The following is a 57,671-nucleotide window of genomic DNA, read 5'->3' on the forward strand; positions in this document are numbered from 1 at the left end:
GGTGTTATGGGGTGCTTGCACACAGTGCACATGTCTTGTGATGCTATGACCGCTTTTGACGGATGATTGACCGAAGAAGAGGTGGCGTTGACCGTCGCCGTGGCAGAACTGGCCCATCCCCTGGCGGCCCGCCGCGTGCGCGATCCCGTGCAGCAGCTTCTGCAGATCGCCCAGGTCACGGTCGGTCAGCAGACCCAGCTCGTGATACCGGGAGATCCGGGCCGCGTAGTCCAGCGGGGCGTCGAACGTGCCCGCTGGGGGCCGCCAGGCGTTCAGCCGGCAGATCGCGCCGAGCGCGGCCCGGATGTCCGCCCGCGGCGGCGCCTCCATCGGGTGCCGCTGCGCCGCCGCCACCCGGCCCGGCATCCGCTCGATGACCAGCGTGCCGTTGTCCGGGTCCGCCGCGATCAGCCGCGGCGCCCGCACCGGCGGGCGGTGCCGGACGAACGAGCGGTATGCGGCTATTTCGTGCCTGATCCGGTCCGCCCACGCCGGCGACTGGTCCAGGAGACACTTGGCCACGGCCGTGGTCCGGCCGGTGGTCCCGACGAGGAGCACGGACCGCCCGCTGCGGCGCAGCACCTGCACCGGAGCGAACTCCGGGCAGATGCGGTGCACCGACGCGATGGCGGTGCGCAGCTGCGCCCCCTGGGGGCCGGACAAGTCGAGTCTCCCGCTGAGCGGTTGACTGCCGAGCTGCCCCGGAACGCGCCGCGGCCGGCCCGCGCCCAGCAGGGGCGCTCCCGGCCGCGCCGCCGGGTCCAGATACGGCCCGCTGCCCGCAGGGCGGGGACGCAGGGGCCGGGGCGGTGCGGACACGGAGGATGATGCTGCGTACATGGGAGATACAGATCCCTTCGTGTGCCTGCGGTGCCTGCCTGTAAGTCCTCGCGCCCTCCCGGCCCGGCCGCCCGGGCACATCCTGGGGAATGTGCCCGGCGACTCCGGGGAATCGGCCGGACGGGCCCGTCCGACGGATCCGTCGGGCGGATCCTTCGGTGGGGCGGCGACCGGGTCGGGGTGGCGCGTTCCTACTCGACACCAGATGCCCAGTGGCACACCATCTGGCGAACCCTGGCGAACCCTGGCGAATAGTCGCCCGGCAACCTCCACGGGGCTACTGTCAACTCAGCCGAGAACCTGGGGGCTTGACGTGAGCGGACAACCCAACACCCGCCTGGCGGACCTGTTCGGCCTGGCCGGCTGGTCCAAGGGCGAACTCGCGAGGCTGGTCAACCGGCAGGCGGCGGCCATGGGCCACCCCCAGCTGTCGACCGACACCTCCCGGGTGCGGCGCTGGATCGACATGGGAGAGATCCCGCGCGATCCCGTACCACGGGTGCTGGCGGCCCTGTTCACCGAGCGTCTCGGCCGTGTCGTGACCATCGAGGACCTCGGTCTGGTACGGCACGGGCGTGCGGGGAAACGGCAGGACGACGGGAATGCGGAACATCCCGACGGAGTGCCGTGGGCGCCCGAGCGGACCGCCGCGGTCCTCACCGAATTCACGGGAATGGACCTCATGCTCAACCGACGCGGCTTGGTGGGCGCGGGTGCCGCGCTCGCCGCGGGATCCGCACTCAGCGGCGCCATGCACGACTGGCTGCACACCGACCCGACCCTGAAGGCCGACGCCCCTGTTCTCGCCGACCCCCTGCACGCCGACCCCGCTGGGCTCGACCGTTACGAGGCCGCACCCATCGGGTCGCAGGAGATCGAGGAACTGGAGTGCTCGGTGGAGGTGTTCCGCGCCTGGGACGCGGCCCGCGGCGGCGGGCTGCAGCGCAAGGCGGTCGTGGGACAGCTCAACGAGGTGGGCGGCATGCTCGCCTACCACCATCCACCCCATCTCCAGCGGCGCCTGTGGGGCGTCGCCGCCAACCTCGCCGTTCTGGCCGGCTGGATGTCGCACGACGTCGGCCTGGAGCCCACGGCCCAGAAGTACTTCGTCATCGCGGCCCACGCCGCCCGGGAGGGCGGGGACCGGCCGCGCGCGGGCGAGGCGCTGTCCCGCGCGGCCCGGCAGATGGTGCACCTCGGCCGGCCCGGCGACGCGCTGGACCTGATGAAGCTCGCGCAGTCCGGCTCGGGCGAGGACCTGCAGCCGCGCACCAAGGCGATGTTCCACACCATCGAGGCCTGGGCGCAGGCGTCGATGGGCAAGGGCCAGGCGATGCGCCGCACCCTCGGCCTCGCGGAGGACCTGTTCGTCTCCGACCGGGCCGACGTCGCACCGCCGGACTGGATGCAGACCTTCAAGGACGAGGATCTGTACGGCATGCAGGCCCTGGCCTACCGCACGCTGGCCGAGCACGACCCGGGCGCGGCCGCGCACGCCCAGCACTACGCGGAGAAGGCTCTGGCGCTGCGGGTCGACGGGCGGGAACGCTCGAAGATCTTCGACCACCTCTCCATGGCGTCGGCCTGCTTCATCGCCGACGACCCCGAACAGGCCGACCGGTACGCGCGGCTGGCCCTGATGTCGATGGGCTCCAACTCCTCGCGGCGCACCTGGGACCGGCTGCGGCAGATGTACCGGCTCACCGCGGAGTACGCCGAGTACCCGAAGATCAACGAGCTGCGGGAGGAGATCAGGGTCGCCCTGCCGAAGCCGCGGGGCAAGGGCACGAGCGCCCAGGCGTAGCAGGCGGGTGCGCCGCCCGTTCGCGCCTGGCTCAGTCCGTCACCCTGGCGACCAGCACGCAGGCGTCGTCCGCGCGTTGGGCTCCGCCGAACTCCTCGACGACCGCGCGTACGCAGTCCTGCGCGGTGCGCGCCCCCGCGAAGCGTGGGGCGAGGCCGAGCAGCCGTTCCCCGGGGTCCTCGCCGGTCCGGGCCGGGACGAGCCCGTCGGTGTGCAGCAGCAGGAGGTCGCCGGGCTCCAGGGTCACCTCGGCCTGCCCGTAGACGGCGCCCGAGGTGGCGCCGAGCAGCACGCCGTCCGGTGCGTTCAGCGCGCGTCCCGTCCCGCCGCGGTAGAGCAGCGGGGCGGGGTGTCCTGCCTGCGCCCACACCAGGGTGCGGGTCGCGGGCCGGTAGCGGCAGCAGACGGCGCTGCCGAGGGCGGGGTGCACGGTCGAGTCGAGTAACTGGTTGAGCAGGGCGAGCAGGGGGCCCGGCTGGGTGCCGGCCATGGCCATGCCGCGCACGGCGCCGAGCAGGGTCGCCATGCCCGAGGTGACGGTTACGCCGTGCCCGGTGAGGTCGCCGACGCTGAGCAGCGTCTCACCGTCGGAGAGCGCCAGGGCGTCGTACCAGTCGCCGCCGATCAGCGCGCTCGTGGCGGAGGGGAGGTAGTGGGCGGCGAGTTCGAGGGTGCCGGGCCCCTGGTGCGGCAGCCGCAGCGGGCCGCGCCACGGGGGCAGTACGGCCTCCTGGAGTTCGACCGCGATCCGGTGCTCGGTCCGCGCCCGCCGGCGGTGCTGGTGCAGCGAGTCGCCGGTCTCCCGCACCGTGCGCCGACGGCGCCGCAGTTCGCTCACGTCCCGCACCACCGCCCACATGGAGGCGGTACTGCCGTCGGCGTCGAGCACGGGTTCGCCCATCATGTGCACGGTCCGCACGGAGGCGTCGGGCCGTACGACGCGGAACTCGCCGTCGATGGGCCTGGCGTCGACCAGGCAGTCCGTCACCATCCCGGTCAGCAGGGGCCGGTCCTCGTCGACGACCAGCGTGGGCAGTTCGTCCAGGGTGAGCGCGGGGGAGGCGGGGTCGAGGCCCAGGATGCGGTACAGCTCCCCGGACCAGCTCGCCTCGTCGCTCAGGAGGTTCCACTCCGCGCTGCCGACCCGGCTGAGCAGCGATCCGCACGCTGTCGGCGCGGGACGCGGGGCGGCGGCGTCGGCCGACTCGCTCGGCACCGGCTCCGGGCCGTCCCGCAGCTGCGCCAAGTGGGCGTCGACATCGTCGAGTTGACGCACGGCGAGATCGTACAGCGCCCGCTGCCAGCGGTCCTCCGGGTCCACGCCGTCGTCCGGCGTGTCCTGTCGTACGGCGTCCACCTCGACCTTGAGTCGCCGCGTCTGCGAGATCAGTGCCTCGACCGAGCCGCGCCCGGGTGGCTGGGCTGCTGGGCGGTCCGCGGAGACCGGTGACGGCATGACGCACTCCGATGGGGGGACGGGACGGCCAAGGAGAACAGGCGGGGAACGGGAGGGAAGCGGGTGGGGACCGCTACGACTCTCGCACAGCTCACGACGCGCTGTAAGGGATTCGGCGACACACGATACGGTGGTGCAGATGGCATATGCCAGAGTCCTCCCGGAGTGACTCCCGAGTATCAGTGGCGTAGGCGGGCACGGGGTCAAGTCGTAGGGAAACTAAGGGATTTGCAGGACATCGAGCCGCCAGGTCGTCGCACTCGTTCGCAGGTTCGACGCGCCTGTGTTCCATCATGGCGCCATTCGTTCGGTACCGCCCCAACTCTGACCGGAATTAGCGTCATGGGAAGGGGGCGGGACGACTCCTTATAAGCATGGACGCCATCATCGAACAGCCCATCCACGCCCGCCTCGTCACCGCCGACGACGCGGAGGTGCCCGTCCGCGCCACGCTGCGCTACACGGCGGACGATCCACTGGCCGTCTTCCTGGACTTCCCGCCCGAGGCCACCCTCGTCGGCGAAGACGTCACCTGGGTCTTCGCGCGCGCCCTGCTGGACCAGGGGTTACGCGCCCCCGCCGGCCACGGTGACGTGCGGATCCGGCCCTACGGCCCGGCGCGCACCCTGCTGGAGTTCCACTCCCCGCACGGCCTCGCCCTCCTGACCTTCCCCGCCACCGCACTGCGCCGCTTCCTGCGCGGAACGTACGGTGTGGTGGCAGCCGGGGCGGAGGACGTGGGCGCGGTGGTCGAGAGGGGGCTGAGCGCCCTGTTCGACGGGGTCTGACCGCGGATCCGGCACGGCCGGGCACCGGTGAGGCCCGGAGGCCTGGCCGGTGAGGCTCCGTCAGGCGTCCGCTTCGGCGTACAGGGCCGGGCGCTCGGCCAGTTCGACGGAGGTGCGGGCGCCGGTCCGCAGGGACCGGACCCCGGCCTCGGCCACCACCGAGGCGGCGTAGCCGTCCCACACGCTCGGCCCGCTGACCCGGCCCCGCCGGGTGGCGTCGACCCAGGCCTGCACCTCGCGGTCGTAGGCGTCGGCGAAGCGCACCAGGTAGTCCTGCGGCACCTCCTCGGCGGCACTGCCCCGGGTGGTGACCAGCATGGAGTGCCCGTCGCCGATCCGCGCGCTGCCCGCCTCGCACACGGCCTCGCAGCGCACCTGGTAACCGAACCCGCAGTTGACGAAGACCTCGACGTCGACCAGGACGCCCCGCTCGGTCTCGAACAGCACGAACTGCGGATCGGCCAGCCCCTCGGGCGCGCCCGCGGAGGAGGCCGGACGCAGCACGGTCACCGCCGTCAGCTCCTGCCCGAGCAGCCAGCGGGCGGCGTCGATCTCGTGCGAGACGGAGCTGTTGATCAGCATCTCACTGGTGAAGTGGGCGGGGGAGGACACGTTCCGGTGGGTGCAGTGCAGCATCAGCGGCCGGCCCAGACCGCCCCCGTCCAGGAGGTACTTCAGCCGCCGGTACTCGGCGTCGTAGCGGCGCATGAAGCCGATCTGCGCCAGCCGCCGGCCGAGCCGTGCCTCGGCGTCGACCACCCGGAGCGCCCCCGCGGAGTCCGGCACCATCGGCTTCTCGCACAGCACGGGCAGGCCACGCTCGAAGGCCGCGAGCACTGCCTCCTCGTGGGCGGGGCCGGGGGAGGCGACCAGGACGGCCTCGACCCCGGGCGCGTCGAGCGCGGCCACGGCGTCGGCGTGCACGGTGACCCCGTCCAGACCGGCTGCCGCCCGCTCGGCGCGGCCGGTGTCCGGGTCGGCCACCGCGGCCACCCGGGCGCCGCTGACCACCCGGTCCAGCCGCCGTACGTGGTCCGCGCCCATGTGCCCGGCACCCAGTACGGCCACACCCAGTAGGTCACCCATGCGCGCGCTCCCTCCCGCCGACGATCACGCCGTCAGCGTACGCCGGGCTCAGGGGCGTCCCGCGGGTGGGAGCGGGGCCGGTCAGTACCGCAGTACGGCGGCCATGCCGTCCGCGTCGTCGAGGGTGCCGTCGGGGACGAAGCGGACGTCGGCGCCGGTCTCCAGGCACTGCTCGACGATCTCGTCCACGATGTCCTCACGGCCGTCCAGGTCACCGGGCTCGGCCGGAACCAGGTGGTCGCCCTGGTCGCGGACGGTCGCCTTGTAGTTCTCCTCGACCGCCAGCAGCCGGACGCGGCCCTCCCGGGCGCTCTGCCACAGCTCGTCCAGCCCGGCCGCGAAGGTCCGCCGCCCCCGCGCGGAGGTCAGGTCCGACATCACGGACGTGGTGTCCTTGCGGGCCTCCGCCTCCAGCACCGGCCGCAGCGCCTGCCACACGGCCTCGGGGCCGGCGTGCGCCAGCCCGCCGTGCCGCACGAGGACCGCCGAGCCGGCGACGGTGCCGGCCTCGCCCAGTAGGGACAGCGCCGCGTCCTCACCGGTGACGTACAGCGGGCGCGGCTCCTCGCGCAGCACCGCGCTCATCGCCGTGTCCGCCTCCCGCAGGAACTGCCGCGTGCCCTCGTCGCGGAAGGTGCTCGGCAGGTCACCGATGCGCTGCTGCCGCTCGGCGTCGAAGTTCGGCTGTGCGCGGGTGAACGGGAAGCCCCCCGAGCGCTGCTCCACGACCCGGTCGACGCCGCCGCTCCAGAGCGTCACGCGGTCCGCGGAGACCGACAGCACCCAGAAGGGCTTCTCGGCGGCCTGCGCGGAGACCAGGTTGCGGGTGAGGAACGTGTCGGAGAGCACCACGCGCGCGGGGACGGTACGGGCCAGGGACCACACCTGGTGCTCGCCCGGTGCGGCGAAGATCACAAGGCCGTCCTCGGCGTGGACCAGATCCACCTCCGCCAGCGCCCGGTCGAGCTGCTCGGCCACCTCGGTACGACGCTCCCGGGTGACCGCGGGATCGGATTCCAGCCGCTTCTTGGCCTCGGCCACCATGTTGCGCAGCCGGACCGGATCCTGGCCGGTGTCCGGCTCGCGGCGGTGGGTCGGGGTCAGCACGGACACCGCCGGGTAGGGACGCGGGCGCCGCAGCTCGGCGAGGGTCGCGGGACTCAGTGCGTGCTCCATGACAGCACGATAGAGCGAATCGCCGGGTCCGGCATTCGGGGCGAAAGCCCCCGCTCCGGTAACTTCCGTTCACCGCGATGTCACACACCGTCAGCTTCGTCAAGTCCGTTGGACACGAAGCGTTTACACCCGTTCGGCATGTCGATCAAACACACTTGCTATGGTGCTACGCGTCGGTAGCAAACCGCAGCGGGGGGATCACGGGGAGTTGTCCGACCGACGACTCCCGGGGGCAGGGGGCCGAGTCCGACAGCCCGGCAACGGGGCCGGGTGGGGCTGTCTCCACGCGTCCTGCGACGCGTTCTCGCACCACGTCCTCCTCGCCCACCTACGCAGACAGGTGAGAGTCTTCCCATGGCACGTTCCCTGGTCGATTTACTGACCGCGCACGCCTCGAACCACCCTGACCGGACCGCCTACCGCCACCTCGTCACCGGCGACTGCGACGGCGAGATCCAGGAACTCACCTACGGCCGGCTGGCCACCCGTTCCCGGGCCGTCGCCGCCTGGCTGCAGGAACGAGGACTGGCCGGCGCGCGCGCCATGCTGCTCTACCCACCCGGCCTCGAGTTCATCTGCGGCTACCTCGGCTGCCTCTCGGCCGGCGTCGTCGCCGTACCGGGCGTGCCCCCGCAGGGCCGTGCGCAGAACCACCGCGCGCTGACCCGGATGCGGCGGCTCCTGGCCGACTCGGACGCCAAGGTCGTCCTCGGCGGCCGTGAGGTGATCGCCGCGCTGGACGGCATGGCCGAGCACCTGCCCGAACTCGACGGGATCGCCCGCGTCGCCACCGAGGACATACCCGACGCGGCGGCCGCCGACTGGCGCGAGCCGGAACTCGCCCCCGACACCGCCGCGTTCCTCCAGTACACCTCCGGGTCCACCGCCGCCCCGCGCGGCGTCGTCGTCACCCACCAGAACCTCCTGGACAACGAACGCGTCATCACCGAGCGCATGGGCCACACGCCCGAGGCGATCGCCGCCCACGGCAACGAGATGTTCGTCAGCTGGCTCCCCGTCTACCACGACATGGGGCTCATCGGACCGGTCCTGAACACCGTCCACCTGGGCGTCACCGCGACCCTCTTCTCGCCGCTGCACTTCCTCCAGCAGCCCGCCCGCTGGCTGAAGGCCGTCAGCCGCTACCGCCCGCACACCAGCGGCGGACCCAACTTCGCGTACGAACTGTGCCTCAGGCACGCCACCCCGGACCTCCTCGACGGCCTCGACCTCGGATCGTGGAAGGTCGCCTTCAACGGCGCCGAGCCGGTTCGCGCGGCCACCCTGCGCCGCTTCGCCGACACCTTCGCGCCGGCCGGCTTCCGGCGCGAGGCCCTCTACCCCTGCTACGGCCTGGCCGAGGCCACCCTCATGGTCACCGGCGGCACCGTCGACAGCCCGCCGACGCTGCTCGCCGCCGCCGACGGAGCACCGAACGCCGGCGAGGCGGACGCCGCCGCCGTCGGCTGCGGCCGGCCCGGCCCCGGCGTGACCGTGGCGATCGCGCACCCCGAACGGCAGGAGGAACTGCCGGAGGGCGAGATCGGCGAGATCTGGGTCGGCGGAGAGAGCGTCGCCAAGGGCTACTGGCGTAACGCCCTGGCCACCCGCGAGACGTTCCGCGCCCGACTCACCGGCCGCGAGGGAAGGTTCCTGCGGACCGGAGACCTCGGCTTCCTGCGCGACCGCGAGCTGTACGTCACCGGCCGGCTGAAGGACCTCATCGTCATCGACGGCCGCAACCACTACCCGCAGGACCTCGAACTGACCGCGGAACTCTCCCACCCCGCGCTGCGCCCCGGCTGCACCGCCGCGTTCTCCGTGGACGCCGGAGCCGACGGCGAACAGCCGGTCGTCGTCGCCGAGATCGCCTCGGACGCGGCCGGCGAGGCGGAGAAGATCACCGACATGATCCGCGGTGCCGTCGGCGAGTCCCACGGACTGTCCGTCCGCGACGTCGTCCTGGTCCAGCCGGGCACGATCCCCAAGACGTCCAGCGGCAAGATCCAGCGTGGGGCCACCCGCACGGCGTACCTGGACGGCAGCCTGGCCAGGGTGAGCGAGCCCGCCGTGGGGTGACCGTGCCCGGCGTCGGGTGGTCCCGCGTGCTGGAGCCCGCCGGGCCGCCCGGACCGTGGGCCCGCGGCGCAGGCCGTGCCGCCCCGTCGACCGGCCCGGCCCCGTCACGTACCGGGTGCGTCGTCCGTCCGCGCCGAAGGACGGACCAGCCCGCCCGACCTTCCCGCGTCCCGCCGTACACCCTTCTTCTTCGCCGTACCGTGCCCCTCCCGCCGCTACGGCCGCCCGTCCGAGCCCAAGTTCACGAGGACACCTGACCCATGCCCGAGAACGAGTCCCCGCAGCATGTCTCCGAGCCGTCCCTGACGACCTCCGAGGGCGTCCGGGACTGGCTGGCGTCGGCCGTCGCCGCGTCGGCCGGAATCGCCCCGGACACCGTCGACCCCGACCGCCCGCTCGCCGAATTCGGGCTGGGCTCCCGGCATCTGGTCACCCTGGCCGCCGAACTCGCCGCCCGGACCGGCCTTCCGCTGGAACCGTCGCTCGTCTTCAACCACCCGACGATCGCCGAGGTGGCCGGGGCCGTCTTCGCCCGGCCGCCGGCCCCGGCGCCGTCCGGGGCGGCCCGGCCGGCGCCCGCCCGGCCCGACGACGACGTGGCGGTCATCTCCATGGCCTGCCGCTTCCCCGGCGGCGCCGACGAGCCCGAGGCGCTGTGGCGCCTGCTGGCCGCCGGGCGGGACGCCATCACCGAGGTACCGCCGGGCCGCTGGAACACCAGCGGACTCCTCGATCCCGATCCCGAGGCCGCCGGCAAGGCGTACACCCTGCGCGGCGGCTTCCTCGACGGCGGCATCGACCGCTTCGACGCGGCCTTCTTCGGGATATCCCCGCGCGAGGCCGCCGCCATGGACCCCCAGCAGCGGCTCCTGCTGGAGACCGGCTGGGAGACGATCGAACGCGCGGGAATCGTCCCGGAGTCCCTGAACGGCAGCTCCACCGGCGTCTACGTCGGTCTGTACGACAGCGGATACCTCGCGTCCGCCCCGCTGGAACAGCTCGACGGGCACGTCGGCACCGGCTCGGCGGCCGCGGTGGCCTCCGGACGCCTCGCCTACACCCTCGGTCTGCGGGGCCCCGCGGTGACCGTCGACACCGCCTGCTCGTCGTCGCTGGTCGCCCTGCACCTCGCGGCGCGCGCACTGGCGGGCGGGGAGTGCGACCTGGCCCTGGCCGGCGGCGCCACCCTCATGGTCACCCCGCGCGGCCACGTCGAGTTCAGCAGGCTGCGCGGGCTGTCCCCGTCGGGCCTGTGCAGCCCCTTCTCGGCGGACGCGGACGGTGTCGTCTGGGCCGAGGGCTGCGGCCTGGTCCTGCTCAAGCGGCTCGCCGACGCCCGCCGGGACGGCGACCGGATCCTGGCCGTCGTCAAGGGCTCGGCGATCAACCAGGACGGCCGCAGCCAGGGACTTTCCGCCCCCAACGGGCCCGCCCAGGAACGAGTGCTGCGCGCCGCCCTGGACGCCGCCGGCCTCTCGCCGCACGACCTGGACCACGTCGAGGCACACGGTACGGGTACCCGACTCGGCGACCCCATCGAACTCCGCGCCCTCGCGGACGTGTTCGGGCCCGGCCGCGCCCCCGACGGCCCCCTCGGCATCGCCTCCCTCAAGTCCGCCATCGGCCACGCCCAGGCGGCGGCAGGCATCGCCGGTGTCATCAAGACCGTCCTCGCCCTCGGCCACGAACACCTGCCGCCCTCCCTGCACGCCGAACGCCTCACCGACCACATCGACTGGACCGACAGCGGCCTGCACGTCCTCACCACCGGCCGCCCCTGGCCCCGCGACCCGGGCCGCGTACGCCGGGCCGGCGTCAGCGCCTTCGGCATCAGCGGCACGAACGCCCACGTGATCCTCGAGGAGGCGCCGACCGAACACACTCCGGGGACCCGAACCGGCGACTCCTCGAACACCCCGGCCGAAGGCGCCCCGTCCGGCGAGGCTCCGCCCGCGGGGGCCGAAGTCACCTGGGCCGCCCGGGTGGAAGACGTCCCGGCCGCCCGGCCCGAGGACATCCCGCACGCCCCGTCCGGCGAGGCTCCGCCCGCAGAGGCCGAAGTCACCCCGGCCGCCCGGGCCGAAGGCGCCCCGCACGCCGAGACCGGAGACACCCCGGCCACCCCGGCCGAAGTCCCCCTGGCCGCCCCGGTCGAAGACACCCCCCTCGCCCCCGCCGAAGACACCTCGCACGCCGGGGCCGCCTCCGCCGCCCCCACCCTCTTCCCGCTCTCCGCCCGCAGCCTCTCCTCCCTCCGTGCCCAGGCGGCCCGGCTGGCCGGTGCCCTCGACGCGTGCCCCGGGCTGTCGCTGCCCGCCGTTTCGGCGACCCTCGCCCACCACCGCACCCACTTCGACCACCGTGCCGTGATCCAAGCGACCGGACGGGACGGGCTCCTCGGTGCTCTGCGTGCCCTCGCCGACGGACGGCCGGAGCCGGAGACGACGGTCGGGCCCGAGCGGGCCGCGCCCGGCGGCAAGCTGGCGTTCGTCTTCCCCGGGCAGGGTGCCCAGTGGAGCGGCATGGCCCGTGACCTGCTCGACCGCGACCCCGTCTTCGCCGACGAACTCGACCGCTGCGACGCCGCCCTGCGCCCCTTCACCGAATGGTCGGTCGCGGCGGTGCTGCGGGGCGACGCCGGCGCGCCCTCCCTGGACCGGGTGGACGTCGTCCAGCCGGTGCTGTTCGCCGTGATGGTGTCGCTGGCCGCGGTCTGGCGCGCCCGCGGCGTCCGTCCCGACGCGGTGCTCGGGCACAGTCAGGGCGAGGTCGCCGCGGCCTGCGTCGCGGGCGCGCTCAGCCTCAACGACGCCGCCGCCGTGGTCGCCCTGCGCAGCCAGGCCCTGACCGGCCTGTCCGGGAGCGGGACCATGGCCCTGATCGCGCTCCCTGAGAGCGAGGTGCGGGCAGCGCTCGCCGAGCACGGCGACACGATCTCCGTCGCGGCAGTCAACAGCGGTCGCGCCACGGTCGTCGCCGGCGCCGTGGAACCACTCCAGGCTCTGCTGGACGGCCTCGAAGCGCGCGGCGTCTTCGTCCGCCGCCTCGACGTCGACTACGCCTCCCACAGCGCCCAGGTGGAACCGGTCCGCGCCGACCTCCTCGACGACCTCGACGGCGTCCTCACCTGCCCCACCGACATCACCTGGTACTCCACGGTCACCACCGAACCCGTCACCGACGAACTGGCGGCCGACTACTGGTACACCAACCTCCGCGAAACCGTCCGCCTCGCGCCCACCGTCGAACGCATGCTCGCCGACGGCTACCGCCACTTCGTCGAACTGAGCCCGCACCCCTCGCTGCTGACGGCCCTGGGCACGGTCGGCGAGGACACCGGGCACGACCTGACCGCCGTAGGCTCACTGCGCCGTGACGAGGACGGCCCCGCCTGCCTGGACCGGGCCGCCGCCGAACTCCACGTCCACGGACGCCGGATCGACTGGCGCCGCACGGTCCCCGCCGACGAGCGGGCCGACCTGCCCACCTACGCCTGGGACCCCGAGCGGCACTGGACCGAACCCGAGACCACCGGCGGCGGCGCCGGCCTGTTCGACCGCGCCGGCCACCCGCTCCTCGGCATCCAGCTCCAGTCCGCCGACGAGACCCGCTGGACCTTCCGCGGCGAGTGGTCCCCGGCCACCGCGGACTGGCTGCCCGACCACACCGTCTTCGGCCGCACCGTCGTCTCCGGCACCACACTGCTGGAGCTGTGCCGCGCCGCCCTCGACGTGGCCCGCACCGACCAACCGGCCGACGTCACCGGCCTGCTCCTGCTCAGCCCCCTCGTGCTGCCCGCCTCCGGCACGGTCGAGGTGTCCGTCGAGGTCGTCACGGCCGGCGCCGCGCCCGAGATCACCGTGCACAGCCGCCCGCGCGGCCAGGACACCACCGGCTGGACCCTGCACGCCACCGCCTCCGCCGCCGATTCCCCGCCGCTCCCCGCCGACCCGCCCCCCTCCTGGCCCGAATCCGCCGAAGAGGCGTGGGTGGATCAGACGTACGACCGCCTCGCGGCCCTCGGACTCGGCTACGGCCCCGCCTTCCAGGGCGTACGGTCGGCGGTCAGGACCGGCGACGGCGAACTCCTCGCCCGCCTCGCCCTGCCGGCCGCCGCACGGGACTCCGCCGACCCCTACCCGCTCCACCCGGCCCTCCTGGACGCCGCCCTCCACGTGACCGCCGCCCTCGGAAAGGGCGACGGGCGCGTGCTGCTGCCCGTCGCCGTGGGCCGCTGCGCCCTCCCGCCCGGCGCCACCGGCGAACTGACCGCCCGGGTGCGCCGCACCGGCGACACCGCCACCGACGTGACGCTCGACGTGACCCTGTGGGACACCGACGGCCTCCCCGCCGGGCACCTCGCGGACGTACGCCTGCGCGCCGCCGACCCGGCCGACCTGGACACCGGCACGGAGAACGCCCGGCACCTGTACGAGATCGCCTGGACGGCCGTGACCGGGACACCCCCGCCCGTGAGCCGGGTGCGGTGGACCGTCACGGGCGACCCGGTGACGGAGGCCGCACTGCGTGGCCCGCACGGGGAACCGGGCGACATCGCCTCCGGCGCCGACATCGCCGTACGCTTCTGGCCGCGGCCCGAGCCGGACGCGGAACCGGCGGCCGCGGCCCACGTGCTAGCCGCCACCGCGCTGGCCGAACTGCAGGCCCTGATCGCCCTGCCCGCCGAGCAGGCGCCCGCCCGGACGGTCTGGGTGACGCGCGGCGCGGTCGCCGCGGTCGACGGGGACCCCGTGGCCGGGTACGCCCAGTCGGTGCTGTGGGGGCTGGCCCGCAGTGCCCGCGCCGAACACCCCGGCCTCGGCCTGACGTTGCTCGACTTCGACGACAGCGACCCGGTACCCGCCCTCACCGCCGCCCTCGCGCTCCCCGACGAACCCGAACTCGCCGTACGCGAAGCCGGCCTGCTCGCGCCCCGGCTCGTCCGCGCCCGCCCCGCCGGCAGCAGCCCCGCCCCCGTTCCGGCCGAGGGGACCGTACTGATCACGGGCGGCCTGGGGGCCGTCGGCCGGCACATCGCGCGTCTTCTCGCCGAACACGGGGTGCCGAGGCTCCTGTTGACCGCGCGTGGGGGACCGGAGGACCCCCGCGCCGGGGACACCCTCGCCGAACTGGCCGTGCTCGGCACGGCGGCCGAGGTCGTGGCCTGCGACGTCACCGACGCCGACGCCGTCGCCGGCGTGCTGGCCCGGGCCGGCGACGGCCTGCGCGGGGTGGTGCACTGCGCCGGAGTCCTGGACGACGGGGTCGTCGCCGAGCTGACCCCCGAGCGGCTGACCCGGGTGCTCGCGCCCAAGGTCGACGGCGCCGCCCACCTCCACCGGCTCACCGCCGGCACCCCGCTGGACCTGTTCCTGCTGGTGTCCTCGGCCGCCGGGGTCGTCGGCAACGCCGGCCAGGGCAACTACGCGGCCGCCAACGTCTTCCTCGACCAACTCGCCCAGCACCGGCGGGCCCTGGGCCTGCCCGGCAGCTCCGTCTCCTTCGGCGCCTGGGCCGGCGAGGGCCTCGCCGCGGCCCACGCGGACCTCGACCGGATGGCCCGCCTCGGCCACCGCGCCCTCACGCCCGCGCAGGGCCGCGACCTCACCCTGCTGAGCCTGCGCCGCGACGCCCCGCACCTCGTCGCCTGGTCCCTCGACCTGCCCCGGCTGCGCCGCACCGACGCCGCCGGAACCGCCCTGTGGCGCGCACTGCTGCCCCCGCCCCGCACCGGCCGGAACGCCGGGGACGCCCTCGCGGACCGCCTCGCCCGGCTGCCCGAGCCGGAACGCGCCGCACGCGTCCTCGCCCTCGTCCGCGACGAGGTCGCCCGCGCCCTCGGCCTGCGCTCCGCCGAGTCGGTGCGCCCCGACCAGCCGCTGCGCGACCTGGGCATGGACTCCGTCACCGCCGTCGAACTCCGCAACCGCATCGGTGCCCGCCTGGGCACCCGGCTCCCCGCCACCCTCCTCTTCGACCACCCCACCGCCGACCGGCTGGCCACCCACCTCCTCACCCATGTGCTCGGCACACCCGCACCCCGGCAGGAGCCCCGAACGGCCGCCCCGGCGCCCGCCGCCGACGAGCCCGTCGCCGTCGTCGGCATGGCCTGCCGGCTGCCCGGCGGCGTCACCGACCCCGACGGCCTGTGGCGGCTCCTCGACGAGGGCCGCGACGCCGTCGGCCCCTTCCCCGCCGCCCGCTGGGACGTGGCCGCGCTCTACGACCCCGACCCCGACGCCCCCGGCAAGTCCTACGCCCGCGAAGGCGGCTTCCTGGACGACATCGACTCCTTCGACGCGGGCTTCTTCGGCATCACCCCGAAGGAGGCCGCCGCGATGGACCCGCAGCAGCGGCTGCTGCTGGAGACGGCCTGGGAGGCGCTGGAGCGCGCCGGAACGGTCCCCACCGACCTCGCGGGCAGCACCACCGGCGTCTACGTCGGCATGTTCGGCAGCGACTACCTGGCCGGCTCCCGCCTGGACCAGCTCGACGGCTACGTCGGCACCGGCTCCGCGCTCAGCGTCGCCTCGGGCCGCCTGGCGTACACCCTCGGACTGCACGGACCGGCCATGACCGTCGACACGGCCTGCTCCTCCTCCCTGGTCGCCACCCACCTGGCCGCCCAGGCGCTGCGCACCGGCGAGTGCGACCTCGCCCTGGCCGGCGGGGTGACGCTGATGGTGACCCCGCAGACCTTCGTGGAGTTCAGCCGGCTGCGCGGCCTGTCACCGACCGGCCGCTGCCGCTCCTTCTCCGACGACGCCGACGGCGCGATCTGGGCCGAGGGCGCGGGCATGCTCGTCCTCAAGCGGCTCGCCGACGCCGAGCGCGACGGCGACGAGGTGCTGGCCGTGCTGCGCGGCACCGCCGTCAACCAGGACGGCCGCAGCCAGGGCCTGTCCGCCCCCAACGGTCCCGCCCAGGAACAGGTGATCCGGCGCGCGCTGGAGCGGTCCGGGCTGGCACCCGCCGACCTCGACCACATCGAGGCGCACGGCACCGGCACCACCCTCGGCGACCCGATCGAGGCGGGCGCGCTGACCCGCGTCTTCGCCCCCACCCGCCCCCCGGAGCGGCCCCTGCACCTCGGCTCGCTGAAGTCCAACGTCGGCCACACGCAGGCCGCTTCGGGCGTGGCCGGCCTCATCAAGGTCGTCCAGTCGCTGCGCCACGAACGGCTGCCCCGCACCCTGCACGCCGGCACGCCCAGCCGGCACGTCGACTGGGTGGACAGCGGGCTACGGCTGCTGCACGAGCCGGTCGCCTGGCCGGCCACCCCGGGACGGCCCCGCCGGGCCGGAGTCAGCGCGTTCGGCATCAGCGGGACCAACGCCCACGTCATCGTCGAGGAGGCCCCGGACCGTCCGGCAGCACAGCTGGACGGCCCCGGCGAGGCCAAGGCCCCCGAGAACCCCGAACCGCCCCACGGCAAGCGGCTGTTCGTGCTCTCCGCGCGGGCCGAGAACGCGCTGCGCGACCAGGCCGCCCGGCTCGCACGCCACATCGCCGACGGCACCCCGCTCACGGACGTCGCCCACACCCTGGCCCGGCACCGCAGCCACTTCGCCTGGCGTACGGCGGTCGTCGCCGGCGACCGGGACGAACTGCTGTCCTCCCTCAAGGCGGTGGCCGCCGGACGCCGGCCCGTGCCCCCGCCCCGCGTCGAACAGGCCGGCAAGGTCGCCTTCGTGTTCTCCGGGCACGGCGGCCAGTGGACCGGCATGGGTCTGGAACTGCTCGGCCAGTCCGTGGCGTTCCGCGCCGAGCTGACCCGGATCGACGAGGCCGTACAGCGGCACGTCGGCTGGTCGGTGCTCAACGTGCTGCGCGCGCCCGAGGAGTTCTCCCCGCTGGAGCGCACCGAGTACCTCCAGCCGGTCCTCTTCGCCGTCAACGCGGCCCTGGCCGCCGCCTGGCGGGAACTCGGCGTCACCCCGGACGGGGTCGTCGGCCACAGCCTCGGCGAGATCGCCGCCGCCTACACCGCCGGCGCCCTCACCCTGGACGAGGCGGTGACCGCTGTCACCGGACGCGCCGAGGCGGTCGTCCCGCTCGTCGGGCACGGCGGGATGCTCGCCGTGGAACTCCCGGCCGCAGAGGTCGAGGACCTGCTCGCCCCGTACGCGGACCGGCTGTTCGTCGGCGCCGTCAACGGCCCCCGCGCCACGGCGGTGTCGGGCGACGGCGACGCGCTCGCCGAACTGCGCCGACTGCTGGACGAACGGGGTGTGCCCGCCCGCGTCCTGTCGACGCCGTTCGCCTCGCACACCCCGCTCATGGATCCCCTGCGCGACCGGCTCCTCGACCGCTTCGCCGGCATCCGCGGCACCCGCACACCGACCCCGCTGTACTCGTCCGTCCTGGCCGAACCGGTCGCCGGGGACAGCCTGGACGCCGCGTACTGGTTCGCCAACCTCAGCCGCCCGGTCCGCTTCGCGGACACCGTCCGCCGCATGCTGGACGACGGCTACCGGTACTTCGTGGAACTCAGCCCGCACCCCTCGCTCCTGCCGTCGATCGAGGCGGTCGCGGCGGAGGCCGGCATGGACGCGGCCGGCGTCGGCTCGCTGCGCCGCGGCCGCGACGGCCACGACGTCCTCCTCGGCCGGCTCGGCGAGCTGTACGCCGTCGGACATACCCCCGACTGGACGGCGCAGTTCCCGCACGGCGGCCGCGCCGACCTGCCCACCTACGCGTTCGCCCGCGAACGACACTGGCTCGCTCCGTCCGCCTCCGGCAGCACCGGAGGCTCCCCGCTGCTCGGCACCCACGTCCAGGCCAGCGACGAGCCCGGCCGCGACCTCTTCCAGACCGAGATCGACCTCGACGACAGCCGCTTCGCCTACCTGACCGACCACCGGGTCACCGGCGAGGTCTGGCTGCCCGGCGCCGCCTTCCTCGACCTGGCCCTGGAAGCCGCCGACCAGGTGTCCGGCGACGCGGCCACGGAACTGGCCGACGTGCGCTTCGTCCAGCCCCTGCGCCTGGACGCCGGCCGGCCCGTACGGCTCCAGCTCGTGCTGCGGCCGGCGGCGGACGGCTCCCGCGACTTCACGATCTCCTCCACGCCGGCCGGCACCCCGCGATGGCAACTCCACGTCACCGGACGGCTCGTCACCTCCCCTGGACAGCAGCCGGACGACGGCCCGGTGCTCGCCGCGCTGCGTGAACGGTGCGCCGAGCCGGTGGACCTGCCCGCCGTCTACGCCGGGCTCGCCGCCCTCGGCATCGACTACGGCCCCGCCTTCCGGGGGCTGGAGGAGGGCCACCGCGACGGCACCTCGGCGGTCGCCCGGCTCGCCGCCCGTCCGGCCGCCGGCCACCTCCTGCACCCCGCCATCCTCGACGCCTCGTTCCACGCCGCCGCGCTGCCCGCCGACGGCCCCCGGGGCCGGGCGTTCGTGCCCGCGGGCGCCGGACGGCTCCGGTACACCGGCCGGCGCACCGCACCCGCGTGGGTCAGCTGCGACCTGCGCTCGGCGGCCGGCGACACCGCCACCCTGGACCTGCGCCTGTGGGACGAGGACGGCCAACTCCTCCTCGCGGCGGACGAGTTCCGGCTGGCCGCGCTCTCCCCGCTGGACGGCGCCCTGTTCGAGACCCGCTGGCAGCCACGCCCCGAGGCCCAGGAGCCGCCCGCCGAAGGCGGCTGGCTACTCCTCGCCGACGACACCGGAGTCGCCGACGGACTGGCCGGCGAACTGGCCGGACGCATGGCCGGCTCGGCACCGGTGGTCGTGGGGCGCAGGGGAGCGGCGTACGGCGTCGAGGGCCCCGGCCGGTACGTCCTCGACCCGGCCGACCCCGCCCAGCTCACCCGGCTCCTCGACGAGGCGTTCGCCGACGTCCCGCCCGCCCGCGTCGTCCAGCTCTCCGCGCTCGACGCACCGGCCGTCCACGACGACCGCACCGCTGACGCGGCGGCCCGGCTGTGCTGCCTGACCACCCTGCACCTGGTCCGGGCCCTCACCGAACGGCCGCACGGGCACGGCAAGGCACCGCGCCTCTTCGTCGTCGTACGCGGCAGCCAGGCCGCCGGGGACGGCATCGGCGGCGCCGACGCGGACAGCACCAGCGGCGAGAACACCACCGCGGACAGCGCCGCCGTCGCGCATCCCGAGCAGGCCCTCGCCTGGGGTTTCGGGCTGGCCGTGGCCCAGGAGCACCCCGAACTGGCGACCACCCTGGTCGACCTGCCCGCCGAGGGCGGTACCGACGCGCTGTGGACGCAGCTGTGGCACGCCGACGACGAACGCCTCGTCGCCCTGCGCGACACCGGACGGCTCGTGCCGCGCCTCGCCCGCACTCGCCCCGACGACGCCGGACACCCCGTCCGGACCGACGGCGTGCACCTGATCACCGGTGGCCTCGGTGGCCTCGGCCGGGTCGTCGCCGAACGGCTCGCCCGCCGTGGCGTGCGACGGCTCGCGCTGCTGAGCCGCGGCACCCCCGACGCCGCCGCCCGCGCGTGGATCGGGGACCTGGAACAGCGCGGGGTCACCGTGCACCTGGCCCGCGCCGATGTCGCCGACCGCGTCGCGCTCACCGCCGCCCTGGACGCCGTACGCCGTGCGGCGGGCCCCGTCGCCGCCGTCGTGCACGCCGCCGGTGTCCTCGACGACGCCACCCTCGCGGGCCTCACCGAGGACCGCGTCCGGCGTGTCCTCGCTCCCAAGGTGCTCGGCACCGCCCTGCTCACCGAACTCGTCCCCGAGGCCGACGACTTGGTGCTGTTCGCGTCGGCCGCCGGCCTGCTGGGCTCGGCCGGACAGAGCCCGTACGCGGCGGCCAACGCCTTCCTCGACGCCTGGGCCCACCACCTGTCCCGCAGCGGACGGCGGGCGCTAAGCCTGGACTGGGGCGCCTGGGCAGGCGTCGGAATGGTCGCCGAGTCCGGGACCCGCGCCGCCGGGACGAGGCGCTCCGGCCTGATCGCCTTCTCCGCCGAGGACGGCGGCGAACTGTTCGAGCGCGTGCTGGGCACCGCCCGGCGCCAGCTCGCCCCGATCTCCCTCGACTGGGACCTCCTCGCCCTCGACCCGGACGCCGCGCGCGACCGGCCGATCCTGGCCGACCTGGTCACCGCCCCGGCCGGCGGCGGGGACACCGACGACCTGGTGCGCAAGGTGTTCGCGGCCGCCCCCGGGCCGGACCGCGCCGAGTGGCTCGAAGGCTACGTACGGGCCCGCGTCGGCGAGGTGTCCGGCGGTGCCGTCGACGTGTATGCCACCACGGCGCTGAAGGAACTCGGCCTGGACTCGCTGATGCTGGTCCGGCTGCGCAACGCCTTCGCCCGCGAGCTGGGCGTGGACCTGCCGGCCGCCGAGGTGTTCTCCGCCGCCGACATCCGCGGCCTCGCCCGCACCCTGGCGGCGGCCCTGCCCGAACACGCCACGACGGACGCCGGCGACGAGCGTCCGCACGGAGAGGTGCCGGAGACGGACCTGCGGCCCGCGACCCGGGACGTCGTACGGCTCCTGCGCAGCGCCCGGCCGGACATGCCCGACGCGGCCCATGGCGTCGGCCTCGCCGTACGGCTCACCGCACCCACCACCCGGGAAGCCCTCACGGGCATCCTCGACCGGCTCGCCGCCCGGCACGCCGCCCTGCGCACCGCCGTCGTCACCGGCCCCGACGGCGGACGTCTGCTCCGGGTGGACCGCGAGCCGCCGGCCCCGCTGCTGCTCTGGACCGAGGACCTGAGCGAACCGGACCCGGCCGAGCGGCTCCGGCTGCTGCTGCAACCCGCGTTCGACCTGGCCCGCACGCCGCTCTGGCGGTTCGAACTCGTCGACGGCGACCCGCGCGGCCAACTCCTCCTCTACGGCGCCCACCACGCGGTCAGCGACCTCCAGTCGCTCCTGCTCGTCGCCGCCGAGATCGACGCCGAACTCTCCGGCACCCCGCTGGACGGCACCGTCACCAACCGGGACATCGACCTCCTCGTCGAGGCCCAGCAGGGCGGCGGCGACCGCCCCGGCGACGACTGGCGCGCCGCATTCGAAGGCAGCGAACGGCTCGACCTCACGCTCGCCCGGCCCCGCCCGGACACCCGGTCCTACCGGTCCGGCAGCGTCACCGTGACCGTTCCCGACGGGCTCATGGAACAGGTCGCGGCCGCCGCGAGCCGCCTCGGTGTCACGCCCGCGGCGTTCTGCCTCGGCACCCTCACCGTGCTGCTCGCCAGGAAGCGGGAGCGTGAGCGGTTCGTGCTCGCGGTGCCCGTGGACACCCGTATCCACGCGGACGCGTTCGGCGCGGTCGGCTTCTTCGGCGTCCCCGTGCCGTTCCCCGCCGAGGCCGCGGCGGGGGAGCGGGTCGCCGACGTGCTGCGCCGCACCGACGGCCGGCTGGAGCGGATCCTCGCCAAGGGCGCCATGTTCTCCGACGTCCTCGCCACCCTCGCCCGGCAGGGCCTGCACCGGCCCGACGCACCGCTCGTCGAGGTGTACTTCAACTACGTCCGGTTCTCGGGCCGGCTGACCCACCTGGACGTCCTCCCGGCCGGCCCCGGCCATTCCGACCTCGACCTGATGATCACCATGACCCCGGACGCCGGCACGGTCCGGCTCGACCACAGCCTCGACATCCTCGACGCCGGCACCGCGACCGAACTCGGTGAGGAGTTCCTGCGGTTGCTCGCCCGGACGGCCGAGGACGCGGACGACGTCGTACGCCCGACCGGCCCGACCGGCCCGACCGCGCGGCCCGGTGTCGCCCTCGCCGCCACCTTCGCCCTCGGTAACCTGCCCCTGATGTGTGAGGCGGCGCTGGAGGAGGACGCAGGGCGGGCGGCCGAGGCGCCGTACCACCAGGTGCTCGCTGCTCTCCAGGATCCGGCCGGCGTCCTCGCCGACCCGGCGAACACGCTGTCCGCCGTCCTGCTGCGCGCCACCGACCTGGAGCGCTTCGGCACCGTGGACGACACGCTGCTCGCCGAACTGCGCACCGCCTACCCGGCCGCGCTGAAGGCCCTGGCCGAGCGCACGCGCAAGCCCCTGGTCGTCGGGGTGCTGCCCACCGCGCGTCTGGAGGACCGCTTCCGCGACTGGGAGGACGGCGTCCTCGCCGACCTGGCGGACGTGCCCGGCGTCGCCGTGCTCGGCCCGGACGACTGGACCCGGGACCACCCCGTCGAGGACCCGTTCGACCCGCGCACCGAGCGGCTGGCCCACCTGCCCTTCACCCCGGCCTTCCAGGCGGCCGTGGCCCTGCGGCTGGCCGAGGTGGTCCGCGCGGTGCGGCGGCCCGCACCGAAGGTCATCGCCGTCGACGGCGACGAGACCCTGTGGGGCGGCGTGGCCGGGGAGACCGGCCCCGAGGCGGTGGACCTCGCCGGCTCCCGCGCCCGGCTGGCCCGCCGGCTGCTGCAATGGCGCGACGCCGGCGCGCTGCTGGCGCTCGTCAGCAACAACGACGAGGCCACCGTCCGCGCCGTGCTCGACCGGCCCGACAGCCTCCTCAAGGCGGAGCACTTCAGCGTGCTCTCCGCCGCCTGGGGCCCCAAGCCGGGCCGCCTCGCCGAAGCCGCGCGCACCCTCGGTCTCGGTCTGGACAGCTTCCTCTTCCTGGACGACAACCCCGCCGAGATCGCCAAGATGCGCGCGGCCCTCCCGCAAGTGCTCTCCGTGACCTGCCCGGCCGCCGGCGAACTCGACGCGTTCCTCGGCCGGTTGTGGCCCGTCGTCCCGGCCGCGGCCACCGCGGAGGACGCCCTCCGGGCCCGGTTCTACGCACAGGAACAGGAGCGGGACGCCGCCCGGGAGGGGGCCGGGTTCGCCGAGTTCCTCGCGCAGCTGGACCTCGAGGTCGACATCCGCGAGCTGACCGAGGCGGACACGGAACGCGGCGAACAACTCGTGCGCCGCACCAACCAGTTCACCCTGCGCGCCCGCTCCGCCGACGGCTGCGATGTCACCCGCTGGCGCGAGCAGGGCGAGGTGTGGACGGCCGCCGCCCGGGACAGGTTCGGCGACTACGGCCAGATCGCGCTGCTCGCGCTCCGCGCCGACGGCGACCGACTCGACGTCCTCGCCTGGCTCATGAGCTGCCGCGCTCTCGGCCGGGGCGTCGAGGAACGGCTGCTCACCCGGATCGCCGACCGGGCCGAGGAACTGGGCTGCGCCGAGGTGCGGCTGACGGCCGAGCACACCCCGCGCAACGCCCCCGCCCGCCGGCTGCTGGCCGCGCTCGGCGGCGGTGACCCCGAGGACGAACGGCTGGAGGTCGTGGCCACGCCCGGCCGGCTGCGGGCCTTCCGCTCCTGGGAGCAGCAGCAGTGACTGACCGGACCGCGCACAACCTGAAGGGCTCTCATGCGTGACATGAACGAGGACCCGGCGTACGGCGCCCAGCGGGCGCTCGCCGAGTCGATCGAACGGGGCGGCGGCCCCGGCATCACCGACCTGCTGGCCAAGGTACGCGCGGCGAACCCGACCGGGGCACCGGCCCCGCCCGCCGCACCGGCAGGCGGCGAGGCACCGGCCCGCGCCGAGCGGACCGCTGTCGCCGGGGCACCGGCCACTGCCGAGACGCCGGCCGCCGCCGACGACGTACGGGACCCGGCCGAGCATCCCGCCTTGGCTGAGGCGGTGGTCCCGTCCGTAGCGTCGGCTCAGGCCGCACGGTCCGGCTCGGCCGAGACGTCGGCTCAGGCTGAGCAGGGTGCCCCTGCGGTGGGGCGGGCCGAGCAGGTGGGGGCACGGGCTCCGGGGGATGCGCCGGCTCGGGCCGAGCAGCCGGACACCGCCGACCACGCTGACCTGGCGGCGGTGTCGGACCCGGCCGAGCGTGCCGCCCCGGGTGGGGTCTCGGCGCGCGCCGAGCAGCCGGCTCCTGCCGGGACGCCCGCCCCGGCTGAGGTGCGGGCCCCGGCCGCGCAGTACAGGCCTCCTGGGCAGCTCTCATCCTCAGGGGAGGTCGCCCCTCTTGAGCGCCCCGATTCCGCCGAGGCGTCCGCTCCGGTGGCGGTGCCGGTTCCGCCCGGCGCACGCGTCCCGGTCGCCACGCCGGACGCCGACGGCCTGGTGGCCGTCATCGTCGCTGCCGCCGGGCGGCATCTGCCCTCCGGGCGGCTCGCGGCCGACGCCGACTTCTTCGACGCTGGTGGGACGTCCGTCGACGCCGTGGAGCTGGTGGCCGAACTGGAGGCCGAGCTGGGCATCGAGGTCGACCTGGACGAGGTGTTCGCGGACGCCCGCCCGATGAGTCTGGCGCGCCGCTGGCTGCCCCTGCTCGGCGGACCCATACCCGTGGCGGCGCCGCCCCAGCCCCCCGCCGTCCCGGAAGGAACCGTTGCCCTACCCGGCCCGGTCGCTTCAGCCGGCCTCTCCGCGTCCGCACCCGGTACGGCCGGTACGGCCGGTCCTGCGGCTCGGGTGGCCTCCGGAAGTTTCCCGGCGACCGAGTCGGCGACCACCGGCACGCCCGCGCCCGTGCGTCCGCCCCACACCCGGGCCCGCCAGGAGGACCTCGACCGCATCCTCGCCGACCTGGCGCTCGCCGACCGGCTGCCCTTCACCGACGTGCCCGAGCCGTTGCCGCCCCGCCGCGTCCTGCTGACCGGGGCGACCGGGTTCCTCGGCAGTCACATGCTGCTCGACCTGCTGCGGCACAGCGACGCCCACGTGTACTGCCTGGTCCGCGCTGACGACGAGGCGGCGGCGGCCACCCGGCTCGGCGAGCAACTGCGCAGCTACCGGCTGCCCTGGTCCGGCGAGGTGCGCCGCCGGATCACCGTGCTCCCAGGCGACATCCGCCGGCCCCGCCTCGGCCTGGACGAGGAGCGCTGGCTCACCCTCGCGCACGAACTCGACAGTGTCGTCGGCGTGGCGGCGGCCGTGGACTTCCTGCGCGGCTATCACTCGTTGCGCGGCAGCAACGTCCTCGGCGCCCTCACCCTCGCCGAACTCGCCGTGACCGGACGGCCCAAGCCGCTGCACCACATCTCGTCCATCGCCGTCTTCAACGAGGTCGGCATCACGGCGATGGGCGAGGACGACCCCCTCGCCCACGTCGACCGGCTCGTCTCGGGCTACGACCAGTCCAAGTGGGCCGCCGAGGTCGCGCTGCGCCGCGCCCGCGACCACGGACTCGTCGTCACCGCGCTGCGCCCCGGCGGAATCGGCGGCCACACCCGCACCGGCGCCTACAACCCGCAGGACCTCAGCAGCGGCCTGATCTCGGCGTTCGGCCGCCTCCGCACCGTACCGGTGTTCCGCAGCCTGAACGCGGCTCCGGTGGACTGGGTGAGCCGGGTCGCGGTCGCCGCGGTCCTCGAACCCGACGCGTGGGGCTTCGACTACAACCTCACCGGCGTGCCCAACACCCTCGACGACGTCGTCCGGGACATGGCGTTCGGCGGCATGCACGTGCGCGTCCAGGACTGGGACGAGTGGCGCACCGACACCCTCGCCCGGCTGGAAGCCGAGCCCGTCCCCCAACTCGCTTTTCTGTCCCGCGTGTTGCAGAGCCCCACCGCGCTCAAGCTGTGCGAGGCGACCCTCACGGGCCCCGCCGCCGGAACCGAACGCACCGACGCCCTGGTCGCCGCCCTCGGCCTCGAACCCGCGGCCCGCTACGACGCCCGCGCCCAGCTGAAGACCTTCGAGAAGCTCGCCGACGACGGGCTGGCCCGGCTGCCTCACAAGGACGACCAGCCCTACCTGTGGTTCGCCGAGACCACCGAGGGAACGGTCGGCCCGGTCGGCGCGAGCGCCGACGTGCCCTGCTCGATGGCGCTGACCCTGTCCATCGCGAGCATGTACCAGCTGGTCACGGAGCGCCGGGTCGACGTCACCGGCGCGGTGACCTGCACCGCCGTCCATCCCGGACCGCTCACCGTGGAGCGCGGCGACGTGTGGGTCCGGCCCGAGGAGGGCATCCCCCAGCAGCACGGCATGCGCCACCAACTCCTGTGCTACCGACTCGCGTTGCGCGACGCCGACGGCGGCCGGTGGTGGCTGGAGGGCCGCAAGTACGCCCGGGCCCGCCGCGACCTGTGGCGGCAGACCCGCGCGCTCACCGTGGAGATCGGCCGCGAGGGCGAGGCCGCGAGTCTGCTCGGCGAGGTCGTCGTACCCGCCGACTCCTACGTCCGCGACCAGATCGACGGAATCCGGGTGGACCCGCGCCTGACCGCCCGGGAGAAGCGTGCCGCCAAACTGACCTGGCTCGCCTGGTTCGGCCTGGAGATGGGCCGAGGCCTCGCCGCCCCGTTCGCCCGGGCCGCAGCGGACCTGCTCGACCTGCGCCGGACCCCGACCCTCACGGAGCACCAGCGATGATCTTCAAGGCCACCCCCGCCCGGACGGCCCGCCCCGCGCTCCGCAAGGTGCGCACCGGCGCCGCCCTGCGCCCCCTGCGCCACCGCCTCGACCCGGCCCGCGTCGAGGACGTCCCGTTCCGCGCGAGCGACGGCGTCCGGCTCGGCCTGACCCGCGTCGACGGCGGTACGCCGGACCGGCCCGCCGTCCTGCTGCTGCACGGACACACCGCCTCCGCAGACATGTTCACGCTGCCCGAGACCCGCAACCTCGTCGACGTCCTCCTGAGCGACGGCTACGAGCCCTGGCTGCTGGACTGGCGGGGCAGTTGCCGGCTGCCGTACAACGAGTCGGGCGGCCGCTACACCTACGACGACGTCGCCCTGTACGACATCCCCGAGGCCGTCGCCCGCATCCGGGAGCGCATCGGGGACCGGCCGCTGTTCGTGGTCGCCCACTGCATCGGCGCGCTGTCCCTCTCACTGAGCATGACGGCCGGGCTGGTGCCGGGTCTCGCCGGTGTCGTGACCCAGGGCGTGTTCCTCACGCCCAAGCTGGCGGGCCGGACCTCGCTCAGGATGTCCGTGGCGGGAGAGCTGCTCAAGACGCGGATCGACCACATCCCGGTCGACTTCCGCAGGGTCGGCCTGTGGTCGAAGTACACGCCGCTGTTCGCGCTCGCCTCGCGCGGGGCGGGCTGCCCGGACCCCACCTGCCAGATCCTGCACAACTCGGCCTGGGGGAGCGGCGCCTCGCTGTTCCGGCACGAGAACCTCGCCGAGGCGACCCACGACCGGCTCGCCGAACTGCTCGGTCCCGCCCCGCTGTGGATCCTGCCCCACCTGCGCCGGATCGAGCTGGCCCGCAGCGTGGTCCGCTGGCACGACACCGACCACCGCTACCGGGCCCTCCCGCCCAACGCGCTCGACGCCGCCGGCCGCATCGACACGCCGCTGCTGCTGCTCTCGGGCAGCGACAACGGGCTGTGGCTGGACTCGCAGAAGCTCTGCCACCAGGTGCTGGTCCACCGGCAGCCCCGACTGGACGTTTCCTACACCGAGATCCCCGGCTACGGCCACCTGGACACCTTCCTGGGCCGGGGCGCCGCCCTCGACGTGTTCGGGCACATCCTCGAATTCCTCGGCGCACACCGGTGACGATCACCGCACCGGCCGTCTAGCCTACCCGTCAGTAACCCATGTGACCCCAGGAGGCGCCCCATGCCGCAGCTCGACGTCGACGGCGCGAGACTCACCTACGACGACGAAGGCCCCCGCGACGGCGTCGGCGCGCCCCTGGTGTTCGTACACGGCTGGACGGCCGACCGGCACCGCTGGGACCACCAGACCGAGCACTTCTCCGCCGGGCGCCGGGTGATCCGCCTGGATCTGCGCGGGCACGGCGAGAGCGACGGTGCAGGCTCGCCCACCATCGAGGCCCTGGCGGCGGACGTGCTGGCCCTGCTGGACCACCTCGGCGTGGACCGCTGCGTCCTGATCGGGCACTCCATGGGCGGGATGATCGCCCAGACCATCGCCCTGTCCCATCCCGAACGGGTCGAGCGCCTGGTGCTGGTCAACTCCATCAGCCGCATGACCTACAGCCGGGGCCGGGGCCTGCTGATGGCGGTCTCCACGCTGGTGCCGTTCAAGCTGTTCGTCGCCGCCAACATCCAGCGCGCCTTCGCCCCCGGTCACCCCCGCGAGGAGATCCGGGCATGCGTCGAGGCGTCCGCCGCCACCCCGCGCGAGGTCGTCATGACCTGCTACGGGGCGATGCGCGCCTTCGACGTCCTCGACCGCGTCGGGGAGATCCGCGTTCCCACCCTGCTGGTGCACGGCTACCACGACATCCAGCTGCCGGTGGCGCAGATGCTGCGCATGGCGAAGGCCTACCCCGACGCGGTCGTCCGCATCGTCGACGCCGGCCACGAACTGCCCCTGGAGAAGCCCGCCGAGCTGACCGCCGCCCTGGACGCGTTCCTCGCCCCGAAGGAGTGACGATCCGGGCCTTGGCGAAGTTTTTGCCCGTGGCCGGTTCCGGACGGGACCGGCCCGGTACGACCGCCGACGCTCGCCCTCGCGCGGGCAAAACGCGGCCGAAACCGGGTGGGAGCGGCAGCCGGCCGTGCCGTGACCGCGTTGACCGCCACGGGCGCCTGACGGAGGCTCGCCACATAGGTGCTTGATACAACTGGTTTGGCGGCCCTCCCCGTCCCCTGCGCGTCACGGAGACGGCCGCCCGCCCGAGGCAGGAGGAAGCGCGTATGTGCGGCATCACCGGCTGGGTCTCCTTCGACCGCGACCTGACCACCGAGGCCACGACCCTCCAGGCGATGACCGAGACGATGGCCTGCCGCGGCCCGGACGACCGCGGCACCTGGGCCGAGGGACCCGCCGCCCTCGGCCACCGCCGGCTCGCCATCATCGACCTCCCCGGCGGCCGCCAGCCCATGACGGCGCGGACGCCCGAGGGAACCGTCGCCCTCGTCTACTCCGGCGAGACCTACAACTACACCGAACTGCGCCGTCAACTCACCGACCGCGGACACCGTTTCACCACCGACTCCGACACCGAGGTCGTGCTGCGCGGCTACCTCGAATGGGGCGATGCCGTCGCCGAACGGCTCAACGGCATGTACGCGTTCGCCATCTGGGACGGCCGCCACGACAAGCTCGTGATGATCCGCGACCGCATGGGCATCAAGCCGTTCTACTGCCACCCCACCCCCGACGGCGTCCTGTTCGGCTCCGAACCCAAGGCCATCCTCGCCAACCCGCTGGCCCGCCCGCGCGTCGGCCTGGACGGCCTGCGCGAGCTGTTCGTCCTCGTGAAGACACCCGGCCACGCCGTATGGGACGGCATGCGCGAGGTCGAACCCGGCACCGTCGTCACCGTCGACCGCTCCGGCCTGACAACCCGGGTCTACTGGAGCCTTCAGACCCGCCCGCACACCGACGACCGCGACACCACCATCGCCACCGTCCGCGAACTCCTCGACGACATCGTGCGCCGCCAGCTCGTCGCCGACGTCCCGCGCTGCACCCTGCTCTCCGGCGGCCTCGACTCCTCCGCCATGACCGCGCTCGCCGCCGGACAGCTCGGCGAACACGGCGAGCGGGTCCGCAGCTTCGCCGTCGACTTCGTCGGCCAGGCCGACAACTTCATCGCCGACGAACTGCGCGGCACCCCCGACACGCCCTTCGTGCACGACGTGGCCCGCCTCGCCCGCACCGACCACCAGGACATCGTCCTCGACGCCGACTCCCTCGCCGACCCCGCCGTACGCGCGCAGGTGATCCGCGCCCGCGACCTGCCGGCCGGCTTCGGCGACATGGACGCCTCCCTGCTGCTCCTCTTCCGAGCCATCCGCGACCAGTCCACGGTCGCCCTGTCCGGCGAGTCCGCCGACGAGGTCTTCGGCGGCTACCTGCAGTTCTTCGACGAGGAGGCCCGCCGCGCCGACACCTTCCCCTGGCTGGCCAGCTTCGGCCGCCACTTCGGCGAGGACGCCGGCATCCTGCGCGGCGACGTCACCAAGGCCCTGGACCTGCCGGCGTACATCGCCGACGGCTACCGCACCGCCGTCACCGGCATCCAGCGCCTCGACGGCGAGAGCGACTTCGAGTACCGCATGCGGCAGATCTGCCACCTGCACCTGACCCGGTTCGTCCGTGCCCTGCTCGACCGCAAGGACCGCATGAGCATGGCCGTCGGCCTGGAGGTCCGCGTCCCCTTCTGCGACCACCGCCTCGTCGAGTACGTCTACAACACGCCCTGGTCCCTGAAGTCCTTCGACGGCCGCGAGAAGAGCCTGCTCCGGGAGGCCACCGCCGACGTCCTGCCACGCTCTGTCTACGACCGTGTCAAGAGCCCCTACCCGTCCACCCAGGACCCGCGCTACGCCCGCGCCCTCCAGGACCAGGCCAAGGACCTGCTCTCCCGGCCCTCCCACCGCGTCTTCGACCTCGTCGACCGGGAGAAGGTCCAGCGGGCCGCCGACCGCGACACCCCCGTCAGCGCCCAGGCGGACCGGCGCGGCCTGGAACGCACCCTCGACCTCGCGGGCTGGCTGGACCAGTACTCCCCGGAACTGACCCTGAGCTGAGCCCGCCCACGCGGCGCCCCGGATCAGTCGCCGGTGTCCGGCACCGTGCTCCAGGGCGTCACGTCGGCCGGGCACGAGCTGCCGGACGGCGGCAGGGTGCCGTACAGCAGGAAGTCGTCGATCTTGCGGTGCACGCACTTCGACGAGGCGTAACCGGTGTGTCCCTCGCTCCGGTTGTCCAGGACCACCGCGGACGAGCCGAGCCGCCGGGCCGTCTCCACGGTCCAGCGGTACGGCGTCGCCGGGTCCCCGCGGGTGCCGACGAGCAGCATGAGCGGCGTGTGGACGTCCTTCACCCGGTCGCGGATGAAGTCCGTGCCCCTGGGCCGGCCGTAGCACATCAGCAGCTGGGTCAGCCGGTACTCGCCGAACACCGGCGACGCCTGCTCGTAGGCGGCGCGCAGGTCCTTCAGGTCCTTGGTGATCCGGGCCGCCGTCGGCCGGTCCGGATCGTCCGCGCAGTTGATCGCCATCAGCGCGGCCGGCAGGTTGTCCGCGGGCACGTCCTGCGGGGCGACCAGGCCGCCGTCCTTGCGGCGCGGCAGCGCGAAGGCACCGGAGGAGAAGCTCTCGATACGGCGGGTGTCGCCGTCCTCGACGAGTGAGCCGAGCGCCCGCTCCAGCGCCGGCCACAGCTCCTTGCTGTACAGCGCCTGCCCGATCGCGCCCACCAGGTCCTGACCGGAGAACGAACCCCCGAAGTCCCCGGGCACCGGGTTCTCGTCGAGGGAGCGCACGAGCCGTTCGACCTGCTCGCCGGCCGCGCGCCGGTCCTGGCCGAACGGGCAGGCGACGTCGGTCACGCACCAGTCGAGGAAGTCGTCCAGCGCCGTCTGCTGTCCTTCGGCGCCCGCGATGCCCTGCTCGGACAGCGGCTCGGTCAGCGTGTCCACGCCGTCCAGCGCCAGCCGGCCGACCTTGCCCGGGAACTCGGCCGCGTACACCGCGCCGAGCCGGGTGCCGTACGAGAACCCGAGGTAGTTCAGCTTCTTGTCGCCGAGGGCCCGGCGGATGACGTCCAGGTCCCGGGCGGCGTCCACGGTGCCGATGTGCCGCAGCACCGGGCCGGAGTGCCGCACGCACTGCGCGGCCATCTCCCGCAGCTGCTTCAGCAGGGCCTGCGGGTGATCGAGGTCGGTGCTCGGCCGACCGGCGTCGGAGGACTCGTCGTCCTCGCTCTCGCCGCAGCTGACGGGGGAGGAGCGGCCGACACCGCGCGGATCGAAGGTGACCACGTCGTAGCCGTCGGTCAGGTCCATGAACTGCTTGCCCGCGGCGGCGAGTTCACTGACGCCGGGACCGCCCGGACCGCCGAAGTTCAGCACCACCGAACCCCGCGACGCCCCCGTGGCCCGGTACCGGGCCAGCGCCAGGTCGAGCGTGCCCGTGCCGGGCCGGGCGTAGTCCAGGGGGACCGTCACCTTTCCGCACTGCAGGTCCTTGGGCATCTCCGGGCCCTTGCAGGCAGCCCATACGATCTTCTGCCGGTAGAACCGGGACAGGTCCGGGCCGGGGTGCCCGGCGGCGCCCACGGGCGGACCGGCCGTGAGCAGCAGGGCCAGCGCGACGACCGAGGAACCCGCGCAGCGCCGCACGGCGGACCGTGGGGACAGCTTGGCCAGCATCGATCGCCTCCCGGGGCGCCCGCAGCGGACCTGGGACGGCGCCCTCGGCTCACCATAAGCGGGCCCCGGGGGGCCCGCCTCCGGGCGAGCGGGGCTGTCCGTGATGCCGTATTATGCGCGGTTTTCCGTATGTGCCGTCCCGTTCTCCGTCCTGATCTCCGTCCCGTCTCCGCCCCGACGATCATTCGAGTGCTTTACGCGCGGTTCGAAGGACCGTGTCCTCCGATGGAGTGAAAGGCGGACAAGCCATAACCCGGATGGTGCAGTCACGGTTTGAGGAGGTGCGGGTGACAACCCGTGACCATCACTGGAAGGCAGGGAACCTATGAATCGGGCCACCCGAAACGGTGTGATCGCAGCCGTGGCGGCCTCCGGCGCGATGGCTGTGGCGCTGCCGGTGTCCTCCGCGTTCGCGGCCGACGGCGCGTTGGCCGACGGCTCCGCGACCGGCTCGCCCGGGGTGATCTCCGGCAACACGATCCAGCTTCCGGTGCACGTGCCGGTGAACGTGTGCGGCAACACCGTGAACGTGGCGGGGCTGCTCAACCCGGCCGCCGGCAACACCTGCGCGAACACCGGTTCCGCCGCGAGCGACAAGGCCGGTCACCACCGCGCGGCCGGCGCACACGGTGCGACGACCCGGAACGGCGGACCGGCCGGCCACGGCGGTGCGACGGCCGAGGGCGTCACCGAGGGGTCGCCCGGCGTGCTCTCCGGCAACGGCGTGCAGCTCCCCGTCCACCTCCCGGTGAACGTCAGCGGCAACTCGGTGAACGTGGTCGGCATCGGCAACCCGGCCGACGGCAACGTGTCGGTGAACACCTCGCAGCCACCCACACGTGAGACCCCGGCTCCCGTCAAGGCGCACCCGGCTCCCCGTGCCCTGCACCCGGTGGAGTCCGGCCCCATGCTGGCGCACACCGGCGCGGACGCGACGGCCCCCGCGCTCGCGGGCGGCGCCGCTTTCTTCCTCACGGGCGTGGCCCTGTACCGCCGCTTCCGCCCCTCCCGGAACGGCTGACACGCTCCCCGGAAAAAGACCCCATCGGCACGGCCGGTGGGGTCTTCCGCTGCGCGCACACGAGGGTTCACGGGCCAACCCGGCGTCGCGGCCGCGTCGTTGAGACACCACGTCGTCCGGACCCGGCATGGCGCGGACACCCGGTGATCGGGAAGGATGCCGTGGGGGAGCGGCCCCGCGGCCGTCCCCGTCCCGCCGCCCGAACGACTGACCGCCACGGAAACGGAGCGCAACCGATGACCTCCCCGGCCCCCCAGGACCTCGTCGTCACGCAGGCCACCCTCGCCGACTGGCCGGTGATCAGCGGATGGGCGGCGGCGGAGGGGTGGAACCCCGGAGTGTCCGACGGAGCCGCCTTCTTCGCCCAGGACCCCGACGGATTCTTCCTCGGCCGGATCGACGGGGAGCCGGTCTCGGCGATCTCCGTCGTCACCTACGGCACCGACTACGCCTTCCTCGGCTGCTACCTGGTCCGCCCCGACCTGCGCGGCCACGGCCACGGCCTCACCACCTGGAAGACGGCCCTCGCCCACGCCGGCAACCGCACCGTCGGCCTGGACGGCGTCGTCGCCCAGCAGGACAACTACCGTCAGTCCGGCTTCGAACTCGCCTACCGCACCGTCCGCTTCACCGGCACCGCCGCCGAGGCCGCCGTCCCGGCCGGCGTCCGCCCCGCCGGCCCCGCCGACCTGGCCGCCGTCACCGCCTACGACAGCGCCTGCCACCCCGCCGACCGCCCCCGCTTCCTCGCCGAGTGGCTGACCGGACCCGGTCATCGCGCCGTCGTCCGGTACGACGGCGACCGCCTCGCCGGCTACGGCGTGATCCGCCCCGGCCGCGACACCCTCCGCATCGGCCCGCTCCTCGCGGACACCGCCGACGACGCCCGTGCCCTGTTCGCCGCCCTCACCGCCGACGCGGCCGGCCGCGAGGTCGCCATCGACGTCCCCGAGCCCAACGCCGCGGGTACCGCCCTGGCCGAGGAGGCGGGCTTCACCGCCTCGTTCGAGACGGCCCGCATGTACACCGGCCCGGTCCGCGAGCACGCCCAGGAGCACGTCTTCGGCGTCACCACCCTCGAACTCGGCTGACGCCCCGGCTCCGAAATCGTGTTGCCCCCCGCCGTCACGCCTGGTGGAGTGGCCCGCGATGAACCACGCAGAGACACTCGCGCGCTACGACCGCGAGATGCGCCGGGGCGCCCGGCCCGACGGCCCCGGCGCCCGCGTCGAGCGCGCCGGAGCGGTCGTACGCCAGATCGCCGACGCACAGGGCTGGAACGGGGTCCTCTGGTCCGGCCTGGACGAGACGACCGCGGACCGGGCGATCCACGAACAGATCGCCCGGTTCACCGCGCTGGGCCGGGCGGACTTCGAATGGAAGGTCTACGGCCACGACCGGCCCGCCGACCTCGGCCGGCGCCTCACCGCCGCCGGCTTCCGCGCCGAGCCCGAGGAGACGCTGCTGGTCGGCGAGATCGCGGACCTGGCCCTGGACACCGAGCCGCCGGCCGGCATCCGTCTGGCCGAGGCCACCGACGCGGCCGGCGTCGACCGGGTCGTCGATGTGCACGAGAAGGCCTTCGGCACGGACGGCACCCGGCTGCGCCACCGGCTGCTCGCCCGGCTCGCCGCCGCCCCCGGCACGGTCGTCGCCGTCGTCGCCCTCGCCGGGGACGAACCCGTCAGCGCCGCCCGCATGGAACTGGTGCCCGGCACTCACTTCGCCGGACTGTGGGGCGGCGGCACCGTCGAGGCGTGGCGGGGCCGGGGCCTGTACCGCGCCCTGGTCACCCACCGCGCCCGCGTCGCCGCCGCCCGGGGCTACGACTTTCTCCAGGTCGACGCCTCTCCGATGAGCCGCCCCATCCTGGAACGCCTCGGCTTCCACACGCTGACCACCACGACGCCGTACGTCTACGGCCCCTGAGCACGGGTCGGCGCCGTACGTCCCCGGCTCCTGACCCACCGGTCAGCGCCGCGCCCCCCGGGACCGGTCCAGCGCGGCCACGCCCACCGCCGCCAGGGCGATCTGGATGAGCCACTCGATCCAGTCGGGCCCCTTGGTGTCGGCGACCCCGAGGGCGCCGGCGATCGCCGAGCCGATGAAGGCCGCCACGATGCCGACCACGATCGTCCACAGAATGCCGATGTGCTGCCGTCCGGGAACGACCAGGCGGCCCAGCACACCGATGACGATGCCGATGACGACGGCACTGATGATGCCCGATATCTCCATGTCCACCCCTCTGCGCGGTCTGCTCCGTCCCTGAGCCATGTGCCCGCTGAGTCCGCGAGCACGCCGCCGCGCATATTGCCGGGACTTTCTGTTCACCCCCCAGTCATGCCATGTACCTTTCAATCAATCGACGCGTGTAGAACCCTCGAGCGATTTCTACGCGCGCAGATGCGGGCGTCCCCACCGCCCCTCCCCACCCCCTCATGGAGGTTCGCCGGATGCTTGGATCCAGGAGATCCCCCCGTACACTCACCACCGCCCTGGCCGGTCTCGGACTGTTCCTCACGTCCGCGGCCCTCCAGTTCGGCGCCGGTACCACCGAGGCCCACGCGGCCACGACCCACCGGATCCTGTTCGACAACGCCCACGCCGAGACGGCCGGCAACGCGGACTGGATCATCTCCACCAGCCAGCCCGACCCGCTCGGCCAGGACTCCTCCCCGTCGGCCGAGACGGACTGGACCGGCGCCCTCTCGTCCTGGGGCGTCGCCCTGCAGAAGACGGGCGACTACAGCCTGAAGACCCTCCCGTCCGGATCGAGCCTCTCCTACGGCGGCTCCTCCTCGACCGATCTGTCGAACTTCGACACCCTCGTCCTCCCGGAGCCGAACACCCTGTTCACCGGCGCCGAGAAGACCGCGATCATGAACTTCGTCAAGAACGGCGGCGGACTGTTCATGATCTCCGACCACACCGGAGCCGACCGCAACAACGACGGCGAGGACGCCGTCGAGGTCCTCAACGACCTGATGACGAACAACAGCGTCGACTCCACCGACCCGTTCGGCTTCTCGATCGACTCGCTCAACATCGCCTCCGGCTACCCCGCCGCGATCAGCGACAGCAGTGACCCGGTCCTCCACGGCTCCTTCGGCACCGTCACCAAGAGCCTCATCGCGAACGGCACCACCGCCACCCTCAAACCGGCCGACGACTCCGGGGTGAAGGGCCTGGTGTACCGCTCGGGCTACTCGGGCAACACCGGCGCCTTCTTCCTCACCAGCACCTACGGCAGCGGCCGCGTCGCCTTCTGGGGCGACAGCTCACCGATCGACGACGGCACCGGCCAGTCCGGCAACACCCTGTACGACGGCTGGAACGACTCCGGCGCCACCAACGCCGCCCTTGCCCTCAACGCCACCGCCTGGCTGGCCGGTGAGGGCACCACCGGCGGCGGAGGCGGGGGCGGCGGCACCGGCACCTGCACCGCCGGCCAGCTCCTCGGCAACAGCGGCTTCGAGTCGGGCAACACCACCTGGAGCGCCTCCAGCGGCGTCATCACCAGCGCCGGCGGCGAATCACCCCGTTCCGGCTCGTACTACGCCTGGCTCGACGGCTACGGCACCGCCACCACCGACACGCTCTCCCAGCCGGTGACGATCCCGTCCGGCTGCTCGACGGCCTCGTTCGGCTTCTACCTCCACGTCGACACCGCCGAGACCTCCACCAGCACGGCTTACGACACCCTGAAGGCCCAGGTGCTCAACAGCTCCGGCACGGTCCTGAAGACCCTGGCGACCTACTCCAACCTGAACGCCGCCTCGGGGTACACCCGGCACGCCTTCGACCTCAGCGGCTACGCCGGGCAGAACGTCACCCTGAAGTTCACCGGCACCGAGGGCTCCAGGCTCCAGACGTCGTTCGTGCTCGACGACACCGCACTCGACGTCGGCTGAGCGGGGAGGAGGGTGGGCCGCCCCCGGCCCACCCTCCCTGCTCCCGGTGGGCGGGGGGTCAGCCCGCCGGGGGGGTGTGCTCCGGCGCGTTCCAGCCGGAGATCCTGACACGCACCGATCCGAGCAGATCGGCCGTGCGGTAGGTGGCCGCCAGCGGGGCCCGGTCATCTTCATGCCCGAGCGGGCACGACCCCGACACGCAGCCCCAGGGGACCTGAGCGGCACAACCGTCCCCGGAGGTAGTAGAGTTAGGGCAGTCGTCGTCAGCCTCCCCGGTCCGGACCAGTGTCCGCCGGGGAGGCTTTCGTTCATGACCGAGACCCACCATCCTGACGTCCGTGTCCGCCCCGCGACCGCCGCGGACCGGCCCACCGTGGAGCGGCTGTGGCCGCTGTTCCGCCACGACCTGTCCGAGTTCCGCGGCGTGCTCCCCGCGGCCGACGGCACGTTCCGCAGCGAACGCGTCGGCCACGCCTTCACCGGGCCGGGCTGGGCGCCGTACCTGTTCACCCGCGGCGACAGCCCCGCCGGGTTCGCCTTCGTACGTGCGCTGGACGCCCCGGTCCGCGTGCTGAACAGCTTCTTCGTCGTCCGGGGGGCCCGCGGGTCGGGTCTCGGACTCCGGGCCGCCCGCGAGGTGCTGACCCGGCACCCGGGTCCCTGGACGATCGCCTACCAGCACGACAACCCGGCCGCCGTCCGGTTCTGGCCCCGGGTCGCCCAGGACCTGGCCGGGGACACCTGGACCCACGAGGCCCGCCCGGTACCCGACCGCCCGGAGCTGCCCCCGGACCTGTGGATCTCGTTCACCGTGCACGCGCCGCGTCCCGCACCGGCCGGCGGCGACGGCGGTGGTGCGGAGGGAGCGAGGAGCACGCATCGTTGAACTGTCCCGCGTTCCACCGCGCGAACACGGGACGACCTGAAGTGAGCGAGCCGAGGCGGGCCATGACCGACGAACCGAGTTTCGTGTACGTCACCTACATCGCGAGCAGCGTTGAGCGGGTCTGGGCCGCGCTCACCGACGCCGATCTGACGGCCGCCTACTGGGGGCACCGCAACGTCTCCGACTGGCGGCCGGGCTCGCGCTGGGAACACGTCCGGGCCGACGGCTCGCGCGTCGCCGACGTGGTCGGCAGCGTCGTCGAGAGCACACCGCCGGCCCGGCTGGTGACCACGTGGGCCCCGCCCGGCCGGGCGGAGGGCGAGGACCGGCATTCGCGGGTGACCTTCGAGATCCGGCCGTACGAGGACGTCGTCCGGCTGACCGTCACCCACGCGGAGCTGAGTGGCGAGGACGAGTACGAGGTCGCCGCGTCCGGGTGGCCCGCCGTCCTGTCCAACCTCAAGACGCTGCTGGAGACCGGCCGGACCCTCCCGCAGGCGCCGTGGCGGATGCCCCGGAACTGAGCGCGCGGACGCGTGGACACGCCGGAGGCCGGCCCGCACAGGCGGGCCGGCCTCCCGTTCCTCGTGCCCTTCCCTTTCGCGTGTCGCCGTTCCTGCGGCTCTCCTCGTGCCGCCGTCCCTACGGCCGCGCGGCGCTCCTCGCGGACGCACCGGCGCACAGCGCCCCGAGGACGACGGCCAGCGCGCCGATGACGATGTTGTTGACGATCACGCCCGTGTCCGGGCTGCTGCCCACGATCCAGGGCGCGATGATCATCCAGACGCCCAGGGCGCACATCGCCCAGCTGAGGCCGTACATCCGCGCGGGTGCCGTGGTGAACCCCAGCGCCAGCAGGCCGATCGCGATGCCCATGATCAGGTTGTGGACCACGAGGGGCGGCTGGCTCGCCGTGTAGTGCACGATCCACGGTGAGGCCGCGCAGTACAGGCCGAGCAGGAACACCGGCCCGTCCACGAGTGCCACATCACGGCCGCCGAGCATGCGGGCGTAGCGCTCCCGCATCTCGGAGACATCGGGGTGGCTGCTGATATCGCCCCTGTGCGAGACGTTGGCCATGACTCGTCTCCTTTGACTGGCAGGCCTGACCGCGTGTTCGGTGCGGTATGCGGTAAGCGCCGCTTACCATCCATTCTGCTCTTATTTCTTCTTTATGTGTAGAGCTCGGGGCCGAACCCGACGGGCACCCGTGGCAGCCCTCGCGAAGATTTCCCGGGCGCGGTGTCGATCCGGCGTGGAGCCGTTCGTGTAGGAGGTGACTACCAGCCCCGGAGCACACAGCCCCGGCGCACACGGCCCGGCGCACACAGTCCCGGCACACTGAAAACACCAGGAGGACGTCATGAAGCACTACCTGCTCAGCGTGGTCCAGCCGGCCGGCGCGCAGCCCCCCGCCCCCGACGAGTTGGAAGCGATCATGCGCGACGTCCGGGCCTTCAACGACGAACTGCGCGACGCCGGCGCCTGGGTCTTCGCCGGCGGCCTGCACGGTCCGGACACCGCCACCCTGCTGCGGCCCAAGGACGGCGACGTGCTCATCACCGACGGACCGTACGCCGAGGGCAAGGAGTACCTGGGCGGTCTCTGCCTGATCCGGGCCGCCGACCTCGACGAGGCGCTGGCCTGGGGCCGCAAGGCCGCCCTCGCCACGACCCTCCCGATCGAGGTGCGGGCCTTCGTGGACGAACACTGATGGACCCGGCCCCCGACGTCGAGGCCGTCTTCCGCGCCGAGTACGGGCGCGCGGTCTCCGTCCTCGTCCGCTTCCTCGGCGACATCGACCTCGCCGAGGAAGCGGTCCAGGACGCCTTCACCACCGCCGTGCGCACCTGGCCGGACACCGGCGTGCCGCCGAGCCCGGCCGGGTGGATCATCACCACCGCCCGCAACCGCGCGATCGACCGGCTGCGCCGCGAGGCCACCCGCGACGCCCGGCACGCCGAGGCCGCCCTGCTGCACACCCCCGGCGCCCCGCCCGAGGAGGGCCCCGTGCGCGACGACCGGCTCCGCCTGATCTTCACCTGCTGCCACCCCGCGCTCGCCCCACAGGCCCGGGTGGCCCTCACCCTGCGCCTGCTCGGCGGGCTGAGCACCGAACGGATCGCCCGCGCCTTCCTGGTCCCCGAACCCACCCTCGCCCAGCGCCTGGTCCGCGCCAAGGCCAAGATCCGCGACGCGGGCATCCCCTACCGGGTGCCGCGCGACGCCGATCTGCCCGACCGGCTCGCCGGCGTCCTGGCCGTCGTCTACCTCGTCTTCAACGAGGGCTACGGCGGCGATCCCGCTCTGTGCGAGGAGGCCCTGCGTCTCGGCCGGCTGCTCGCGGAGCTGATGCCGGACGAACCGGAGGTCACCGGCCTGCTCGCGTTGATGCTGCTGACCGAGGCCCGGCGGCCGGCCCGGTACGGCGCCGACGGCGTCCTCGTGCCGCTGCCCGAGCAGGACCGCGGCCGGTGGGACCGCGAGCACATCGCCGAGGGTCAGGAACTGGTCCGCCGCTGCCTGCGCCGCGACCGGCCGGGGCCTTACCAGATCCAGGCCGCGATCAACGCCGTGCACAGCGACGCGCCGACCGCCGCCGCCACCGACTGGGGGCAGATCCTGCGGCTTTACGACCAGTTGACGGCCGTCGCCCCGTCTCCGGTCGTCGCGCTGAACCGGGCGGTGGCCGTCGCCGAGGTGACGGGACCCGGCCCGGCGCTGGACCTCGTCGACGCCCTCGACCTCGACGGCTACCACGTGCTGCACGCCGTCCGCGCCGACCTGCTGCGGCGCCTGGACCGGCGCACGGAGTCGGCCAAGGAGTACGCGCGGGCCGCCGAACTCGCCGACAGCGACGCCGAACGCGGCTACCTCCAGCGGCGCCTCCGGGAACTCGGCCGCCCCGTGGATACGTGACCCTCGCCACGCCCGGAATCACTTGGGAACCTGAAAGGTTGGCATTTACATCCGTCATGCCCGACCCTTCGAGAACCCAGCGCCCGGGCCGACCCGGCCCGGCAACCCCAGCGAGGCACCCGTGAACCAGCAGCACACCTCCGAGCAGCCCGCCGACATCGTGGCCCGGCTGCGCGCCACCTTCCGTACCGGGCGCACCAAGCCCGTCGAGTGGCGCACCGGCCAGCTGCGACGCCTGCGCGCGATGCTCACGGAGAACGGCGCCGACCTCGCCGCCGCCCTCCACGAAGACCTGGGCAAGAGCGGCACCGAGGCGCAGCGCACCGAGATCGGCTTCACGGTCCGGGAGATCGACCACACCCTGGACCACCTGGAGGAGTGGCTGCGCCCCGAGCCCGCCCCGGTCCCGGCCCACCTCGGGGCCGACGCGACGGCCTGGACGCAGTACGACCCCCTCGGCGTCGTCCTCGTCATCGCCCCCTGGAACTACCCGGCCCAGCTGCTGCTCGCGCCCGTGGTCGGCGCGCTCGCCTCCGGCAACACCGTCGTCGCCAAGCCGAGCGAGCTGGCCCCGGCCACCTCGGCCGCCCTGGCCCGGCTGATCCCGTCCTACCTCGACATCGACGCGGTCGCCGTCGTCGAGGGTGGCGTACCGGAGACCACGGCCCTGCTCGCCGAGCGCTTCGACCACGTCTTCTACACCGGCAACGGCACGGTCGGCCGTGTCGTGATGCGTGCCGCCGCCGAGCACCTCACCCCCGTCACCCTCGAACTCGGCGGCAAGTCCCCGGTGTTCGTGGACCGGGGCACCGACCTGGACGTCGTCGCGGACCGTTTGGCGCGGGGCAAGTTCCTCAACGCGGGCCAGACCTGCGTGGCCCCCGACTACGTCCTCACCGACCCGGAGACCGCCCCGGCGCTGGAGGTTGCGCTGGTCCGGGCGGTCGAGGCCGTGTACGGCACCGATCCCGCGGCCTCGCCCGAGTACGGCCGGATCGTCAACGAGCGGCACTTCGACCGGCTCGGCGCGCTGCTCGGCTCGGGCCGCGTCGTGATCGGCGGGGGCAGCGACCGTACGGCCAGGTACCTCGCGCCGACCGTGCTCGCGGACGTCGACCCCGCCTCGCCGGTGATGCGGGAGGAGATCTTCGGACCGATCCTGCCCATCGTCACCGTGTCCGGACTCGACGCGGCCATCGACTTCATCAACGACCGTGACAAGCCGCTCGCGCTGTACGTCTTCTCCGACTCCGAGGAGACCCGGGCGCGCATCGCCGCCGAGACCTCCTCCGGCGGCCTCGGCCACGGACTGCCGCTGGCCCATCTCACCGTCTCCGACCTGCCGTTCGGCGGGGTGGGGGAGAGCGGCATGGGCAGCTACCACGGCCGCTACTCCCTCGACACCTTCAGCCACCGCAAGGCGGTCCTGGCCAAGCCGCTCAACTGACCGTCCCTGGCGAAGGCTTGTGCGATACTCCGCCGATGCCCACTGAAACGATCAATGCTGAAGCCTCCGGTACCGTCACGCTCGGAGATCTGCCCGTCCACCGCCTCGGCCTCGGCGCGATGCGGCTGACGGGCAGCGCCGCGTTCCATCTGGGCACCCCGAGCGACCGCGATCGCTCACTCGGCGTGCTGCGCCGGGCCGTGGAACTCGGCGTGAACCACATCGACACCGCCGCCTTCTACTTCTCCGCCCTGCGGTCCGCCAACGAACTGATCAACGCCGCCCTCGCCCCGTACGCCGACCACCTGGTCATCGCGACCAAGGTCGGCCCCTTCCGCGACTGGTCCGGTGAGTGGGCCACCGCCGCCCGGCCGGACCAGCTGCGCGGCCACGTCGAGGAGAACCTGCGCCAGCTCGGCCGCGACCACCTCGACCTGGTCTACCTGCGCCGGATGAACCAGGCCTCCATCGCCGAACACTTCGGCGCACTCGCCGAGTTGCGCGAGGCCGGGCTGATCCGCCACCTGGGGATCTCCGCGGTGCACCCGCAGCACCTCACCGAGGCCCTGCGGATCGCGCCGGTGGTGTCCGTGCAGAACCGCTACGGACTCGACGCCCCCTACCCCGAGGGCCAGGAACTGCTGCGGATGTGCGGCGAGCGGGGCATCGCCTTCGTGCCCTACTACACCGTGGCCGGCGAGGGCGGAGAGCGCGGCGCGGCCGAGGCCCGCCAGGACGAGGAGGTGCTGTCCGTAGCCCGCGCCCACGGAGTGAGCCCCGCCCAGGTCCGCATCGCGTGGATACTGCACCAGGGCCCCCACGTCCTGGCCATCCCCGGCACCGGCGACCCGGGCCACCTCGCGGAGAACGTCGCCGCGGGCGCCCTGCACCTCACGGCGGACGACCTGAACCGCCTGAACGCAGTCCGCGCCGGCAACGCCTGACCCCGCGCCGCCGCCCGCAGGGCCGGCCCGGCGGGAACCCGCCTCCGCCCGGCACGCGCGGCGACGGCGCCGTCACACTCGGGCCGCCGTCCCCGGCGCGCATCACGGCCAGGCGCCGCACCAGCCGGCCCGGTGCGGAAAGCGGCGCCTGGAGGCCCGCGCTGAACAGGACCAGGGAAAGAAGGAGCTGGGTGCCCGCGCGGGCCGGTTCGGCGGGCGCGGGCGGCCCGCGTGCGCCGCGGCCACAGCCCGGCGCGGCAAGCGGCTCCGCCGCCCCCGCGCACCGCGCTCGCCCGCCGCCAGGCCGGCGCGGGGAGGGCCGTACGCCGGCGAAAGCCGTACTCCTGCGTCAGGCCGTACGTTCTCCCCAGGCGCGGGAGAGGGTGGCCGGGCCGGCCTGACGGACACGGTGCGGGGAGCCCCGCGGCACCCGATCCTTCGGCCCCGCCGGCAGCCCCTCTCATAATGGGCAGGCGGGCGCACAGCCGTGCGACCGTGCGCTGACTACAATCGCGTAGACAGTGTTCCGGACCGCGCACGAACACGGGGTGAGGAACCTTCCCATGACCGACGCCAAGGACGAACGCCGGCCGGCCGGTGAACTCGAAGCGAGCGTCATGGCCGCGCTCTGGGCCGCCGGTGCGCCCCAGACGCCCGGCCAGGTCCAGCTGACCCTCGGCGCCGGCCTCGCCCGTACGACGGTGACGACCATCCTGACCCGGCTGCACGACAAGGGCGTCGTCCGCCGGCAGCGCCAGGGCCGCGGGTACGCCTACGTCCCCGTCCAGGACGCGCACGGCCTCACCGCCCGCCGCATGCACAGCGAACTGGACCGCGACACCGACCGCGAGACCGTCCTCGCCCGCTTCGTCGCCCAGCTCAGCCCCGACGACGAGCGCATCCTGCGCGACCTCCTCGAAGCCGCCGAGTGATGACCGCCCTGCTCCTGCTGCCGCTCCTGCTGCCCTGTGCGCTCCCGGGGCTCGCCCGTCGCGCCCTGGACCGGCTCGCGCCCGCCGTCGCCCTGTGGGTGATCACCTGCTCCGCGGTCGTCCTCGCCGGCTGCTCGCTGGCCGCGCTCGGCGCCTTCGTCCTCAACGGGCTGCTCAAGCTGCCGCTGTTCGCCGCGTTCGGAGAGCTGGTCCACCCGCTGCGCACCGCCTCCGACGTCTTCGTCGTCCCGGCCGCCGCGACCTCCGTCGGCGCGCTGGCCGTGTGCGGCTGGACCCTGGTCCGCTCCGTCCTGCACCAGACCCGCGCCTTCCGCGCGGCCCGCAGCCAGGCCGGGCGCGGGCCCGCCGCGGGCGACCTCTGTGTGGTGGACTCGCCGCGCCCGGACGCGTACGCGCTGCCCGGACGCCCGCACCGCATCGTCGTCACCACCGCCATGCTGCGCAGCCTGGACGGTCCGGAACGGGAAGTGCTGTTCGCCCACGAGCGGGCGCACAACGCGGGCGGCCACCACTACTTCCTCGCCGCCGCCGAACTCGCCGCCCACTGCCACCCCGCGCTGCGCTCGGTGCGCGAGACCATCCGGCTGGCCGTCGAGCGAGCCGCCGACGAGGCCGCCGCCGGGGCCGTCGGCGACCGCCGCCTGACCGCCCGCGCCATCGCCCGCGCCGCCCTCGCCGGCCAGGCAGCCGGCGGGGCAGCCGGCTCGGACCGCCCCGGCTTCGCCGCCGCCGCGACCTCCGGGCCCGTCCCGCGCCGCGTCCAGGCGCTCCTGGCGGCACCCCGGGTCCCGCGCCGCACGGGCAGGACGGTCGCCGCGCTCCTCCTGGCCTGCACCGCCGTCTCGTGCGTGGCCTCTGTGGCGGGAATGGCCGAATTCCACCACCGGGTGGAGGTCGCCCAGGGAGAAGAACGCCCCTGACGGCGCCGGTGCCGGTCACACCGCCCGCCGCACTGTCGGCGCGCATGTCCTGCGACCCCCTCCGCATCAAGGACTGGCGCGCTCGGGGTTTTACGTATAACCTCTCCCGCTAACCACCTCCCCGGAAGGCCCCGATGAGACGTATCGCCCTGGTCACCCTCGTCGTCGACGACTACGACGCGGCGATCCGTCATTACACCGAGGCCCTCGGGTTCCGCCTGGCCGAGGACACCGCGCGCCCCGACGGCTCCCGCTGGGTGGTCGTGGAACCGGGCGCCGGCGCCCACGGCGGCGGCACCGCGCTCCTGCTCGCCCGTGCCAAGGGCGAGGAGCAGCGGGCCCGGGTCGGGGACCAGACCGGCGGCCGGGTCGGGTTCTTCCTGCACACCGACGACTTCGCCCGCGACCGCGCCCGGATGACCGCCGCCGGCGTCACCTTCCTGGAAGAGCCGCGCCACGAGCCGTACGGCATCGTCGCCGTCTTCCAGGACCTGTACGGCAACCGCTGGGACCTGCTCCAGCCCGCCGACTGAGCCCGCCCGCCGTACCGGACCACCCACGCTCCGAGCCACACCGCCCCGAGCGGCACCGCTCCGAGCCGCACCGCTCCGAACCACCCGCTCCACGAAAGCCCGACGAAAGACAGACACGCCATGACTGCTACGCGCGTAGAAGCCGATGTGATCCGCCGGCTCCCCAAGGCCGTCCTGCACGACCACCTCGACGGCGGCCTGCGCCCCGCCACCGTCGTCGAGCTGGCGGCCGAGGTCGGCCACACGCTGCCCACCACGGACCCCGCCGAGCTGGCCGCCTGGTACGTCGAGGCCGCGAACTCCGGCGACCTCGTCCGCTACATAGCCACCTTCGAGCACACCCTCGCCGTCATGCAGTCCCGCGCCGGCCTGCTGCGCGTCGCCGAGGAGTACGTCCTCGACCTCGCCGCCGACGGCGTCGTCTACGCAGAGGTGCGTTACGCGCCCGAGCTGAACACCCGCGGCGGGCTCTCGCTCGGCGAGGTCGTGGAGGCCGTGCAGGAGGGCCTGGCCGCCGGCATGGCCAAGGCCGCCGCCGCGGGCACCCCGGTGCGGGTCGGCACCCTGCTCTGCGGGATGCGGATGTTCGACCGGGTCGGCGAGGCCGCCGAACTGGCCGTCGCCTACCGGGACGCGGGCGTCGTCGGCTTCGACATCGCCGGCGCCGAGGACGGCTTCCCGCCCGCCGACCACCTGGCCGCCTTCGAGCACCTGCGCCGTGAGAGCGTGCCGTTCACCATCCACGCCGGGGAGGCGCACGGCCTGCCCAGCATCCACCAGGCCCTCCAGGTGTGCGGCGCCCAGCGCATCGGGCACGGCGTGCGGCTCACCGAGGACATCGTCGACGGCAAGCTCGGCCGGCTCGCCGCCTGGGTGCGCGACCGCCGGATCGCCCTGGAGATGTGCCCCACCTCCAACCTGCAGACCGGCTGCGCCACCTCCATCGCCGAGCACCCGATCACGGCCCTGAAGGACCTCGGCTTCCGGGTCACCCTCAACACCGACAACCGCCTGGTGTCGGGGACGACGATGACCCGGGAGATGTCCCTGCTGGTCGAGGAGGCCGGCTGGAGCGTCGAGGACCTGCGCACGGTCACGGTGAACGCCGTCAAGAGCGCGTTCCTCCCGTTCGACGAGCGCAAGGCCCTGATCGAGGACGTCGTGCTGCCGGGCTACGCGGCCGCGCTCTGAGCGAGCCCCTTGAGGTAGGCGGCCTGTCCGACGTGCTGGAGGTCGTCGGACAGGACGCTCACCAGGCGCACCCCCAGCGTGACCGGCGGGTCCCAGCGCTCGTCGACGACCCGCTCCAGGTCCTTGGCGGCGAGGGAGCGCAGTGCCCCGAGGCTCTGCTCGTGGACGGCGTCGTAGTACCCGGCCAGCAGGTCGGCCGACTCCACCCGCACCTTCGCGACCTTCGCGGAGCTGTGCCCGTAGCCGGTGTCCTGCCGGGGCAGGTCGAGGCCGAAGCGCTTCTCCCAGCCCTGGGAGAGCCATACCTGGTCGAGGTCGAAGGCGCCGGCGAGGTGGTCGTCCTGCACCCGGGTGAGGTGCCAGACGAGCCAGGCGACCGAGTTGGCGTCGGGGGCCGGGCGGTGGTGCAGTTCGTCCGGTCCGAGGCCGTCGAGGACGGCGTGGACGTCTTTCCGGATGCGGTCGTAGCCGTCGATGAGGATGTCCTTGGCATGCATGGGTCCACGATCGCGCATCGCCCGCGCTCACGCGTCCTGAATCAGCCCCGTCTCCAGCAGCGTGATCAGCGCGCGGGCCGCGGGGCTGGTGGCCCCCTCCGGGGGCAGCAGGGCGACCGTCTCGTACGCCGCCTCGGCCGCCGACTTCAGTGGGAGCGCGGTGAGGGATGGCCGCTTGTGCCGGAAGTGCCGGGGTACGACGGCGATCCCTAGGTTCTCGTCGACCAGGTCCAGCAGACTGTGCACGTCGTTGACCTCCAGCGCGACCGTCCGCCGCACCCCGGCCCGGCCGAACGCGGCGTCGGTGGTGCGGCGCGGGCCCCAGTCGGGGTGGAAGTCGACGAACACCTCCCCGGCCAGATCGTCCGGCGCGAGCACCGACTCGGCGGACGCCAGCCGGTGATTCGGGTGGCACAGCAGCGTCATCGGCTCGCTCGTCAGCGCCACCGACCGCAACTGGTCGGTGTCCGCCTGGGTGCGATAGGCGAACGCCAGGTCCAGCCGCCCGGCCGCGACCTCCTCGGCCAGCGCCCCGGACCCCGCCTGCCGCAGCCTGATCTCCACGTCCGGGTGCCGGCCCCGGAACGCCGCCAGCAGCCGGGCGACGTGCACCCCGGCGATGCACTGCTCGGTGCCCAGCGCCAGCGTGCCGCGCAGCACCCCCTGCACGGCGGCGACCGCCTCGTGCGCGGAGCGCACCTGGGCCAGGATCCGCTCGGCCTCCCCCAGCAGCGCGCGGCCCGCCTCGGTGAGCGTCACCCTGCGGGTGGTCCGCACGAACAGCGGCGCCCGCAGCTCGCGCTCCAGTGCCCGGATGGACGCCGACAGGCCCGACTGGGACACCATCAGGCGTTCGGCGGCCCGGGTGAAGTGCTGGTCCTCGGCGACCGCGACGAAGTGCTGGAGATGGCGCAGTTCCATGATTGAGAAGCCTAGCCGCACAATTCCATCGGATTCTTCCGTTGGACCACTGCCCGCCGGGAGGGGAAGAGTGGGAGCGGTTCCCGGGACGAACTGAACCCCGGGAGCGGGAAGACCGTGTGCCGACCCCTCTGGAGACGCGTTGTACACCGCACACCCCGACCGTTACGCCGAGATGCCCTACCGGCGCACCGGACGCAGTGGACTGAAGCTCCCCGCGCTGTCGCTCGGCCTGTGGCACAACTTCGGCCCGGACCGGCCCGTCCAGACCCAGCGCGCCATCCTGCGCCGCGCCTTCGACCTGGGCGTCACCCACTTCGACCTGGCCAACAACTACGGCCCGCCGCCCGGCGCCGCCGAGACCACCCTCGGCGCCGCCCTGCGGACGGACTTCGCGCACCACCGCGATGAGCTGGTGATCTCCACCAAGGCCGGCTATCTGATGTGGTCCGGCCCGTACGGCGAATGGGGCTCGCGCAAGCACGTCCTGTCCTCGCTCGACCAGAGCCTGACCCGTATGGGCCTGGAGTACGTGGACGTCTTCTACTCCCACCGCCCCGATCCGCGGACACCGCTGGAGGAGACGATGGGCGCCCTGCACACGGCGGTCCAGCAGGGCAAGGCGCTCTACGTCGGCCTCTCCAACTACTCGGCCCAGCAGACCCGCGACGCCGCCGGCATCCTCGGCGAGCTGGGCACCCCGCTGCTCATCCACCAGCCGCGGTACTCGATGTTGGACCGCCGGCCCGAGAGCGAGGGCCTGCTGGACACCCTGGACGACCTCCAGGTCGGCTCCATCGTCTACTCCCCGCTGGAGCAGGGCCTGCTCACCGGCCGCTACCTCGACGGCATCCCCGAGGACTCGCGGGCCGCGAGCGACAGCCCCTTCCTGGACTCGGACGCGGTGACCGAGGACCTCGTCGGCCGGTTGCGCGCCCTCCACGAGATCGCCGGGTCCCGCGGCCAGACCCTCGCCCAGCTCGCCCTGGCGTGGGTGCTGCGCGGCGGCCGGGTCACCTCCGCGCTGGTCGGCGCGAGCAGCGCGCGGCAGCTGGAGGACAGCGTCGGTGCGATCCGCAACCTGGACTTCGAGAAGGAGGAACTGGAGCGGATCGACGCGGCGCTGGGCGGCTGACACGCCCGCCTGACCGGTCGCCTGCCACGGCCGCCTGACGCGGGCGGTCGGCCCGGGCTCAGGCCCCGGCGGGCACCCGGTCCAGGAAGCCGAGGACCTGCCGGATGCGGCCCTCCCCGTCCAGGGTGATCACGTCGAAGCCGGCCACCGGCGCCGTACCGTCCGCCTCGTTCACCAGCTCCCAGGCGAAGCGGGCGGTGTCGTGGTGCCCGTCCACGGTGCCGAGCGGACGGAAGGAGAAGCCGGGGAACTGAGCGTGTGCCGCCGCGATCACCGCGGCGATCTCCGCGTGCCCTCGCACTTCGGCGAGCGGGTCGGTGTAGCCGCCGTCGGCGGCCCAGGCCGCGGCGACCGCCTTCGTCAGGGCCTCCGGCTCGGTGGCGTTCCAGGCCTCGAAGTAACGGGCCACGGCGCTCTCGTAACGGTCGGTGTTCACGGACATGGCGAATCAGCCTCCATCGAGGTCGTCACTGCTGGTCGGGAGCCGGATCCGGGGTTCCGTCGATCCGGTGTGACCACCATGCCGGACGGCCGTGGGGCGGGTCGATTACCTCCCAGGTCATGCCGGGACGGCCCTGCGCCCCGGGCATTACGGCCGAAAAGGGCGGTGAATATGCCAAGAGACTGGCCGGAAAGTCATGGTGACACTGTTTCAGCAGTGGCGATACTCGAACGCCAGAGGCACTTCACCGCACAACAGCCGCACGGAGAGCGAGGGTCGGCCGGCACACCAGCGAGGCGACGGGGGAGTGAAGGGTGCACGACGAATTCCTGTGCCACGTCACCGGATACGGCACGTGCGAGGGGCGGCGCATCGGCGTCCCGCTCGGCACCTACCGCGCGCCGACCCTGGCCCTCGCCCTGTGGTGGCTGCGGGACCGCGCCTCGTGGATCGCCGAGCGGCTCGACCCCAGCCCCGAGGCCCCCGCCTTCCCGCCCGGCGCCCTCGTCCCCGTCGCGGACACCGTGGCCGACGTCCCCGCGCTGCTGCGCTCCTGGTGCGCCGACGACGGCCAACAGGACCTGGTCGCCGAACAGTTGGCCGCAGGGCGGCTGGTGCGGATCGCGGCCGGTGACGACACCACCGAGTACGAACTGCTCGCCGAGTCCGTCGACGCCCTGCGGATGCAGCGGACCGTCCCGCCGCTCGTCGTGCCCGTGGCCTGACACCCGCCGGGCGCCGCGCAAGCAGCCCGTACGCCGCTCCCAAAGGGGGCGCATACCCGGTCGTATCGGTAAAATTCTGGCCATGGTGGAGCGGCCGGTCGCCGCGACGGCGGCCGAACTCGTGCTGGAGACCGACAGGGCCTCCACAGTGATCACCCCGGGCCACGACTACCACGTGGGCCGGGACCCGCTGAGCGACATCGTCCTCGACGACGACCGGGTCTCCTGGCACCACGCGGTGCTCCGCTGGGACCACGACCACTGGCTGCTGGCCGACGCGTCCAGCACCAACGGCACCTACGCCGACGGCCGCCGCGTCCAGGAGTGGGGCGTCGGCCCCGGCACCGTCCTCCACTTCGGCAGCCCCGCCGACGGCCCCCGCGGCGTCCTGGTCAGTCCCGACCCGCCCGCCCCGGACCGCCCGGCCACCGTCTCGATGCCCGCCCTGACCGGGACCTTCCGGCAGCCGACCACCGTACGGCCGCTGCCCGCCCGCGGCGTCCGCATCGGCCGGGCCGACGACAACGACCTGGTGGTCGACGACCTGACCGTCTCCCGCCGGCACGCCGAACTGCGCGCCCACCCGGACGGCACGTACGAGATCGTCGACCTCGGCAGCGACAACGGCACGTACCTCAACGGCAGCCCCGTCACCCGCGCCCCCGTGGGCCCCGGCGACATCGTCGGCGTCGGCCACTTCGCGTTCTCCCTGTCCGGCGACGTGCTCCAGGAGTACGTCGACACCGGCGAGGTCTCCCTCGACGTGCAGGACCTCACCGTCGCCGTGGACGGCGGCCGCAAGATCCTCCTCGACCACGTCTCCTTCCCGGTGGGCGAGAAGTGCCTGCTCGCCGTCGTCGGACCGAGCGGCGCCGGAAAGTCCACACTGCTGCGCGCCCTCACCGCCCAGCGCCCCGCCGACCGCGGCACGGTCCTCTACGACGGCCGCGACCTCTACCACGACTTCGCCGAGCTCCGTCAGCGCATCGGGCTCGTCCCGCAGGACGACATCCTGCACCCGCAGCTCACCGTCCGGGCCGCGCTGTCCTACGCGGCCGAACTGCGTTTCCCGCAGGACACCGCGAAGACCGAGCGGCGGGCCCGCGTGGACGAGGTGATCCGGGAACTGGGCCTGGAACAGCGGGCCGGCCAGCCCGTGCACAGCCTCTCCGGCGGGCAGCGCAAGCGGGTCAGCGTGGCCCTGGAACTGCTCACCAAGCCCTCCCTGCTCTTCCTCGACGAGCCGACCTCCGGCCTCGACCCCGGCATGGACCGCTCGGTGATGCACATGCTGCGCGGCCTCGCCGACGACGGCCGCACCGTCATCGTCGTCACCCACAGCGTGCTCAGCCTCGACGTCTGCGACCGGCTCCTGGTGCTCGCGCCCGGCGGCCGGACCGCCTACTACGGCCCGCCCGACGACGCCCTCGCCTTCTTCGGCTTCACCCAGTGGCCGGAGGCGTTCGAGGCGTTCGACCGGGACCGGGACCGCGACTGGGCGGGGGAGTACCGCGACTCACCGCACTGCCGCCGCTACGTCACCGAGTCCACCACCCAGCCACGGCACCCCGGCGAGAGCGCGGTCGCCCCCGTGCCGCCGCCCCGGCCGCGGAGCTGGGGCGCCCAGCTCTCCACCCTGACCCGCCGCTACGCCGCCGTCCTCGCCGCCGACCGCACCTTCCTCGCCGTCATGATCGCCCTGCCCTTCGTGATGGGCGCCATGGCCAGGGCTCTCGCCGGCAGCCGGCTCACCCAGCAGACCGCGATGAACGCGCTGCTCATCCTGTGCGTCGGCGGAGTCCTCACCGGCGCGGCCAACGCGGTCCGCGAACTCGTCAAGGAACGCGCCGTCTACCGGCGTGAACGCGCCGTCGGCCTGTCCAGATCGGCCTACCTGATGTCCAAGGTGGTGGTCCTCGGCACGATCACGGTGGCACAGGCCGTCGTCCTCACCCTCGTCGCCCTGCTCGGCGTCGACCTGGGCGTCCCCGGTGGCCGCGGAGTGCTGCTGCCGGCCCTGGCCGAGATCATCCTCGCCGTCGCCCTGCTGGCCTTCACCGCGATGATGCTCGGGCTGCTGGTCTCCGCCCTGGTGCGCAAGGAGGAGGTGACGATGCCGCTGCTGGTGCTGCTGGCCATCGTCCAGGTCGTCTTCTGCGGGGCGCTGCTGAGACTGCACGGGGTGCCCGGCCTCGAACAGCTCTCCTGGCTGGTGCCCTCCCGCTGGGCGCTCGGCGCCATGGCCGGCACGGTCGGACTCGCCCGGCTCGTGCCCGGCAGGCTGACCGCAGACCCCCTCTTCCGGCACTCGGCCGGGATCTGGCTGCTCGACCTGGCGATGCTCCTGGTGCTGTCGGCCGTCTTCGCCTCGCTGGTCGCCCGGCTGCTGCGCCGCGCCGAACCCGCCGTGATGCGGAAGTAGGCGCCGCCATGACGACGCCGAGCCCCGGCTTCCGGCCCACGCATGTCGTCCCCCCGAACGGCATGCCCGCCTGGGAGGAGCCCGATCCGGCACGGTCCACCGTGTCCCTCGACGCCCTGCTGCCCGTGCTGCTGGAGGAGTGGCTCGGCGACTGGGCCCGCATCCGGTGCGCCAACGGCTGGGGCGCCTGGGTCGACGGCCGCCTGCTCGTCGCCGTGCCCCGGGACCCGCCCGCGACCCCGGACCCGGCCGGCACCACCGCCGACCCGCAGCCCCTGCTGGACCGCGTGACGGAGGCGCTGGCCGGCTACCGCGCCGCGGTGGCCGAGCTGGCCGCCGGCGGGCTGGACGGGGAGTCCTTCCGGGACCGCACCGGCGGACTGCGCATCGGGATCGTCGTCGACGGCGAGTCGATGTGGCTCTACGACCCGGACGAGGAGCGCTGGCTCTACGGCGACGGACACCGCCTCGGCACCTACGCCACCGACCGGCCCGAACCGAGCGCCGAACCCCGCGAACACACCCCGACCCGGGTGGTCGCCCCGGACGGCGAACGCTGACGTCCCGGCCTCGCGACGCGTCCTCTGCCGCCGCCCGGCCCCGCTACCGCGGCGCCCGGTCCGCCGTACCGGGGTGTGCGCGGTCCGCGGTCCGCCGGTGCAGCGGCCGGGCCAGCAGAGCGCCCAGGAAGCCCATGACCAGCCCCCACAGCGCGCCCAGTCCGACGGCCGGCCCGAGGCGGGGCTTGAGGAACACTTCACCGGACAGGCCGCCGCCCAGGTCGCCGATGCCGAACAGGGACAGGCCGTAGTGGGCGGAGATCCGGCCGAGCAGGCAGATCATGAGCACCGTCAGGGCGAGGGCGACGGCCATGCGTACCGCGTGCTGCCAGGCCCGGACGTCGGCCGGGGACCGGGCCGCCATGCGGAAGGCCACCGCCAGCAGCAGCACCGCCGCCACCGGCACCAGCCACCACGACCGGCTGTCGTAGTCGGCGAGCGTGCCCACGTTCACCGTGGAGACCTCGGGCGTACGCAGCACCTGGTCCAGCACGTGCGGCATCGGAAGGCCGAACGGTCCGTCCACCCTGCCGTTCCAACTGGCGCCGAGCCCGATGGTGAGCGCGGGCCAGACCACGTTGGGCAGGCCGAGGAGGATCACCGCGAACCGCTCGGCCACATGTCCGTGCGTCGCCGCCGTCACCAGGGCGACGACGATGCCCACGACGACGTAGACGAGGAGCAGGACGACCATGGCCTGCGCCGCCGGGCGCACCGAGCGCTGGTGGCGCGCGAACCGGCCCGGCACCGCCGCGCCGCTCGCGACGAGCAGCGCCAGCACCAGCACTCCGGCCAGCCAGAGCAGGCCGAACAGCAGGGTCAGCGGCACGTCCGTGGTGAACCCGACCCGCGGTTCGGCGCCGAACAGGCCGGAGATGTCGTTGAGGACGCCCTCGCCGAGGTTCACCGCGAAGGTCTGCCGGGCCGCGAACGCCAGACCGATCAGCGCGAGCAGCCACAGCAGCGCGATCCGGCCCGCCCACCCGGCCAGCTCCCCGGCCGGGGCGACCGCCCGCCTCCGCAGCGGACGCAGGAACCCCGCCCCGAGCACCAGCGCGCCGGTCAGCGTCACCGACAGCGGCAGCACGTTCAGGCCCGCCCGGCTCTCGGCGAGCGCGCCCGCGTTCCCGGCGAGTTCGACGCTGCCGCCGACGGACGTCACCACCGTCGCCGCCACCACCCGGCCGAACGCGCCGTCCGGCAGGTCCGCCGCGCCCGCCGCCCACAACCCCAGCGCGGCGACCACGAACATGGCGACCAGCGTCGTGAGGACCAGGACGAGGGCCCGCGCCCAGCCGTGGCGGGACATCGGCCGGCCGGAGACGGTTGGAGGGCTCACGCTGCCACGCTAAGCAGCGACCCGGCGCCCCGCCCGCCGGGTGGGCCGTCCGCGTCGGCTTGCGAGCGCACCGGAACCGGAGCACACAATGGGCTGATTGTGCATAAGTGCGGCATAGCGGATTAATTGTGATGTTCGTGAGAAAAGCCGCATACAGCGACGGGAAGAAGTGCTCGTGAGCGTCGAACCTCCGTCTTCCGGCCGCCCCACCGGCCCACCCTCCGGCCCCCTGTCGGGCGGCAACCGGCCACCTCCCGCCGGGCCGCCGCCTCAGTCGCCCGGCGGCAGCTCCATGGCCGGCGGCCCCGAGCCGCACCGGCCGTGGTGGAGGTCCGTGCCGCGAATCGCCGCCGTCACCGCTGCCGTGGTCGCGGCCGTCGTCCTCGCGGTGGTCTTCACCCGTCCGGACGGCGGGTCCTCGGCCAAGGGCGGCGAGGTGTTCCTGCAGTCCGCCGCCAAGACCGGCCCCGACCCCTACACGGAGTCGACCGCGAAGGACAGCTCCGTCCCGCCGCCGCCCACGTCCGGGGAGTCCTCGTCCGCCCCGGCCAACGCGGTGCGCGGCGTGGACGGTGGCGCCCCCGGCCTCTACGGCGGCACCCAGAACAGTTCCAGCTGCGACGTCGAGAAAATGATCAAGGACTTCCAGGCCGACCCGGCCAAGAACAAGTCGTTCGCCTCGGTGGCCGGCGTCCAGCCCTCCGGCGTCCCCGCCTACCTCCGCTCGCTCACCCCGGTACAGCTGCGCGTGGACACCCGTGTCACCAACCACGGCTACCGCAACGGCGCAGCCACCAGCTACCAGGCCGTCCTCCAGGCGGGCACCGCCGTCCTCGTCGACGGACACGGGGTCCCCCGGGTCCGCTGCGCCTGCGGCAACCCGCTGACCCCGCCGGTCGCCCTGAAGACCACGCCCAAGCCGACCGGGGACCACTGGGCCTCGTACCGGCCCTCGAACGTCGTCGTGGTCACCCCCGCGCCGCAGATCATCAAGGTCTTCGTGATCTACGATCCCGGTCACCACTCCTGGTTCCACCGGCACCGGGGCGACCACGGGCGCCACGACCAGCACGTCAAGCCGCCGAAGGTCCCGCTCTACCCCTGGAACCCGCCGGGCCACCCCGGCTGCGCCAGCCCGGGGACGACCGGGAAGCCGGGCTCCTCGCCGATGCCGTGCCCGCTGTCCAGCAGCCCGTCGGCGTCGTCCTCCTCCCCGTCGTCCGAGTCTTCTTCGGCCTCGTCCGAGTCCTCCTCGTCCGAGTCGTCCTCCTCCTCGTCGGAGTCGTCCGGGTCGAGCACGCCGCCGTCCGAGTCGTCGAAGTCCCAGGCGCCCACGTCCGAGACCCCGACCTCGGCGTCACCGTCGTCCAGTTCCCCGACCTCCTCCGGGCCGCCGTCGTCCTCCCCGGCTCCCGGGACGAGCAGCCAGACGACGACGTCCGGGTCCTCGGGGTCGTAGGGACCGCCGCCCACGGTGGTGTGAGCCGTCGCACGCCGTGGGCGAACACGCGTGGGGACTGCGCGGCCCGGCTCGGGGTACGAGGACTGGTGCAACAGCCACCGGCCGGACCGGGCTTCCGAGAGAGAAACGCATGACCGACGACGTGAGCGGGGCAGTGATACCGACTGGCTTCGACATACCCGTGGAACCGCTGCGCCGCGCGACGCACTACACCGGGGAGCCCGGCTGCATCGCCGAGGCGCGGGCCTTCGCCGCACAGTTCCTGGAGCAGCTGAGGACCGAGTGGTGCGCCGCCGTCGACGGCCGCACCGACGGGGAGGTGCAACTGGTGGTCAGTGAGCTGGTCACCAACGCGGACCGGCACAGCAACGGCCCGTACATCCTGGAGCTGGAGGGCTCGGACAGCGCGGTCGTCGTCGGCGTCTACGACAGCAGCGCCGCGCTGCCGTACCTGTACCCGAAGGACCCCGAGCGCATCGGCCGGCACGGTCTGGAGATCGTGCACGCGATCGCCGCGGAGGTCACGGTCGAGCGCGTGCCGGTCGGCAAGCGCGTCCGGGCCCGCGTCCGCCTGAGGCCGGACGCGGGCCCGGACGCGACGGGCTGATACGTCGAGCTGAGACGACGGGCACGACGGCCTGAACCAGGCGCGCGCCCCGCCCGGTGCCGGACGCCCGGCGTCAGGCGCAGCCGAGTTCGCCCAGCATGCCCTGCCGCAGCCGGGTGATGATCCGCTTGATCAGCCGGGAGACGTGCATCTGGGAGCAGCCGAGCTGTTCCCCGATCTCCGCCTGCGTGGCCTCCTCGACGAAGCGCATGTGGATGATCTGCCGGTCGCGTTCGCTGAGCCCGGCCATCAGCGGGGCCAGCGCGTGGAAGTCCTCCACGAGCCGCAGCCCCTCCTCCTCCACACCGATGAAGTCCGCGAGGACAGCCTCGCCGTCCTCGGACCCGTCACCGGTGAGTGCGGCGTCCAGGGAGGCGGAGTTGTACCCGTTCGAGGCGAGCTGGGCCTCGACCACCTCGTCCACCGAGATGTTCATCAGCGTGGCCAGTTCCTTGACCGTGGGGTTCCGGTCCAGCCTGCTGGACAGCTCCTCGCGGGCCCGGGCCAGCTCCACCCGCAGTTCCTGCAGCCGCCGGGGGACGTGCACGGCCCACGTGGTGTCGCGGAAGAACCGCTTGATCTCACCGACGATGTACGGCACGGC

Annotated in this window: 40 protein-coding genes (1 of these 40 running past the window's edge); 28 read left to right on the forward strand and 12 right to left on the reverse strand. The window is 73.8% G+C overall.

Going from position 1 to position 57,671, the window contains the following annotated elements:
- Positions 1 to 840: phosphotransferase (locus tag ABZ854_RS28355; RefSeq protein WP_361216012.1), on the reverse strand; the 840-nt coding region annotated here is incomplete at its 3' end.
- A gap of 313 nt (positions 841 to 1,153) precedes the next feature.
- On the opposite strand from ABZ854_RS28355, the gene ABZ854_RS28360 reads away from it, so the two are divergent.
- Positions 1,154 to 2,644, forward strand: a complete 1,491-nt coding sequence (locus ABZ854_RS28360; RefSeq protein ID WP_361216015.1) for a hypothetical protein — start codon at positions 1,154 to 1,156, stop codon at positions 2,642 to 2,644.
- 31 nt (positions 2,645 to 2,675) lie between these two features.
- On the opposite strand, the gene ABZ854_RS28365 is transcribed toward ABZ854_RS28360, so the two are convergent.
- Positions 2,676 to 4,100 carry a SpoIIE family protein phosphatase gene (locus tag ABZ854_RS28365; RefSeq protein ID WP_361216017.1) on the reverse strand — a complete coding sequence of 475 codons (1,425 nt, stop codon included), beginning with the start codon at positions 4,098 to 4,100 and terminating at the stop codon, positions 2,676 to 2,678.
- 374 nt (positions 4,101 to 4,474) lie between these two features.
- Between ABZ854_RS28365 and ABZ854_RS28370 the strand changes: the two genes are divergently transcribed.
- Positions 4,475 to 4,888 carry an SsgA family sporulation/cell division regulator gene (locus tag ABZ854_RS28370; RefSeq protein WP_361216020.1) on the forward strand — a complete coding sequence of 138 codons (414 nt, stop codon included), beginning with the start codon at positions 4,475 to 4,477 and terminating at the stop codon, positions 4,886 to 4,888.
- Positions 4,889 to 4,948: 60 nt separating this feature from the next.
- On the opposite strand, the gene ABZ854_RS28375 is transcribed toward ABZ854_RS28370, so the two are convergent.
- Both ABZ854_RS28375 and ABZ854_RS28380 read right to left on the reverse strand, forming a co-directional pair.
- Positions 4,949 to 5,974 (reverse strand): Gfo/Idh/MocA family oxidoreductase, encoded by a 1,026-nt coding sequence (locus ABZ854_RS28375; protein WP_361216023.1) that lies wholly within the window; start codon positions 5,972 to 5,974, stop codon positions 4,949 to 4,951.
- Between the two features lie 81 nt (positions 5,975 to 6,055).
- Positions 6,056 to 7,150 carry a chemotaxis protein gene (locus tag ABZ854_RS28380; RefSeq protein ID WP_361216026.1) on the reverse strand — a complete coding sequence of 365 codons (1,095 nt, stop codon included), beginning with the start codon at positions 7,148 to 7,150 and terminating at the stop codon, positions 6,056 to 6,058.
- A gap of 354 nt (positions 7,151 to 7,504) precedes the next feature.
- Between ABZ854_RS28380 and ABZ854_RS28385 the strand changes: the two genes are divergently transcribed.
- The 6 genes from ABZ854_RS28385 to asnB all read left to right on the forward strand — a co-directional run bounded on the left by ABZ854_RS28385 (position 7,505) and on the right by asnB (position 30,604).
- Positions 7,505 to 9,229, forward strand: coding sequence for a fatty acyl-AMP ligase (locus tag ABZ854_RS28385; protein ID WP_361216029.1), 1,725 nt, complete (start codon positions 7,505 to 7,507; stop codon positions 9,227 to 9,229).
- Positions 9,230 to 9,489: 260 nt separating this feature from the next.
- Positions 9,490 to 23,514 (forward strand): SDR family NAD(P)-dependent oxidoreductase, encoded by a 14,025-nt coding sequence (locus tag ABZ854_RS28390; RefSeq protein ID WP_361216032.1) that lies wholly within the window; start codon positions 9,490 to 9,492, stop codon positions 23,512 to 23,514.
- 42 nt (positions 23,515 to 23,556) lie between these two features.
- Positions 23,557 to 26,517: a thioester reductase domain-containing protein gene (locus tag ABZ854_RS28395; protein WP_361216035.1), complete on the forward strand. Its 2,961-nt coding sequence runs from the start codon at positions 23,557 to 23,559 to the stop codon at positions 26,515 to 26,517.
- Positions 26,514 to 27,653 (forward strand): alpha/beta fold hydrolase, encoded by a 1,140-nt coding sequence (locus ABZ854_RS28400; RefSeq protein ID WP_361216038.1) that lies wholly within the window; start codon positions 26,514 to 26,516, stop codon positions 27,651 to 27,653. The genes ABZ854_RS28395 and ABZ854_RS28400 overlap by 4 nt, the downstream gene beginning before the upstream one ends.
- Before the next feature lie 63 nt (positions 27,654 to 27,716).
- Positions 27,717 to 28,496 (forward strand): alpha/beta fold hydrolase, encoded by a 780-nt coding sequence (locus tag ABZ854_RS28405; RefSeq protein WP_361216041.1) that lies wholly within the window; start codon positions 27,717 to 27,719, stop codon positions 28,494 to 28,496.
- Between the two features lie 266 nt (positions 28,497 to 28,762).
- Entirely contained in the window at positions 28,763 to 30,604 is a 1,842-nt protein-coding gene (gene asnB, locus ABZ854_RS28410; RefSeq protein WP_361216044.1) for an asparagine synthase (glutamine-hydrolyzing), read from the forward strand.
- 23 nt (positions 30,605 to 30,627) lie between these two features.
- Here the strand turns inward: asnB and ABZ854_RS28415 are convergent, their stop codons facing one another.
- A complete protein-coding gene (locus tag ABZ854_RS28415; RefSeq protein ID WP_361216046.1) occupies positions 30,628 to 32,229 on the reverse strand; it encodes an alpha/beta hydrolase in 1,602 nt (533 codons plus the stop codon).
- A gap of 325 nt (positions 32,230 to 32,554) precedes the next feature.
- On the opposite strand from ABZ854_RS28415, the gene ABZ854_RS28420 reads away from it, so the two are divergent.
- The 3 genes from ABZ854_RS28420 (at position 32,555) to ABZ854_RS28430 (ending at position 35,179) form a co-directional block, all read left to right on the forward strand.
- Positions 32,555 to 33,250, forward strand: a complete 696-nt coding sequence (locus tag ABZ854_RS28420) for a chaplin (protein WP_361216049.1) — start codon at positions 32,555 to 32,557, stop codon at positions 33,248 to 33,250.
- Positions 33,251 to 33,486: 236 nt separating this feature from the next.
- Positions 33,487 to 34,341 carry a GNAT family N-acetyltransferase gene (locus tag ABZ854_RS28425; RefSeq protein WP_361216051.1) on the forward strand — a complete coding sequence of 285 codons (855 nt, stop codon included), beginning with the start codon at positions 33,487 to 33,489 and terminating at the stop codon, positions 34,339 to 34,341.
- A 58-nt stretch (positions 34,342 to 34,399) separates the two neighbouring features.
- On the forward strand, positions 34,400 to 35,179 hold the full coding sequence (locus ABZ854_RS28430) for a GNAT family N-acetyltransferase (protein WP_361216054.1): 780 nt from the start codon (positions 34,400 to 34,402) through the stop codon (positions 35,177 to 35,179).
- Positions 35,180 to 35,221: 42 nt separating this feature from the next.
- Here the strand turns inward: ABZ854_RS28430 and ABZ854_RS28435 are convergent, their stop codons facing one another.
- Complete coding sequence (locus ABZ854_RS28435; RefSeq protein ID WP_361216057.1) at positions 35,222 to 35,488, reverse strand: GlsB/YeaQ/YmgE family stress response membrane protein; 267 nt, start codon at positions 35,486 to 35,488, stop codon at positions 35,222 to 35,224.
- A 218-nt stretch (positions 35,489 to 35,706) separates the two neighbouring features.
- Here ABZ854_RS28435 and ABZ854_RS28440 point away from each other — a divergent pair, with 218 nt between their 5' ends.
- The 3 genes from ABZ854_RS28440 to ABZ854_RS28450 all read left to right on the forward strand — a co-directional run bounded on the left by ABZ854_RS28440 (position 35,707) and on the right by ABZ854_RS28450 (position 38,574).
- Positions 35,707 to 37,164 carry a hydrolase gene (locus ABZ854_RS28440; RefSeq protein WP_361216059.1) on the forward strand — a complete coding sequence of 486 codons (1,458 nt, stop codon included), beginning with the start codon at positions 35,707 to 35,709 and terminating at the stop codon, positions 37,162 to 37,164.
- 310 nt (positions 37,165 to 37,474) lie between these two features.
- A complete protein-coding gene (locus tag ABZ854_RS28445) occupies positions 37,475 to 38,050 on the forward strand; it encodes a GNAT family N-acetyltransferase (RefSeq protein ID WP_361216062.1) in 576 nt (191 codons plus the stop codon).
- A gap of 62 nt (positions 38,051 to 38,112) precedes the next feature.
- The gene (locus ABZ854_RS28450; protein WP_361216063.1) at positions 38,113 to 38,574 is read left to right on the forward strand and encodes an SRPBCC family protein; all 462 of its coding nucleotides are present in this window, start codon (positions 38,113 to 38,115) and stop codon (positions 38,572 to 38,574) included.
- 118 nt (positions 38,575 to 38,692) lie between these two features.
- On the opposite strand, the gene ABZ854_RS28455 is transcribed toward ABZ854_RS28450, so the two are convergent.
- Positions 38,693 to 39,130, reverse strand: a complete 438-nt coding sequence (locus ABZ854_RS28455) for an SPW repeat protein (protein WP_361216066.1) — start codon at positions 39,128 to 39,130, stop codon at positions 38,693 to 38,695.
- 283 nt (positions 39,131 to 39,413) lie between these two features.
- On the opposite strand from ABZ854_RS28455, the gene ABZ854_RS28460 reads away from it, so the two are divergent.
- The 8 genes from ABZ854_RS28460 to ABZ854_RS28495 all read left to right on the forward strand — a co-directional run bounded on the left by ABZ854_RS28460 (position 39,414) and on the right by ABZ854_RS28495 (position 46,957).
- Positions 39,414 to 39,764: a YciI family protein gene (locus ABZ854_RS28460; RefSeq protein ID WP_361216069.1), complete on the forward strand. Its 351-nt coding sequence runs from the start codon at positions 39,414 to 39,416 to the stop codon at positions 39,762 to 39,764.
- Positions 39,764 to 40,969 carry an RNA polymerase sigma factor gene (locus ABZ854_RS28465; protein WP_361216072.1) on the forward strand — a complete coding sequence of 402 codons (1,206 nt, stop codon included), beginning with the start codon at positions 39,764 to 39,766 and terminating at the stop codon, positions 40,967 to 40,969. The genes ABZ854_RS28460 and ABZ854_RS28465 overlap by 1 nt, the downstream gene beginning before the upstream one ends.
- Positions 40,970 to 41,090: 121 nt before the next feature.
- A complete protein-coding gene (locus tag ABZ854_RS28470) occupies positions 41,091 to 42,416 on the forward strand; it encodes an aldehyde dehydrogenase family protein (RefSeq protein WP_361216075.1) in 1,326 nt (441 codons plus the stop codon).
- 35 nt (positions 42,417 to 42,451) lie between these two features.
- Positions 42,452 to 43,360, forward strand: coding sequence for an aldo/keto reductase (locus ABZ854_RS28475; protein WP_361216078.1), 909 nt, complete (start codon positions 42,452 to 42,454; stop codon positions 43,358 to 43,360).
- A 563-nt stretch (positions 43,361 to 43,923) separates the two neighbouring features.
- A complete protein-coding gene (locus tag ABZ854_RS28480) occupies positions 43,924 to 44,292 on the forward strand; it encodes a BlaI/MecI/CopY family transcriptional regulator (RefSeq protein ID WP_361216081.1) in 369 nt (122 codons plus the stop codon).
- On the forward strand, positions 44,292 to 45,233 hold the full coding sequence (locus ABZ854_RS28485; protein WP_361216084.1) for a M48 family metalloprotease: 942 nt from the start codon (positions 44,292 to 44,294) through the stop codon (positions 45,231 to 45,233). The genes ABZ854_RS28480 and ABZ854_RS28485 overlap by 1 nt, the downstream gene beginning before the upstream one ends.
- Positions 45,234 to 45,367: 134 nt before the next feature.
- Positions 45,368 to 45,766, forward strand: a complete 399-nt coding sequence (locus ABZ854_RS28490) for a VOC family protein (RefSeq protein ID WP_361216087.1) — start codon at positions 45,368 to 45,370, stop codon at positions 45,764 to 45,766.
- Between the two features lie 120 nt (positions 45,767 to 45,886).
- Positions 45,887 to 46,957 carry an adenosine deaminase gene (locus ABZ854_RS28495; RefSeq protein ID WP_361216090.1) on the forward strand — a complete coding sequence of 357 codons (1,071 nt, stop codon included), beginning with the start codon at positions 45,887 to 45,889 and terminating at the stop codon, positions 46,955 to 46,957.
- On the opposite strand, the gene ABZ854_RS28500 is transcribed toward ABZ854_RS28495, so the two are convergent.
- Positions 46,939 to 47,454 carry a DinB family protein gene (locus ABZ854_RS28500; RefSeq protein ID WP_361216093.1) on the reverse strand — a complete coding sequence of 172 codons (516 nt, stop codon included), beginning with the start codon at positions 47,452 to 47,454 and terminating at the stop codon, positions 46,939 to 46,941. The two genes, ABZ854_RS28495 and ABZ854_RS28500, sit on opposite strands and share 19 nt — an antisense overlap.
- 27 nt (positions 47,455 to 47,481) lie before the next feature.
- Positions 47,482 to 48,375 carry a LysR substrate-binding domain-containing protein gene (locus tag ABZ854_RS28505; RefSeq protein ID WP_361216096.1) on the reverse strand — a complete coding sequence of 298 codons (894 nt, stop codon included), beginning with the start codon at positions 48,373 to 48,375 and terminating at the stop codon, positions 47,482 to 47,484.
- Positions 48,376 to 48,517: 142 nt separating this feature from the next.
- Between ABZ854_RS28505 and ABZ854_RS28510 the strand changes: the two genes are divergently transcribed.
- Positions 48,518 to 49,510: an aldo/keto reductase gene (locus ABZ854_RS28510; protein WP_361216099.1), complete on the forward strand. Its 993-nt coding sequence runs from the start codon at positions 48,518 to 48,520 to the stop codon at positions 49,508 to 49,510.
- A gap of 58 nt (positions 49,511 to 49,568) precedes the next feature.
- Here the strand turns inward: ABZ854_RS28510 and ABZ854_RS28515 are convergent, their stop codons facing one another.
- Complete coding sequence (locus tag ABZ854_RS28515) at positions 49,569 to 49,952, reverse strand: nuclear transport factor 2 family protein (protein WP_361216101.1); 384 nt, start codon at positions 49,950 to 49,952, stop codon at positions 49,569 to 49,571.
- Between the two features lie 314 nt (positions 49,953 to 50,266).
- Between ABZ854_RS28515 and ABZ854_RS28520 the strand changes: the two genes are divergently transcribed.
- The 3 genes from ABZ854_RS28520 (at position 50,267) to ABZ854_RS28530 (ending at position 53,659) form a co-directional block, all read left to right on the forward strand.
- The gene (locus ABZ854_RS28520; RefSeq protein WP_361216104.1) at positions 50,267 to 50,677 is read left to right on the forward strand and encodes a hypothetical protein; all 411 of its coding nucleotides are present in this window, start codon (positions 50,267 to 50,269) and stop codon (positions 50,675 to 50,677) included.
- An 82-nt stretch (positions 50,678 to 50,759) separates the two neighbouring features.
- Complete coding sequence (locus tag ABZ854_RS28525; protein ID WP_361216107.1) at positions 50,760 to 53,099, forward strand: FHA domain-containing protein; 2,340 nt, start codon at positions 50,760 to 50,762, stop codon at positions 53,097 to 53,099.
- An 8-nt stretch (positions 53,100 to 53,107) separates the two neighbouring features.
- Complete coding sequence (locus ABZ854_RS28530) at positions 53,108 to 53,659, forward strand: hypothetical protein (protein ID WP_361216110.1); 552 nt, start codon at positions 53,108 to 53,110, stop codon at positions 53,657 to 53,659.
- Positions 53,660 to 53,702: 43 nt separating this feature from the next.
- Here the strand turns inward: ABZ854_RS28530 and ABZ854_RS28535 are convergent, their stop codons facing one another.
- Positions 53,703 to 54,968: a streptophobe family protein gene (locus tag ABZ854_RS28535; protein WP_361216164.1), complete on the reverse strand. Its 1,266-nt coding sequence runs from the start codon at positions 54,966 to 54,968 to the stop codon at positions 53,703 to 53,705.
- A 205-nt stretch (positions 54,969 to 55,173) separates the two neighbouring features.
- On the opposite strand from ABZ854_RS28535, the gene ABZ854_RS28540 reads away from it, so the two are divergent.
- On the forward strand, positions 55,174 to 56,457 hold the full coding sequence (locus tag ABZ854_RS28540; protein WP_361216113.1) for a DUF6777 domain-containing protein: 1,284 nt from the start codon (positions 55,174 to 55,176) through the stop codon (positions 56,455 to 56,457).
- 133 nt (positions 56,458 to 56,590) lie between these two features.
- Positions 56,591 to 57,067: an ATP-binding protein gene (locus ABZ854_RS28545; protein ID WP_361216116.1), complete on the forward strand. Its 477-nt coding sequence runs from the start codon at positions 56,591 to 56,593 to the stop codon at positions 57,065 to 57,067.
- 73 nt (positions 57,068 to 57,140) lie between these two features.
- On the opposite strand, the gene ABZ854_RS28550 is transcribed toward ABZ854_RS28545, so the two are convergent.
- Positions 57,141 to 57,671, reverse strand: the 3' portion of a protein-coding gene (locus ABZ854_RS28550; RefSeq protein ID WP_361216167.1) for an RNA polymerase sigma factor SigF. The gene runs 357 nt beyond the window's last position; 531 of the gene's 888 nt are visible here — the last part of the coding sequence; its start codon lies off the right edge, out of view; its stop codon occupies positions 57,141 to 57,143.

This window comes from Streptomyces sp. NPDC047028 (assembly GCF_040644095.1).
Lineage (GTDB): Bacteria > Actinomycetota > Actinomycetes > Streptomycetales > Streptomycetaceae > Streptomyces.

Bases quoted from the DNA above. Each gene is read 5' to 3' on its own strand.
- ABZ854_RS28440 (WP_361216059.1), top strand. From the start codon at position 35,707: ATGCTTGGATCCAGGAGATCCCCCCGTACACTCACCACCGCCCTGGCC.
- ABZ854_RS28530 (WP_361216110.1), top strand. From the start codon at position 53,108: ATGACGACGCCGAGCCCCGGCTTCCGGCCCACGCATGTCGTCCCCCCG.
- ABZ854_RS28475 (WP_361216078.1), top strand. From the start codon at position 42,452: ATGCCCACTGAAACGATCAATGCTGAAGCCTCCGGTACCGTCACGCTC.
- ABZ854_RS28495 (WP_361216090.1), top strand. From the start codon at position 45,887: ATGACTGCTACGCGCGTAGAAGCCGATGTGATCCGCCGGCTCCCCAAG.
- ABZ854_RS28515 (WP_361216101.1), bottom strand. From the start codon at position 49,952: ATGTCCGTGAACACCGACCGTTACGAGAGCGCCGTGGCCCGTTACTTC.
- ABZ854_RS28430 (WP_361216054.1), top strand. From the start codon at position 34,400: ATGAACCACGCAGAGACACTCGCGCGCTACGACCGCGAGATGCGCCGG.
- ABZ854_RS28545 (WP_361216116.1), top strand. From the start codon at position 56,591: ATGACCGACGACGTGAGCGGGGCAGTGATACCGACTGGCTTCGACATA.
- ABZ854_RS28435 (WP_361216057.1), bottom strand. From the start codon at position 35,488: ATGGAGATATCGGGCATCATCAGTGCCGTCGTCATCGGCATCGTCATC.
- ABZ854_RS28525 (WP_361216107.1), top strand. From the start codon at position 50,760: ATGGTGGAGCGGCCGGTCGCCGCGACGGCGGCCGAACTCGTGCTGGAG.
- ABZ854_RS28415 (WP_361216046.1), bottom strand. From the start codon at position 32,229: ATGCTGGCCAAGCTGTCCCCACGGTCCGCCGTGCGGCGCTGCGCGGGT.
- ABZ854_RS28500 (WP_361216093.1), bottom strand. From the start codon at position 47,454: ATGCATGCCAAGGACATCCTCATCGACGGCTACGACCGCATCCGGAAA.
- ABZ854_RS28365 (WP_361216017.1), bottom strand. From the start codon at position 4,100: ATGCCGTCACCGGTCTCCGCGGACCGCCCAGCAGCCCAGCCACCCGGG.
- ABZ854_RS28455 (WP_361216066.1), bottom strand. From the start codon at position 39,130: ATGGCCAACGTCTCGCACAGGGGCGATATCAGCAGCCACCCCGATGTC.
- ABZ854_RS28420 (WP_361216049.1), top strand. From the start codon at position 32,555: ATGAATCGGGCCACCCGAAACGGTGTGATCGCAGCCGTGGCGGCCTCC.
- ABZ854_RS28375 (WP_361216023.1), bottom strand. From the start codon at position 5,974: ATGGGTGACCTACTGGGTGTGGCCGTACTGGGTGCCGGGCACATGGGC.
- ABZ854_RS28445 (WP_361216062.1), top strand. From the start codon at position 37,475: ATGACCGAGACCCACCATCCTGACGTCCGTGTCCGCCCCGCGACCGCC.
- ABZ854_RS28505 (WP_361216096.1), bottom strand. From the start codon at position 48,375: ATGGAACTGCGCCATCTCCAGCACTTCGTCGCGGTCGCCGAGGACCAG.
- ABZ854_RS28460 (WP_361216069.1), top strand. From the start codon at position 39,414: ATGAAGCACTACCTGCTCAGCGTGGTCCAGCCGGCCGGCGCGCAGCCC.
- ABZ854_RS28490 (WP_361216087.1), top strand. From the start codon at position 45,368: ATGAGACGTATCGCCCTGGTCACCCTCGTCGTCGACGACTACGACGCG.
- ABZ854_RS28425 (WP_361216051.1), top strand. From the start codon at position 33,487: ATGACCTCCCCGGCCCCCCAGGACCTCGTCGTCACGCAGGCCACCCTC.
- asnB (WP_361216044.1), top strand. From the start codon at position 28,763: ATGTGCGGCATCACCGGCTGGGTCTCCTTCGACCGCGACCTGACCACC.
- ABZ854_RS28390 (WP_361216032.1), top strand. From the start codon at position 9,490: ATGCCCGAGAACGAGTCCCCGCAGCATGTCTCCGAGCCGTCCCTGACG.
- ABZ854_RS28450 (WP_361216063.1), top strand. From the start codon at position 38,113: ATGACCGACGAACCGAGTTTCGTGTACGTCACCTACATCGCGAGCAGC.
- ABZ854_RS28385 (WP_361216029.1), top strand. From the start codon at position 7,505: ATGGCACGTTCCCTGGTCGATTTACTGACCGCGCACGCCTCGAACCAC.
- ABZ854_RS28465 (WP_361216072.1), top strand. From the start codon at position 39,764: ATGGACCCGGCCCCCGACGTCGAGGCCGTCTTCCGCGCCGAGTACGGG.
- ABZ854_RS28480 (WP_361216081.1), top strand. From the start codon at position 43,924: ATGACCGACGCCAAGGACGAACGCCGGCCGGCCGGTGAACTCGAAGCG.
- ABZ854_RS28485 (WP_361216084.1), top strand. From the start codon at position 44,292: ATGACCGCCCTGCTCCTGCTGCCGCTCCTGCTGCCCTGTGCGCTCCCG.
- ABZ854_RS28370 (WP_361216020.1), top strand. From the start codon at position 4,475: ATGGACGCCATCATCGAACAGCCCATCCACGCCCGCCTCGTCACCGCC.
- ABZ854_RS28400 (WP_361216038.1), top strand. From the start codon at position 26,514: ATGATCTTCAAGGCCACCCCCGCCCGGACGGCCCGCCCCGCGCTCCGC.
- ABZ854_RS28380 (WP_361216026.1), bottom strand. From the start codon at position 7,150: ATGGAGCACGCACTGAGTCCCGCGACCCTCGCCGAGCTGCGGCGCCCG.
- ABZ854_RS28405 (WP_361216041.1), top strand. From the start codon at position 27,717: ATGCCGCAGCTCGACGTCGACGGCGCGAGACTCACCTACGACGACGAA.
- ABZ854_RS28535 (WP_361216164.1), bottom strand. From the start codon at position 54,968: ATGTCCCGCCACGGCTGGGCGCGGGCCCTCGTCCTGGTCCTCACGACG.
- ABZ854_RS28395 (WP_361216035.1), top strand. From the start codon at position 23,557: ATGAACGAGGACCCGGCGTACGGCGCCCAGCGGGCGCTCGCCGAGTCG.